The sequence below is a fragment of the Gilliamella sp. X-57 genome (genome assembly GCF_057063565.1).
In genome coordinates this window covers 1-57,671 of sequence record NZ_JBXSQI010000011.1, presented here as the reverse complement: position 1 = coordinate 57,671, position 57,671 = coordinate 1, and the positions used below count along the sequence as shown (strand labels likewise).

At 35.4% G+C, this 57,671-nt stretch carries 43 protein-coding genes (1 of these 43 running past the window's edge); 28 read left to right on the top strand and 15 right to left on the bottom strand.

The window, feature by feature from the left end:
* The 17 genes from purF to ACYIAL_RS06380 all read left to right on the top strand — a co-directional run.
* Positions 1-1,341, top strand: partial view of an amidophosphoribosyltransferase gene (gene purF, locus ACYIAL_RS06460; protein WP_483751253.1) — the 3' portion only. It extends 177 nt beyond the left edge of the window; only the last 1,341 of its 1,518 coding nucleotides appear in the window; its start codon lies beyond the left edge, outside the window; its stop codon occupies positions 1,339-1,341.
* Between the two features lie 413 nt (positions 1,342-1,754).
* Positions 1,755-4,433 carry an inverse autotransporter beta domain-containing protein gene (locus ACYIAL_RS06455; RefSeq protein WP_483751252.1) on the top strand — a complete coding sequence of 893 codons (2,679 nt, stop codon included), beginning with the start codon at positions 1,755-1,757 and terminating at the stop codon, positions 4,431-4,433.
* 114 nt (positions 4,434-4,547) lie between these two features.
* A complete protein-coding gene (locus tag ACYIAL_RS06450; RefSeq protein WP_483751251.1) occupies positions 4,548-5,567 on the top strand; it encodes a hypothetical protein in 1,020 nt (339 codons plus the stop codon).
* Positions 5,568-5,846: 279 nt separating this feature from the next.
* Positions 5,847-6,053, top strand: a complete 207-nt coding sequence (locus ACYIAL_RS06445) for a YheU family protein (protein WP_174796689.1) — start codon at positions 5,847-5,849, stop codon at positions 6,051-6,053.
* An 89-nt stretch (positions 6,054-6,142) separates the two neighbouring features.
* Positions 6,143-6,772 (top strand): cAMP-activated global transcriptional regulator CRP, encoded by a 630-nt coding sequence (gene crp, locus ACYIAL_RS06440; protein WP_174796688.1) that lies wholly within the window; start codon positions 6,143-6,145, stop codon positions 6,770-6,772.
* A 52-nt stretch (positions 6,773-6,824) separates the two neighbouring features.
* Positions 6,825-7,556 (top strand): isoprenyl transferase, encoded by a 732-nt coding sequence (locus ACYIAL_RS06435; protein WP_174796687.1) that lies wholly within the window; start codon positions 6,825-6,827, stop codon positions 7,554-7,556.
* On the top strand, positions 7,550-8,392 hold the full coding sequence (locus ACYIAL_RS06430) for a phosphatidate cytidylyltransferase (RefSeq protein ID WP_174796686.1): 843 nt from the start codon (positions 7,550-7,552) through the stop codon (positions 8,390-8,392). Before ACYIAL_RS06435 ends, ACYIAL_RS06430 begins: the two co-directional genes overlap by 7 nt.
* Before the next feature lie 14 nt (positions 8,393-8,406).
* Positions 8,407-9,726 carry an RIP metalloprotease RseP gene (rseP, locus tag ACYIAL_RS06425; protein WP_342354063.1) on the top strand — a complete coding sequence of 440 codons (1,320 nt, stop codon included), beginning with the start codon at positions 8,407-8,409 and terminating at the stop codon, positions 9,724-9,726.
* Between the two features lie 25 nt (positions 9,727-9,751).
* On the top strand, positions 9,752-12,175 hold the full coding sequence (gene bamA / locus ACYIAL_RS06420) for an outer membrane protein assembly factor BamA (RefSeq protein WP_483751250.1): 2,424 nt from the start codon (positions 9,752-9,754) through the stop codon (positions 12,173-12,175).
* Between the two features lie 34 nt (positions 12,176-12,209).
* A complete protein-coding gene (locus ACYIAL_RS06415) occupies positions 12,210-12,695 on the top strand; it encodes an OmpH/Skp family outer membrane protein (RefSeq protein WP_483751249.1) in 486 nt (161 codons plus the stop codon).
* A gap of 2 nt (positions 12,696-12,697) precedes the next feature.
* Positions 12,698-13,726: a UDP-3-O-(3-hydroxymyristoyl)glucosamine N-acyltransferase gene (gene lpxD, locus ACYIAL_RS06410; RefSeq protein WP_483751248.1), complete on the top strand. Its 1,029-nt coding sequence runs from the start codon at positions 12,698-12,700 to the stop codon at positions 13,724-13,726.
* Positions 13,727-13,833: 107 nt separating this feature from the next.
* Positions 13,834-15,135, top strand: a complete 1,302-nt coding sequence (tig, locus tag ACYIAL_RS06405) for a trigger factor (RefSeq protein WP_483751247.1) — start codon at positions 13,834-13,836, stop codon at positions 15,133-15,135.
* 92 nt (positions 15,136-15,227) lie between these two features.
* Positions 15,228-15,830, top strand: a complete 603-nt coding sequence (clpP, locus tag ACYIAL_RS06400) for an ATP-dependent Clp endopeptidase proteolytic subunit ClpP (protein WP_174796680.1) — start codon at positions 15,228-15,230, stop codon at positions 15,828-15,830.
* 19 nt (positions 15,831-15,849) lie between these two features.
* Positions 15,850-17,115 carry an ATP-dependent protease ATP-binding subunit ClpX gene (gene clpX, locus ACYIAL_RS06395; RefSeq protein ID WP_446718882.1) on the top strand — a complete coding sequence of 422 codons (1,266 nt, stop codon included), beginning with the start codon at positions 15,850-15,852 and terminating at the stop codon, positions 17,113-17,115.
* A 190-nt stretch (positions 17,116-17,305) separates the two neighbouring features.
* A complete protein-coding gene (lon, locus tag ACYIAL_RS06390) occupies positions 17,306-19,741 on the top strand; it encodes an endopeptidase La (RefSeq protein WP_483751246.1) in 2,436 nt (811 codons plus the stop codon).
* 133 nt (positions 19,742-19,874) lie between these two features.
* Entirely contained in the window at positions 19,875-21,734 is a 1,860-nt protein-coding gene (locus ACYIAL_RS06385; protein WP_483751245.1) for a SurA N-terminal domain-containing protein, read from the top strand.
* A 153-nt stretch (positions 21,735-21,887) separates the two neighbouring features.
* Positions 21,888-22,199: a ComEA family DNA-binding protein gene (locus ACYIAL_RS06380; protein WP_483751244.1), complete on the top strand. Its 312-nt coding sequence runs from the start codon at positions 21,888-21,890 to the stop codon at positions 22,197-22,199.
* 43 nt (positions 22,200-22,242) lie between these two features.
* On the opposite strand, the gene priA is transcribed toward ACYIAL_RS06380, so the two are convergent.
* Positions 22,243-24,417, bottom strand: coding sequence for a primosomal protein N' (gene priA / locus ACYIAL_RS06375; protein ID WP_483751243.1), 2,175 nt, complete (start codon positions 24,415-24,417; stop codon positions 22,243-22,245).
* Positions 24,418-24,635: 218 nt separating this feature from the next.
* On the opposite strand from priA, the gene moaC reads away from it, so the two are divergent.
* From moaC to ACYIAL_RS06350, 5 genes are all read left to right on the top strand, one after another.
* Entirely contained in the window at positions 24,636-25,121 is a 486-nt protein-coding gene (gene moaC / locus ACYIAL_RS06370) for a cyclic pyranopterin monophosphate synthase MoaC (RefSeq protein WP_342354062.1), read from the top strand.
* 10 nt (positions 25,122-25,131) lie between these two features.
* A complete protein-coding gene (gene moaD / locus ACYIAL_RS06365; RefSeq protein ID WP_065638332.1) occupies positions 25,132-25,377 on the top strand; it encodes a molybdopterin synthase sulfur carrier subunit in 246 nt (81 codons plus the stop codon).
* 4 nt (positions 25,378-25,381) lie between these two features.
* Positions 25,382-25,825 carry a molybdopterin synthase catalytic subunit MoaE gene (gene moaE, locus ACYIAL_RS06360; protein ID WP_483751242.1) on the top strand — a complete coding sequence of 148 codons (444 nt, stop codon included), beginning with the start codon at positions 25,382-25,384 and terminating at the stop codon, positions 25,823-25,825.
* 59 nt (positions 25,826-25,884) lie between these two features.
* Entirely contained in the window at positions 25,885-26,583 is a 699-nt protein-coding gene (locus ACYIAL_RS06355; RefSeq protein WP_174796673.1) for a Bax inhibitor-1/YccA family protein, read from the top strand.
* Between the two features lie 172 nt (positions 26,584-26,755).
* Positions 26,756-28,600 (top strand): sulfatase-like hydrolase/transferase, encoded by a 1,845-nt coding sequence (locus ACYIAL_RS06350; protein WP_483751241.1) that lies wholly within the window; start codon positions 26,756-26,758, stop codon positions 28,598-28,600.
* Between the two features lie 71 nt (positions 28,601-28,671).
* On the opposite strand, the gene sppA is transcribed toward ACYIAL_RS06350, so the two are convergent.
* The 6 genes from sppA to pcnB all read right to left on the bottom strand — a co-directional run bounded on the left by sppA (position 28,672) and on the right by pcnB (position 37,319).
* Positions 28,672-30,504: a signal peptide peptidase SppA gene (sppA, locus tag ACYIAL_RS06345; protein WP_202984950.1), complete on the bottom strand. Its 1,833-nt coding sequence runs from the start codon at positions 30,502-30,504 to the stop codon at positions 28,672-28,674.
* Between the two features lie 14 nt (positions 30,505-30,518).
* Entirely contained in the window at positions 30,519-31,352 is an 834-nt protein-coding gene (gene apaH, locus ACYIAL_RS06340) for a bis(5'-nucleosyl)-tetraphosphatase (symmetrical) ApaH (protein ID WP_483751240.1), read from the bottom strand.
* Positions 31,353-31,356: 4 nt separating this feature from the next.
* A complete protein-coding gene (gene rsmA, locus ACYIAL_RS06335) occupies positions 31,357-32,154 on the bottom strand; it encodes a 16S rRNA (adenine(1518)-N(6)/adenine(1519)-N(6))-dimethyltransferase RsmA (RefSeq protein ID WP_483747531.1) in 798 nt (265 codons plus the stop codon).
* The gene (gene surA, locus ACYIAL_RS06330; RefSeq protein ID WP_174796668.1) at positions 32,147-33,460 is read right to left on the bottom strand and encodes a peptidylprolyl isomerase SurA; all 1,314 of its coding nucleotides are present in this window, start codon (positions 33,458-33,460) and stop codon (positions 32,147-32,149) included. Before surA ends, rsmA begins: the two co-directional genes overlap by 8 nt.
* A gap of 82 nt (positions 33,461-33,542) precedes the next feature.
* Complete coding sequence (lptD, locus tag ACYIAL_RS06325; protein WP_483751239.1) at positions 33,543-35,909, bottom strand: LPS assembly protein LptD; 2,367 nt, start codon at positions 35,907-35,909, stop codon at positions 33,543-33,545.
* Between the two features lie 75 nt (positions 35,910-35,984).
* Positions 35,985-37,319, bottom strand: coding sequence for a polynucleotide adenylyltransferase PcnB (gene pcnB, locus ACYIAL_RS06320; RefSeq protein ID WP_483751273.1), 1,335 nt, complete (start codon positions 37,317-37,319; stop codon positions 35,985-35,987).
* Positions 37,320-37,755: 436 nt separating this feature from the next.
* Between pcnB and oxyR the strand changes: the two genes are divergently transcribed.
* Together oxyR and fabR are read left to right on the top strand one after the other, a co-directional pair.
* Entirely contained in the window at positions 37,756-38,682 is a 927-nt protein-coding gene (oxyR, locus tag ACYIAL_RS06315) for a DNA-binding transcriptional regulator OxyR (RefSeq protein WP_160430736.1), read from the top strand.
* 39 nt (positions 38,683-38,721) lie between these two features.
* Positions 38,722-39,366: an HTH-type transcriptional repressor FabR gene (gene fabR / locus ACYIAL_RS06310; RefSeq protein ID WP_483751238.1), complete on the top strand. Its 645-nt coding sequence runs from the start codon at positions 38,722-38,724 to the stop codon at positions 39,364-39,366.
* Positions 39,367-40,509: 1,143 nt separating this feature from the next.
* On the opposite strand, the gene pntB is transcribed toward fabR, so the two are convergent.
* Both pntB and pntA read right to left on the bottom strand, forming a co-directional pair.
* Positions 40,510-41,898 carry a Re/Si-specific NAD(P)(+) transhydrogenase subunit beta gene (gene pntB, locus ACYIAL_RS06305; RefSeq protein WP_483751237.1) on the bottom strand — a complete coding sequence of 463 codons (1,389 nt, stop codon included), beginning with the start codon at positions 41,896-41,898 and terminating at the stop codon, positions 40,510-40,512.
* Positions 41,899-41,913: 15 nt separating this feature from the next.
* A complete protein-coding gene (gene pntA, locus ACYIAL_RS06300; RefSeq protein ID WP_483751236.1) occupies positions 41,914-43,446 on the bottom strand; it encodes a Re/Si-specific NAD(P)(+) transhydrogenase subunit alpha in 1,533 nt (510 codons plus the stop codon).
* A gap of 322 nt (positions 43,447-43,768) precedes the next feature.
* Here pntA and mukF point away from each other — a divergent pair, with 322 nt between their 5' ends.
* Genes mukF through mukB form a run of 3 tightly spaced genes read left to right on the top strand, consistent with a single transcriptional unit; the run spans position 43,769 to position 50,287 of the window.
* On the top strand, positions 43,769-45,091 hold the full coding sequence (mukF, locus tag ACYIAL_RS06295; protein ID WP_174796663.1) for a chromosome partition protein MukF: 1,323 nt from the start codon (positions 43,769-43,771) through the stop codon (positions 45,089-45,091).
* Between the two features lie 43 nt (positions 45,092-45,134).
* Positions 45,135-45,866 (top strand): chromosome partition protein MukE, encoded by a 732-nt coding sequence (gene mukE, locus ACYIAL_RS06290; RefSeq protein WP_483751272.1) that lies wholly within the window; start codon positions 45,135-45,137, stop codon positions 45,864-45,866.
* 2 nt (positions 45,867-45,868) lie between these two features.
* Positions 45,869-50,287 (top strand): chromosome partition protein MukB, encoded by a 4,419-nt coding sequence (gene mukB, locus ACYIAL_RS06285; protein ID WP_483751235.1) that lies wholly within the window; start codon positions 45,869-45,871, stop codon positions 50,285-50,287.
* Between the two features lie 276 nt (positions 50,288-50,563).
* On the opposite strand, the gene ACYIAL_RS06280 is transcribed toward mukB, so the two are convergent.
* Positions 50,564-51,085 (bottom strand): low molecular weight protein arginine phosphatase, encoded by a 522-nt coding sequence (locus ACYIAL_RS06280; RefSeq protein WP_483747525.1) that lies wholly within the window; start codon positions 51,083-51,085, stop codon positions 50,564-50,566.
* Positions 51,086-51,905: 820 nt separating this feature from the next.
* On the opposite strand from ACYIAL_RS06280, the gene ACYIAL_RS06275 reads away from it, so the two are divergent.
* Positions 51,906-52,601: a DUF6710 family protein gene (locus ACYIAL_RS06275; RefSeq protein WP_483751234.1), complete on the top strand. Its 696-nt coding sequence runs from the start codon at positions 51,906-51,908 to the stop codon at positions 52,599-52,601.
* 106 nt (positions 52,602-52,707) lie between these two features.
* Here the strand turns inward: ACYIAL_RS06275 and ACYIAL_RS06270 are convergent, their stop codons facing one another.
* From ACYIAL_RS06270 to ACYIAL_RS06250, 5 genes are all read right to left on the bottom strand, one after another.
* Positions 52,708-53,076: an HK97 gp10 family phage protein gene (locus tag ACYIAL_RS06270; RefSeq protein WP_483751233.1), complete on the bottom strand. Its 369-nt coding sequence runs from the start codon at positions 53,074-53,076 to the stop codon at positions 52,708-52,710.
* A gap of 26 nt (positions 53,077-53,102) precedes the next feature.
* Complete coding sequence (locus ACYIAL_RS06265) at positions 53,103-53,552, bottom strand: hypothetical protein (RefSeq protein WP_483751232.1); 450 nt, start codon at positions 53,550-53,552, stop codon at positions 53,103-53,105.
* Between the two features lie 41 nt (positions 53,553-53,593).
* Entirely contained in the window at positions 53,594-56,887 is a 3,294-nt protein-coding gene (locus ACYIAL_RS06260) for a tape measure protein (RefSeq protein WP_483751231.1), read from the bottom strand.
* Between the two features lie 11 nt (positions 56,888-56,898).
* Positions 56,899-57,225 carry a hypothetical protein gene (locus ACYIAL_RS06255; RefSeq protein ID WP_296318073.1) on the bottom strand — a complete coding sequence of 109 codons (327 nt, stop codon included), beginning with the start codon at positions 57,223-57,225 and terminating at the stop codon, positions 56,899-56,901.
* A 6-nt stretch (positions 57,226-57,231) separates the two neighbouring features.
* Positions 57,232-57,671, bottom strand: a 440-nt coding sequence (locus tag ACYIAL_RS06250; RefSeq protein ID WP_483751230.1) for a primase-like DNA-binding domain-containing protein, incomplete at its 5' end; no start/stop codon positions are given.

The window sequence follows — 57,671 nt, the reverse complement described above, 5'->3', positions numbered from 1 at the left end:
CATATGCAACGGTTGCAAGGTCATTTGGGGATAGGACATATTCGTTATCCAACAGCCGGTAGCTCTAGCCCATCCGAAGCACAACCCTTTTATGTTAATTCACCTTATGGTATTGCGCTTGCTCATAATGGAAATCTAACCAATACAGATGAGCTACGTAATAAAGTATTTGAACTTGCAAGGCGCCATATTAATACAAATTCCGACTCAGAGGTATTACTCAATATATTTGCCCATGAACTTGATAAGTTCCCCGACTATCCATTAACTGCCGATAATATTTTTACTGCCATACATAATGTTCATAACATCATTAAAGGCGCATATGCTTGTGTAGCAATGATTATTGGGCATGGTCTTGTCGCCTTTCGTGACCCTTATGGAATTCGTCCGTTAGTCATTGGTAAAAGAGTGCTTGATAATCAGAAAATTGAGTACATGGTTGCATCTGAAAGCGTAGCTTTAGATATTCTTGATTTTGAGTTTATGCGTGATGTCCAGCCGGGCGAAGCAATTTATATTACTCAAGAAGGGCGACTATATTCTCAGCAGTGTTCAGATAATCCGCAATATTACCCATGTATTTTTGAGTATGTTTATTTTGCAAGACCAGATTCATTGATGAATGGCGTATCGGTTTATCAATCACGAATTTTAATGGGGCAAAAACTGGGGCAAAAAATAGCAAAAGAGTGGAAAAATATTGATATTGATGTTGTTATTCCTATTCCTGAAACATCATGTGATGCTGCGCTTGAAATTGCCCGTATTTTAAACAAACCTTATCGGCAAGGATTTGTTAAAAATCGCTATGTTGGCCGCACGTTTATCATGCCGGGGCAAAGAGCACGGAAATTGTCAGTAAGAAGAAAGCTCAATGCTAACCGCATTGAATTTGAAGGTAAAAATGTCTTATTAGTTGATGATTCCATAGTGCGAGGCACAACCTCAAAAGAAATTCTTGACATGGTGCGTTCAGTTGGTGCCAAAAAAGTCTATTTAGCGTCTGCAGCACCAGAAATTAGACATCCAAACGTTTATGGGATCGATATGCCTGTTGCCAGTGAACTTATTGCTTATAACCGAACGGTTGATGAAATCGCTAAAGATATTGGCGCTGATAAGCTTATTTTTCAAGACTTATCTGATTTGGTTTATTCAATCACAGCGCAAAATCCAAACATACATCATTTAGAATGTTCTGTTTTTGATGGCAAATATGTTACTGAAGGGATTGATAATAGCTATTTATCATTATTAGAGCAAAAGAGAAGTGACAACAAAAGATCTCCAACTTGTAAAGAGTCAGAAAACCTAGAGCTTTACAATGAAGAGCAATAAACGACAATAATTATTGTAAATGACAAAAATATTATATAAAGACACGCAATGTCATGTATATGTCATTTTTATTCATTTAAATCATGTTGCCAGTTTATTATCTGTAATATTTACCTAATTGACTAAAAATTAACATTAATCACTACGAATTAAAAATTTGATTTTTAATAATAAATAATAAAACAATAAAAAAATGTCAAAAAATTATAATAAAATATTTTGATTTATGACTTTTTTGTAATAAAATCACAAAAGTTGAAAAAAACTTTGTAAAGAAATTTAAAGAAAAAGTTGTCCGAAAAGATTAATTGTATAAAAATAAATAATCACGTTGATATTTAATAAAGACAAATAGGTATTAACAAGACATTATATGTGATGCGCTTTGTCGGTGAAATATAAGGAATGTTAAGATGAGAAAGAATCTTAATTTAACAATTATCTCTGCATTAGTAATTGCTACACTAGGATGGCAATCTGCTTTTGCTGCTGATGCTCAGGTATCGCAAGGTCCTGTAGATAGTAATAAGATAATTGAATTAAAAGATGGCTCAAAAGCTCGCGAGATGATTAACAATCAACAGCGTAGCCTTTATCAAATTGCACTTTTAAGTAGTATCTCTATTTCAGAATTGCGCACAATGAACGCGGGGCGTTTTGATAAAAAAGATGTTGTTGATGTTGGTGAGCGTTTAGTCTTGCCGGAAAATTCCCCTTTATTGCCTGCAATAAAAATAAAAGATGACAAAGATGACAAGTATGCGAATTTACCTAAGTTAGGTTCAGACGATAATTATGATGTGAAAAAAGACAAAGATGCACTTGCAAGTCAAGTTGCTTCAACATTGCAGACCTTAGCTAGTCAGGACTGGAAGCAATTAACATCGTCAGATAATGGTGGTTTATCTGGACAACTGAAAAACAGAGGTAAAGATTACGCAGAAAGTTATGTACGTAACAGCGTTAAAAGCCAAATTGTTGATCCTGCTCGTAACGCTGTTCAAGATTTTTTAGGTCGTTTTGGTACTGCTCAATTACAATTTGATTTAAGTGATAAAGGCGAATTTAATAACGTTAACTTGAAGTTATTTAGCCCATGGTATGACACTGAAGATACGTTAATATTTAGTCAAATATCATTTCAAGAGTATGAACATAATCGTCGAATAGGTAACTTTGGTATTGGTCAGCGTTGGGATGTGGCTGATAACAAATGGTTACTGGGTTATAACGTGTTTTTTGACCATGATTTCCAACGTTCGCATAACCGTTTAGGTATTGGTGCCGAAGCGTGGAGTGATTATATGAAGTTTGCGGCTAACTATTATCATCCTTTATCAGACTGGAAAGATTCCAAAGATTTTGATGATTACTTAGAACGTGCGGCAAGAGGTTTTGATATTCGATTCCAAGGTTATTTACCACAATATCCACATTTAGGTGGATCACTTATGTATGAACAATACTTTGGTGATAAAGTCGCTTTATTTGGTAAAGACAATCTACAAAAAGATCCAAGAGCAGTGACGGTAGGTCTCGATTATACGCCAGTTCCACTTTTCACTATTAAAGCCGAACATAAACGAGGTCAAGATAATCAAAAAGCAACTAAAGCTGAGTTAACAATGAACTATCGTATAGGTACACCGTTGAAAGACCAGTTGGATCCAGATATGGTTCAATCTGCGCGTTCTTTGAAGGGTAGCCGTTATGATTTAGTTGATCGTAATAACTATATCGTTCTTGAATATAAAGAAAAGAAAATGTCGGTCGATTTGGGGCTTGAACAAACTCAGTTAATTGAAGGACAAACTTATCCATTAAGTATCAGTGTTCATAACGCTAAGAACTTATCAAGTATAGCATGGTCTGGCGATATGCTAGAAATTGATGCTGGTGGTGGTTTCTTATGTGCGACAACTGGGATTTGTTCTGCTTCTTCTTGGTTGAATCCACCAGTTGACACAAATAACTGGAAAATTGTTGCGCCTAGTTATATTGATGAAAATGGTCAGCGTCGTCCTGCGAGTACAAATGGTAAATATTCTTTATCGGTATCCGTTACAGATAGTCGCAATAAATCTGCAACATCCAACTCTATTAGTTTTGAAGTAGTGCCAGATCCAGCAATGCGTAAAATTGGGGTATGGGCAGTTGATAGTTTGGGTAACAAAACAACTTTGGCGACGCAAACTGCAGATGGTTCAAGTAGTTTGACAGTATTAGCAACCCTCGTTAAACCCAAGGTGAACAATGGCACAATCAATTCATTTCAAGATGTAGATGGTTTTAGTGATGATGAACTAATGAGCCGTATACCTGAAACATTTGGCGAATTTGTTGGGCTGTGGACTGCAACTAGTAATGGTGAAAAAATTGCTTTAATTGATGGTACTTCAGGTAGTATAAATGAATGTCCAAGACAAGAACCTTGTGTCATTGTGAAATCATTTGAAAAAATTGTAAAAGGTCAAAAAGTATCATCTCATGCTTCAACTGCCGCTGGTTTAGATGTGATTGGTGATAGTTATGCATTAGATGTTGCTTCAAATGTTGAAGGAATGGTTGATTTCTCAATTTCGCTAGATCAGTATGGTTTTGGTTCGTCATTTAATAAAGCTTCCGTCGATTTTTCAGGTGGTAGAGCCGGTAGTATTGAAGTGTGGAATGCTGATGGAATAAAAATCGCCAGCAGCTCAGGGTCTATACTTCAATTTTCTCCATCGGGTCCAAACGAGTGGCGAGTGGGTAATGAATATCATGTTAAAGCGTTTACCGCAGGCGGAGATCCAATTGTTAATCCTTTTGTGATTTGGTCATTGGTCGGTTCAAATGAAATAGCATGCCCTAGTTCAGTGACATCATTACCAAATGATGTTTCTAACAAACCTACAGGGCCGTGGTTTAATGTTGCTATGGGAATGGATGTTCCTTATAGAATACAAACAAATAGTACAAGTTACGCTACATTAGGAACTAGCATTCCAGCTGTTGCAGGTGCGCCAGGCTATTTAGATTTAACACCACAGTCAGCCTCTATTTCTGCGTGCGCTGGGGATCAAGGATTTAAATTACAAGTTACAGTTTTATAATAATAAAGATTTAGATTATCGGCTTACGTCAGTAATCAAAAAGGGAACACCAAGTAATGGTGTATTTATATAAATACAACATGTTAATTTACACAGAAAAATAGGAAGTTAAACATGAAAAATCTTACAATTAAAAAGGTTGCATTAGGCTTATTTTTAGCTGGTTATGCAGCAAGTAGTGCTTTTGCATTAACAGCAGTGACAAACGCTACTATTAAAGGTAATGCGCCTGTAATGAAAGCTCCTGGGGGAACAGATGATCATAGAACGGCTGTTACTATCACACATGCAGATGGTTCAGCTATTTTAGCAAGCGAACCAGTTATGGTTGGTGATGTTATTCATATTTCATATGTATTAGAAGATGCAGATGGCGATACGGATGACGGTGATTTACTGAAAAATACATTAAAAGTTTATGCAAGACAAGATGCGAGTTCTCCTTGGGATGAAATGACAATAAATGCCACTATAGCTCATGGTTCTGATGGCAATGCTACAATCTCATTCCCTATTACGAATGATTTTGCTGGAAAAAGCAAAATTGGTTTTAAAGTCTTAGAAAGAACTGATTTTGGTGCCCCTTCAATAGGTAAATGGGTACATGTTGGTGATATTTTTAGCTCGAATGGTTCTGGTTCATCTGATGATGATCCTGGGACACCTGGCGATACTACGGGTCCTGGTGTTCCACCACCAGGTATTACTCCTGGTCCAATTGTGCCTGCACAATATCAAACAGGTATTTTCTTAATTGATACTAATGGTGTGATTCAAAGCAGCAACTATGCTTCTAATGGTTTAAACCCTAAATATGGCGAAAGATATGCAGCTGTAGTATGGAACGATGCAAATAGCGATAATAACGTCGATGCCGGTGAGGCTGAGTATACCGGTAGTTATAAGTTTGAATGGCATGTAGTAGGCGCTGGAATTCCTGAAAATGACAACGTACCAGCCGAAAGTACTGCGCTTACGGCGGATACTAATAATAGAAAAGGTATAAATGATACTATCTGGTTAGGTTCTCCTCAAGGTGCCGCTAAACATAATAGCATTTACTCAAGTTTTTCAACTCATAAAGCAGGTATTCAAGGTTACCAACTTTCGTTTATAACTGTCACCACCCCATAAGTTAAGCTATAAAACTATTAAAACCACTCTTCGGAGTGGTTTTTGTATTCATTTATCTTGTTAATTTAATATTAAACATATTTTATAAAATACTATTTAGAACCTACTTATATCTCTGTCAAAAATATGGCGTGACTATTTTAAATAAACTCTCAATAGGCCTATGTTGTTCCTTAATGTAAAATGTACAGCAAGCAGAGCAAAGATAATTAAATTCACACTTCTTATTCTTAAATTAATAATTTAAAATAGCACTAATTTTAAATTAATGTAATTTACATGAATATTCCTTGGCAAGATTTAGATCCTGAAACGTTAAATAACCTTATAGAATACTTCGTATTGCGCGAGGGTACAGACTACGGTTTACAAGAAAAATCACTACAAGAAAAAGTTAATGATGTTAAACTTCAATTAGCAAATGGTTCGGTTGCAATCTATTGGTCGCAATTACATGAAACAATTGATATTAAGCGAATTAAATAATGGTCAAAATGATTGTTTGTTAGTATATGATTTATTGTCTAACTTTGTTATAGTGTCATAGTTGTAAATTAAATGGAGAGGTAGGCGTAATGATTGGTAAACAGCAATCGGATACAACTTTAGAATGGTTTTTATCTCATTGCCATATTCATAAATATCCAGCTAAAAGTACCCTTATACACCAAGGCGAAAAAGCAGAAACTCTCTATTATATTTTAAAAGGTTCTGTAGCAGTATTGATTAAAGATGACGAAGGTAATGAAATGATTTTGTCTTATTTAAATCAAAATCAATTTTTAGGTGAATTAGGTCTTTTTGAAGAAGGTACCGAACGAAGTGCTTGGGTTAAAGCCAAAACAAGTTGTGAGGTGGCCGAAATTTCATACAAAAAATTTAAGCAGCTTGTCCAAGTCAATCCTGATATTTTAATGCGCTTAGCTAGCCAACTGGCAAGTCGGTTACAAGTTACATCTGAAAAAGTGAGTAATTTAGCTTTTTTAGATGTTGCTGGGCGTATTGCGCAAACACTTTTAAACCTTGCAAAACAACCTGATGCAATGACACATCCTGATGGCATGCAAATCAAAATCACACGTCAAGAAATCGGTCAAATTGTTGGCTGTTCACGTGAAACAGTTGGACGAATTTTAAAAATGCTTGAAGATCAACATTTGATTTCTGCACATGGTAAAACGATTGTCGTTTATGGAACACGTTAATTGACCAAAATAATATAATTACTACAATGATTGATATAATACGAGATATTGCATGACACAAGAAAGATATATTCCAAGTCATGTGGCTATAATTATGGATGGCAATGGTCGCTGGGCGCAAGAGCGTAATCAAATGCGTGTAAGTGGTCATCGAGCAGGCTTAAAGACTGTGCGAAAAATTGTGACTTATGCAGCAACCTTAAAGATAAAAGTTCTTACTTTGTACGCATTTAGCAGCGAAAACTGGAAGCGACCAGCTAATGAAGTTTCAGCGTTAATTTCTCTTTTTATTTATGCTTTAAATAGAGAAATTAAAAGTTTGAATAAAAATAATGTCCGCTTAAATATTATTGGTGATATTTCTCGCTTTAGTGAGCATTTGCAAAATATGATTATTAATGCGCAAAATTTGACCAAAAATAATTCTGGTTTAGTGCTGAACATTGCTGCCAACTACGGCGGTCGTTGGGATATTTTGCAATCAGCTAAAAAAATGGCCATGCAAGTTGCAACAGGCGAAATCACTCTAGATGAAATGACAGAAGGCCGTTTTGCTTCAGCAATGTGTATGAGTGAATTTCCTGAAGTTGATTTAGTTATTCGCACTGGCGGTGAATACCGAATCAGTAACTTTTTGTTATGGCAAATTGCTTATTCTGAACTCTATTTTACTGATACTTTATGGCCTGATTTTAACCAAAATTTATTCGATGAAGCAATCAATGTATTTAATACCCGAGAGCGACGTTTTGGTGGCCTTCATAATAAGGAACATTTATGTTAATCCATCGTATACTTGCTGCAATTGTACTTATTCCACTTGTAATAGTGGTTCTTTTTTTTGTTCCATTACCCTTATTTTCTTTAACTATTATTCTAGTTTGTGGATTAGCCGCGTGGGAGTGGGCTCAGTTTCTTCATATTACTAAAAAGTCCTCAAGGTTAATCTTTGCCCTTTCAATCGTCATTTTATTAAGTGTACTTTATTTGATTCCAAATTCAGTTGAGTTAAAAATAAGGCTATATACCACTATCTTATCTTTATCAATTGTATGGTGGCTAATTGCGTTGTGTTTAGTGGGCAGCTATCCCGCTACCACTAAATATTGGGACAATTCAATTGTTATAAAATTACTATTTGCTTTTTTTACGCTAGTGCCGTTTTTTATTAGTATGATTGAATTAAGATCAATAAACTATAATTCTAATTCTTATACAGGTGCAATTTGGTTGCTTTATGTCTTTGTGCTAGTATGGGCGACAGATACTGGCGCTTATTTTGCAGGACGAACTTTTGGTAAACGGAAATTAGCAGTAAAAGTCTCACCCGGTAAGACTGTAGAAGGTTTTATTGGTGGTGTTAGTTTAGCGATTGCACTTAGTGTAATTGCTTACATGTTCAATTTTTTTAATATTGGATTCAGCGCATTTTTTATTAGCTCTTTGTTAGCAATTTTAGTTTCAGTTTTAGGTGACTTAACTGAAAGTATGTTTAAGCGTGAAGCTGGTGTTAAAGATAGTGGTCACTTAATTCCTGGACATGGTGGAATATTAGATCGCATTGATAGTTTAACTGCTGCAGTTCCTGTTTTTGCTGCATTATCTTTTTACATATTATAAAAAGGTGATAGATTTTGTTGTGGTCACTGTTATTATTTGTTATTACCATGAGTATATTAGTTACTATTCATGAGTTTGGGCACTTTTGCGTTGCTCGCTTATGTAAGGTTCGTGTTGAATGTTTTTCAATTGGTTTTGGCAAAAAATTGTGGTCTTATAAATTTTTAAGTGGAACCGAATTGGTAATTGCTATGATTCCACTGGGTGGTTATGTTAAAATGCTTGATGGTAGAGCAACAGCATTATCAAGCAATAACGAAAAATTTGCGTTTGATCAAAAGAAAATTTGGCAAAGAGCGGCAATTATTTTGGCAGGTCCATTTGCTAATTTCGTATTAGCTTTGCTTATTTACTGGGTTATTTTTTTGACAGGTGCAGTAACTTACCCTGTTAAAATAAAAAACGTGATACCAAATACACCCGCTGCTACTGTAGCAATTCCAGCTGATGCCGAATTGAAAACCATTGATAATGTCAAAGTAGAAACTTGGAATGATGTCAATTTAGCTTTAATTAGTGCGATGGGAAAAGCTAATGTCACTTTTTCTTATATTGATAGTACAGATGGTAGTGATCAAAAAGAAGTTAAAAATAGTGTAGATATTAGTAATTGGCATTTTGATATAGAAAAAGACTCGGCGATTACCGCATTTGGGATTGTGCCTAAAAAGTTGGAAATTTATCCAATAGTGAGTAAAATTGTATCGGGTTCGGCTGCAGAACAAGCAGGTTTACGTGTTGGTGATAAAATTATCGGTTATAATAATCAATCATATGTAGATTGGAATGATTTTTCCAGTACAATTAAAAAAGCTCAAGCAATGGTTTTAGAGATTAATCGAGAAGATAAAAATATTTATCTTAAACTCGTACCAACAGTCAAAAAAAACGGAGAAGGCGTTGCTGGTTTATATCCCACATCTGATGCTAGAGTTGTACAGTATGGTTTTTTAGAAGGATTTAATAAAGGTATAGCGCAAACAGTATTAACTACAAAGTTAACTATTCGTTCGCTTTATCAATTAGTAACAGGTGTTATTGGTCTACAACATTTATCAGGACCAATAACAATCGCAAAAAGCGCAGGGCAAACAGCAAGTTATGGTTTAACCTCTTACTTATATTTTCTAGCCTTTATTAGTATAAGTTTGGGAGTTATCAATCTTGTTCCATTACCTATATTAGACGGCGGACACCTTGTTTTTTTATTATTTGAAAAGATAAAAGGAAGTGCCTTATCAAATAAATCACAAGAGCGTTTTTTTCGTATTGGATTTGTTTTATTAATGGTAATAATGGGAATTGCACTATTTAATGATATTTTACGATTGTGATGGGATGAGGTTATAAACATTTACGATGAAAATAAATAAATTACTTATAGCATCTTTGCTGTTCGGTACTACAGCTGTATATAGTTCCAATGCATTTTGTGTTGATGATTTTGTAGTAAAAGATATCAAATTCGAAGGTTTACAGCGTGTCACTCTTGGTGCTGCACTGCTTGAAATGCCAATCCAAGTTGGTGACTATGTTAATGAAGCTGATTTAGGTCGTATAATCAAATCACTGTATTCTAGTGGTAACTTTGATAATATCACTGTTTCTCGTGATGGCGACAGACTAATTGTTCATGTTCAAGAACGCCCGACGATAGCTAGCATAACTTTTTCTGGTAATAAATCAGTCAAAAACGACATGCTTAAAAAGAATCTAGATAGTTCTGGTATTCGTGAAGGCGAAGCATTAGATCGTACAATGCTTTCTGGTATAGAAAAGGGCCTAGAAGATTTTTACTACAGTGTTGGTAAATATAATGCTCAAATTAAAGCTGTTGTCACCCCGCTATCTCGTAATCGTGTCGATTTAAAATTAGTTGTTGCTGAAGGTAAATCAGCATTAATCGATCAGATCAACATTGTCGGAGCTAAAGCGTTTTCATCAGAAGAACTTATTTCGCGTTTTACTTTGCGCGATGAAGTACCTTGGTGGAACATGCTTGGCGATCGTAAATATCAAAAACAAAAATTAGCCTCTGATTTAGATGAATTGCAAAGTTTTTACTTAAACCGCGGTTATGCCCGTTTTAATATCGAGTCAACTCAAGTCAGTTTAACGCCAGACAAAAAAGGCATTTACGTGACAATCAATATTCATGAGGGTGAACAGTATAAACTATCTAAACTTGAATTGATGGGTAATTTTGCAGGTCATAAAGAAGCGATTGCCAAAATTGCTAATGAAAAAGTATCAATTGGTGAGCTCTATAATGGTAAAAAGATTACCGAAATTGAAGATAATGTTAAGCGTTTACTTGCTAATTTTGGTTATGCATATCCTAGAGTTTCAATCCAACCAGAAATGGATGATAGTGCACATACAGTTAAATTAAATGTACTGGTTGATGTTGGTCAACGTTATTATATTCGTAATATCAAAATCGTTGGTAATACGGTAACAAGCGAAAGCGTAATCCGTCGTGAGCTTCGTCAAATGGAAGGAGCTTGGCTAAGTAATGGTTTAGTTGAATTAGGAAAAGAGCGTTTAAGTCGTCTTGGTTTTTTTGATACTGTTGAAGCAAATACCGAGCGTGTATCTGGTGTGGATGATCAAGTTGATATTATTTATAAAGTTGCTGAACGTAATACAGGTAGTATCAAATTTGGTGTAGGTATCGGTTCTGATAGTGGTCTTAGTTTCAATGCGGGTATTTCTCAAGATAACTGGTTAGGTACAGGCAATAGTGTCTCATTTGATATTAACACTACTGACACTGATAAAACTGCGTCTATTTCTATCGTTGACCCTTATTTTACGGTCGATGGTGTAAGCCTAGGTGGTAGTATTTATTATAATACCTATAAAAATGACGATAAAGATGATGAGTCTGAATACTCAAGTAAGACTTGGGGAGCTTCTGCTAATTTAGGTTTTCCAATTAGTGAAAATAACTTTGTTCGTTTTGGTACTGAATATGCTAATCATAAGTTGTCCGATATGCAAGCGCAATATGGTATGTGGCGTTATTTTGAATCCGTGGGCGAAAATGTAAAAGACAGAAAGTCTATTTCTTTTGATACCAATGATTTATTGTTAAATGCTTATTGGACATATAACTCTTTAGATCGAGGGTTCTTTCCAACAGATGGTCTAAAGATGACTGCTAGTGCTAAAGTCACAGCGCCATTATTTGATAATCGCTTTTATAAACTAGTTTCAGATGCCTCTTACTATTACCCAATTGATAATGACCATAATTGGATCTTCCTAACTCGTGCTCGATTTGGCTATGGCGGTGGTTTTGGTGGTAAAGAGCTACCATTTTACGAAAACTTCTATGCTGGTGGGGCATCAGTGCTACGTGGTTTCAAATCAAATACTGTTGGGCCTAAAGCGATATATCTTAATAAAAGTGGTGTTTGTGATAGCTTAGAAAATACATCTGGATGCACAAAATCAAAAGACGCAGTAGGTGGTAACGCCATCGCTTTTGCCAGTACTGAGCTGATTGTTCCAACTCCATTTGCTAGCGAAAAATACGCTGATAATATTAGAACATCGCTATTTTTTGATGCAGGTACTGTATGGGATACTGAGTGGGGCTTAAAAGGGCATAATATCCCTGATTATAGTTCGCCATCGGATATTAGAATGTCAGCAGGTCTTGCGGTTCAGTGGATGTCACCATTAGGTCCGCTAGTTTTTTCTTATGCTCAACCATTTAAGAAATATGACGGTGACTCATCGCAACAGTTCCAATTTAATATAGGTTCTACATGGTAATTCCATGTTATAAATAAAAACATAGGTGATTAAAGTGAAAAAAATTATATCTGTTCTTGGTGTTAGTGCAGCATTGCTATTTGCAAGTTTTGCAAATGCTGAAGTTAAAATTGGTGTCGTTGATGTTATGGGTGTATTACAACGTATGCCTCAACGCGAATCGGTTGGTAAAGCATTGGATAGTGAATTTGAAGCGAGAGCCAAATCATTACAAGCAGAAGAAAAAAAGGCAGGTGAAGCTGCTGCTCGTCTAAAAAAAGATGGTTTAACATTGTCTTCTTCTGAAAAGACGAAATTAAATAAGATAATTTCTGATTTTGAAAATAAAGCGAAGGCGTTTTCTGCGGATTATCGTAAACGTGAAACTGAAGAAGCAGGCAAATTATTAACTAAAATCCAAGAGGCTGTAAAAGATATTGTTGCAACAGAAAAATACGATATTATCTTAAAAGCCGAAGCGACATTATCAGCGTCAGATGCAGTTGATATTTCAGATAAAGTGCTGGAAAAGGTTAAATAATAATGTTTGCTTTTCGTTTAGCGCAACTGGCTGAGCAACTTGATGCTAAGTTACACGGTGATGGTGATTTAACTATCACTGGTATAGCATCAATGAGAAGTGCCGTATTTGGGCAAATTACTTTTTTGTCTGATAAAAAGTTACAAAGTAATTTATTAGAGTGTAGAGCTTCTGCAGTTGTCATGACTGAAGAAAGCCTTGAACATTGGAATGGGGCTGCTCTTATTGTAAAAAATCCTTATCTTGCATACGCAAAATTAGCGCAAATCCTTGATACAACGCCAACGCCAGCAAAAGATATTGCACCAACGGCAGTCATTGATTCAACTGCTCAGCTCGGTAACAATATTTCGATAGGCGCTAATGCAGTTATCGAAAGCGGTGTTGTATTAGGCGATAATTGTATTATTGGTGCTGGTTGCTTTATTGGTAAAGATACAACAATAGGTGCAGGTACAAAATTGTGGGCTAATGTCACAGTTTATCATAATTGTGTTATTGGCGAAAATTGCTTAGTGCAATCAAGCACTGTGATTGGTGCAGATGGCTTTGGTTATGCAAATGATAAAGGGAAATGGATTAAAATTCCCCAATTAGGTCGTGTTGTTATTGGTAATAATGTTGAAATTGGTGCCTCAACAACAATTGATCGTGGTGCGTTAGATGATACTGTTATAGGTAACGGTGTGATTATTGATAATCAATGCCAAATAGCGCATAACGATATTATTGGCGATCATACAGCGGTAGCGGGTGGTGTTATTATGGCTGGAAGCCTAACCATTGGACGCCATTGCTTAATTGGCGGTGCTAGTGTTATTAATGGGCACATGGAAATATGTGATCAAGTTACAGTCACTGGTATGGGGATGGTGATGCGTCCAATAACTGAGCCGGGTGTTTATTCATCAGGTATTCCATTACAAAAGAATAAAGTATGGCGAAAAACGGCTTCATTAGTTTTACATATTGACGAAATGAATAAACGTTTGAAATCGCTTGAGAAGAAACTATTAAATGTCTCGACGTAGGCGGTTACGGTCGGTATAATGCATGCCTATTTTTTAAATTTTTTAGCTCAGTTATCGTTTTTATATAATTATGGGCAGATAATATTCAATAATCTCGAGGTATAAAGATGCAAGTTTCGATAGAAACAACACAAGGTTTAGGTCGACGTTTATCAATTACAATTAAATCAGAAGACATCAAAAAAGCGGTTGATAAAGAACTCATTAGTACTGCAAAAAAAGTACGTATTGACGGTTTTCGTAAAGGAAAAGTACCTTTAAAAATTGTTGAGCAACGTTATGGCGCTTCTATTTTGCAAGATGCATTAAGTGATTTAATGCAACGAAATTTTGTTGAAGCAATTATTCAAGAAAAATTAAATCCAGCAGGTGCCCCAACTTATACGCCACAAGAATATAAAGATGGCGAAGACTATACGTTTACTGTTGAATTTGAAGTTTACCCTGAAATCAAAGTTGAGAATTTAGACAAAATTGAAGTTGAAAAGCCTGTAGCAGAAGTTGTAGACGCTGATATCGAAACAATGATTGAAACTTTACGCAAGCAACAAGGTGCTTGGAAAGAAGTTAAAAAAGCCGCTAAAGAGCAGTATCGAGTTACTTTGGATTTTGTTGGTCAAGTCGATGGTGCTGAATTTGAAGGTGGTAAGGCTAATGATTTTGCATTGGTATTGGGTCAAGGTCGTATGATTCCTGGTTTTGAAGATGCAATTATTGGTCGTCAAGTAGGTGATCAATTTGATATTAATGTGACTTTCCCTGAAGATTATCATGCTGAAAATTTAAAAGGTAAGCCGGCTATATTTGCGGCAACACTAAAAAAAGTTGAAGAACTTGAATTACCAGAACTTACTGAAGATGTTATTAAACGATTTGGTATTGTTGATGGTACTGTTGAAAGCCTGCGAGCTGAAGTTCGTAAGAACATGACACGTGAGCTCAATGCAACAATTCGTAATAAAGTTAAAGTACAAGCTATTGATGGTTTAGTTAAAAATAATGAAATTGATGTACCAGTGGCATTAATTGATCGTGAAGTTGATGTATTACGTAAACAAGCATTATCTCGTTTTGGTGGTAATGTAAAACAAGGTATGGAGTTACCTAAAGAACTATTTGAAGCTGAGGCAAGAAAACGGGTTGCTACTGGTTTATTATTTAGTGAAATTATTGAAAGTAATAAATTGACTGCTGATGAAGCGCGTGTTCAGACATTAATTGATGAGATTGCAACTGCATATGAAGATCCAAAAGAAGTTTTAGAATATTATCGCAAAGATAAAAAAGCGATGGAAAATATTCGAGCTGTAGCATTAGAGGATCAAGTTGTTGATCTATTATTAGCTAGTGCAAAAGTAACAGAAAAGAATTATTCGTTTTCCGAATTAATGAACCAGCAAATTGCTTAATCTATTAGCTTTTTCATTTAATTTAAAAAATCACTTAAAAGCCCAAATAAGGATCGTCTGTTTGGGCTATTTTGTTTAATTAGGAGATAAAAATGCCTTTAGAACCATATATGGGTGTTATTCCAATGGTTGTTGAGCAAAGTTCTCGTGGCGAACGAGCTTACGATATTTACTCACGATTATTAAAAGAGCGAGTTATATTTTTGACTGGACAAGTTGAAGATAATATGGCAAATCTAATTATCGCTCAAATGTTATTTCTAGAAGCTGAAAATCCTGATAAAGATATCTATTTATATATTAATTCACCAGGTGGTGTTGTGACTGCTGGCATGGCTATTTATGACACAATGCAATTTATAAAACCAGATGTCAGTACAATTTGTTTAGGACAGGCGTGTTCAATGGGATCATTACTTCTAACAGCGGGTACTAAAGGTAAACGTTATTGTTTACCTAATGCTCGAGTAATGATTCACCAACCATTAGGTGGTTTCCAAGGTCAGGCTTCTGATATTCAAATACATGCGCAAGAGATTTTACAGGTAAAAAATCGCTTAAATACAATTTTAGCAATGCACACAGGTCAAGACATTAGTGTGATTGAAAAAGATACCGATCGTGATAATTTTATGTCTGCCGATAAAGCGGTTGAATATGGCTTAGTTGATGCCATATATAGTAAACGATCTTAATATTAAATAGGTGGTAAAAGTGAATAAAGAAAGTTCAGAAAAATTACTCTATTGTACTTTTTGTGGTAAAAGCGAGCATGAAGTCCGTAAACTTATTGCTGGTCCATCATCTATTTATATTTGCAACGAATGCATAGGATTATGCAATGATATTCTAAAAGAAGAGACAAAAAGTTTCCTTTCTCACGAAGAGTTTATCAATCAACCATTACCAACACCACATGAAATTAGAAAACATCTTGATGAGTATGTGATTGGTCAAGAACGTGCAAAAAAAGTTTTAGCAGTCGCTGTGTATAATCATTACAAGCGATTACGTAATTATGCACGTCGCAGTGATGTTGAATTAGGTAAAAGTAATATTTTGCTCATAGGACCAACAGGTAGTGGTAAAACATTATTAGCGGAAACATTAGCTCGCTTTTTAGATGTACCTTTTGCAATGGCGGATGCAACAACGTTAACTGAAGCTGGTTATGTTGGTGAAGATGTAGAAAATATTATCCAAAAATTATTACAGAACTGTGACTATGATGTCGAAAAAGCTCAGCGCGGGATTATTTATGTTGATGAAATAGATAAAATTTCGCGAAAATCGGATAATCCCTCTATTACTCGAGATGTATCAGGCGAAGGGGTTCAACAAGCCTTATTGAAAATTATTGAGGGTACTATTGCTTCTGTTCCGCCAAAAGGTGGACGTAAGCATCCTCAGCAAGAGTTTTTACAAGTGGATACTTCAAAGATCTTGTTTATTTGTGGCGGAGCATTTAGCGGGCTTGATAAAGTTATCGAAAATCGTGTGTCAACTAATACAGGAATAGGTTTCGGCGCTGATGTAAAAAGTACTAAAAATAAAGTTTCTGAATCAGAATTATTAGCACAAATTGAGGTTGAAGATTTAGTGAAGTTTGGATTAATTCCAGAATTTATAGGAAGATTACCCGTTATAGGTACATTATCTGAACTGGATAAAAATGCCTTAATTAATATTTTAACTGAGCCTAAAAATGCTTTGACTAAACAATTTCAAACTTTAATTGAGTTAGATGGTGTCGAACTTGAGTTTACTAAAGAAGCGTTGGATGCTATTGCTATAAAAGCAATGCAACGAAAAACTGGTGCTCGAGGTTTGCGTTCGATTGTGGAAAATATATTATTAGATACTATGTACGACTTACCATCAATGACTGCTATAAAAAAAGTGATTGTAGAAAAAGAAACTGTTGAGCGATCCCAATCGCCGAAGTTAGTGCATTGTGAAGGTGCTGAACTTTCTGCTTGAAATAAAAACTTGCCATCATATATATGATGGCAAGAACGATAACCTCAAACTCATATTTAAGTCAAATTTCCATAAATGCTGTCAAAATGTTCCAGAAATAGTGTATGTTTAAATCCAGAAAGATCGACTTGAATATCTTAAAACGATCCCAATATTGATCTAATGGATTTGTACTACTAGAGAGAATGAAATGAAAATAAAACGAACCAAACACATGACTATGCCTATTTTACCATTGCGTGATGTTGTTGTATTTCCACATATGGTAATCCCTCTCTTTGTTGGTCGAAGTAAATCAATACGTTGCCTAGAAGGGGCAATGGAAATGGATAAGCAAGTCTTTCTTGTAACTCAAAAAAATCCTTCTCAAGATGATCCAAAGATTGATGATCTATATGAAGTCGGAACTGTGGCTAATATTTTACAGTTACTTCAATTGCCTGATGGAACAGTAAAAGTCCTAGTTGAAGGTGTTGAACGGGCTCAAATGATTAATGTTGTTGAGCAGGAGAGCAATGAATTTTTGATTGCAGAAGTTAAGCCATTAAGCGAAGTAAAAAAAGCTGATGATATAAGTGAAGCTATGATTCGCTTAACTTTATCTAATTTTGATGAATACTCAAAGCTTAACAAAAAAATAACTCAGGAAGTTGTTGATTCTATTCGCTTACTTAAAGAACCGTCTCGTTTAGCAGACTCTATTGCCGCTACGCTATTTTTAAAGGTCGAACAAAAGCAAGAGATTTTGGTAACCGCTAATCTTGTAAAGCGTTTTGAATTGCTTATTTCATTGATGGAATCAGAAATTGATTTATTACAAGTTGAAAAAAACATTCGACAACGTGTTAAACAGCAAATGGAAAAGGCTCAAAAAGAGTATTATCTTAATGAGCAAATTAAAGCTATTCATAAAGAGTTAGGAGATATAGATAATAAACCTGATGAATATGAAGAGTTAAAAGAAAAAATTATTAAAGCTAAAATGCCAAAAGAGGCTACAGACAAAGCATTAGCTGAACTTAATAAATTAAAAATGATGCCGGCAATGTCTGCTGAAGCGACAGTTGTTCGAAGTTATATTGATTGGATGATTCAAGTTCCTTGGTATAAGCGTAGTAAAGTTAAAAAAGATATTGAAGGTGCACAAAAAGTTTTAGATAAGGATCATTATGGACTTGAACGTGTAAAAGATAGAATTTTAGAATATTTGGCAGTTCAGGGGCGTGTTAATAAAGTTAAAGGTCCTATTTTATGTTTGGTTGGACCTCCTGGGGTAGGTAAAACCTCGCTAGGTCAATCAATAGCTAAAGCAACAGGACGCCAGTATATTCGCATGGCTTTAGGTGGTGTGCGCGATGAGGCAGAGATTCGTGGGCATAGACGCACTTACATTGGCTCAATGCCAGGAAAACTAATTCAGCGTATGGCAAAAGTAGGCGTTAAGAACCCATTATTCTTATTAGATGAAATTGATAAGATGGCTTCGGATATGCGAGGAGATCCTGCGTCAGCATTATTAGAAGTACTTGATCCAGAGCAAAATAATGCCTTTAGCGACCATTATTTAGAAGTTGATTATGATTTATCTGATGTAATGTTTGTTGCTACCGCTAACTCTATGAATATTCCTGCGCCATTGTTGGATAGAATGGAAGTTATTCGTCTCTCTGGTTATACGGAAGACGAAAAGATGAATATTGCCAAGCAGCACTTGATTACTAAACAGATAGAAAATAATGGTTTAAAAACAAAAGAAATTAGTATTGATGACTCAGCTATTATCGGTATTATTCGTTATTATACTCGGGAAGCAGGTGTTCGAAGTTTAGAAAGAGAGATTGCAAAAATTTGCCGTAAAGTTGTTAAACAATTAGCGTTAGATAGCAAATTGAAGAAAGCTATTGTGACACAAGATAACTTAAAAGATTTCTTGGGAATACAGCGTTTTGATTATGGTAAAACGGATAATGAAAACCGTATCGGTCAAGTTATTGGTCTTGCATGGACTGAAGTCGGTGGAGACTTGCTTACCATTGAATCAGTAAGTGTATTAGGTAAAGGAAAATTAACTTACACGGGTTCATTAGGTGATGTTATGCAAGAGTCAATTCAAACCGCATTAACGGTTGTTCGATCTCGTGCAGAAAAATTGGGTATTAGTAGTGATTTTTATGAAAAACGCGATATCCATGTGCATGTACCTGATGGAGCAACGCCAAAAGATGGACCAAGTGCAGGTATTGCAATGTGTACTTCGCTAATTTCGACTTTAACGGGTAATCCTGTTCGTTCTGATGTGGCAATGACGGGCGAAATAACTTTACGTGGCGAAGTTTTACCTATCGGTGGACTAAAAGAGAAGTTATTAGCTGCACACCGAGGGGGAATTAAAACTGTATTGATTCCAATAGATAATGTAAAAGATTTGGAAGAAATCCCCGATAATGTGAAATCTGAAGTTGATATACATCCAGTCAAATGGATTGACGAGGTGCTCACAATTGCACTGCAAAATAACCCATTTGGTATGGAACCAGTGGATAAAAAAGTAACATTAAAAAAAACGTCTAAAAAGGCTATTAATAAATTAAAAAGTAGTGTTGATAGTTCTGTCAGATTAAACTAATTATTTTTTATTAATAAAGATCAACTTAATGTTGATCTTTTTTTTGGGCGACTTAACATTCAGACAATAGCCAATTTAGTTAAATATGCTATACTTTCAAAATTCACATTAGGTATTTGGAGAATCGCAAGAAATGATGGAAACAATCCGGACAGCAGCAAATAATATTGTTGTTAAGATTATTTTTGCAATAATTATTTTATGTTTTATTTTCACTGGCGTCGGATTTTTAGGCTTTGGAGGCGGTAATAGTGCTCGCGAGCAGCAGCAATATATCGCAAAAGTTGATGGTGATGGTATAAGTCGAGCTGAATTTGAAGCTCAAGCAAGAGCAGTAACAGCAAATGCTGGAGGAGATAGTTCTTTTATTAAACAGCTGCGTCGTAATGTGTTATCTTATCAGATTGATAATTATTTAGCTTATAAATTTTCACAGAATATTAATCTGGCTATCAGTAATGATCAGATTAAAAAATTTATCGTAAAACAGAAAGATTTTTTTAAAAATGGTAAATTTGATAATCAGACATATTTAAATCTTTTAGCTGAAAATAATTTTACTCCAAATAGTTATGCTGAAATTATAAGAACTGTATTACAGCAACAACAAGCAATTAATGCGCTAACAAGTAGTAGTTTTGTTTTGCCAATTGATTCTGAAATATCTTCACTCAAAAATCAAATTAGAAGCGTATATGCAACCTCAGTTGATACTTCTGTAAGTGATATTGATGAGGCGAATATTACCTTAGAAGACGAACAAAAATATTACAACGAACATTTAAAAGAGTTTTTTAAAAATGAGCGCGTAAAAGTAAAATATATTGTGATTTCTGAAGATATAGTGAGAAAAACAATTGGTGTTACTGAAGACGAGCTTAAAAATGAGTATAATAAAAATATCAAAATTTATTCATATCCTGCTAAGAAAGCTTATAGTATAATTTTTACTACGGATAAAGAACAAGCTAGGAATATTGCTAAAAACCTTTCATCTGGGGCTAATTTTGAACGTATAGCTAAAACAATTAATCAAAATAGTGATCTTTCACCATATGGCAAAAATGGTTCATTGGGTTGGTTTGCTGATGATGACTCTTTACCTCAAGTGTTTAAAGATGCCCAGTTAAAAAAAATTGGGAAAGTTTCAACACCAATCCCCGTTGATGGTGGTTATGCAATAGTGAAATTAGACGGTGTACAACCGGCAAAATCTATGGATTTTGATTTTGTGAAGTATCAAATTGACTCAAAACTCACTAAACAAAAAATACAACAAGCTTTAGAAAGTGAAGAAAATAAAATTAAAAATGCATTGAAAGATTCTCCAAAGACTATTGAAGAACTTGCTAACAAAGTTGGGCTTGAAGTAAGAAGTACTGATTGGATGTCTTTCAATGATAAGTTATCAATTACTACTCATCCTGAAGTTAGCGATGTCGTTTTTAGTGAAGAAATGATCGTAGATGGTAAAGCAACAGAAAAAATTTCTGATTTAATCACAGCTAACAGAAATTATGGGCAGTATGATTTTGTTGTGCAAACAATGGACTATCGCCCTGAAGGTATAGCACCATTTGATGAAGTTAAAGATAAAATTCATAAAAAACTCTTTAACGAAATGGCTCAAAACCAATTTAAATCGAGTGTTAATAATATATTGACCCAATTAAATGAAACTGGCAGTGCTAAAAATGTGAAGTTTGCAAAAAAATACACTTTGAGTCGAAATTCAACTGAACTCGATCAAAAAGTTGTTAATATGGTCTTTAATTTAAATCTTTCTGCATCAGGAAAACCTGTTTATGGTGCGGAAGTTTTAGATGATAAAAATGCTTATATTGTTGCACTAACTAAGGTAGATACACCAAATGAATATAAAGATATTTCTTCTGAGTTGTTACCTCTATTCATTAATAATACACATTCTTATCTTGCTGCAGATATACGTTCTAAAGCCAAAATAGAAATTATGCCTGATTCGAATTTGTGATTTAACTCCCAAAATAGTAGCAATAAAAGAAAAAAAGAAAAGCCACCTAGGTGGCTTTTCGCATTTTTATAATTCATGAAATTTTTTTATTTGATTAATTGAGATAGTGATAAAGCAAATTTACTTGCGTAACTATTTTTAGAGGTTAATCAAATGAAAGTATTTTTACTATTAGGTATTTTGTTATCAAGTTTTGTTGTTCCAAATACAAGTTTTGCCGACTCGGTTCCTGCAACGCCTGCACCAGTTAAACAGGAACAAAAACAAGTTGTCCAAGTCAATATTAATACTGCAACGGCAGAAGAACTATCAAAAGTATTGACGGGGATTGGAGTGAGTAAAGCAAAAAGAATTATTGAGTATCGAGAAAAATTTGGACCTTTTGTTTCAGTTGAGCAATTAAAAGATGTTTCGGGTATTGGACAGGCAATACTGGACAAAAATGCTGGCAAAATCACATTATAATTTATTATTTCCACCAATTAATATTGGTGGAAATAATAGCATCCTAATTATCAATAGGATCTACATCAATACTCCATCTTACTTTTGATGTTTCACTCCATTTAGCGATTATGATTAATAATTGATCCAATATTCGTTGTAATTGTTGCCTATTTGTATGTTGAAGAAGTAATTGCCAACGATGATAACCCGCTTTCTTTGGTTGATTAGCCGGCATTGGTCCAAGTTGCCATAAAGTATGATCACAATGAACTTTTAGCCAATCATGAATATGCTGTAAAAATGCTGGAGCATTATGATTATTGCGATCTGCGGCACGGATTAATGCTTGGTAACTAAATGGTGGTAATTGTGTCTGTTGCCGTTCTTGTAGTGTCAGTTTAGCGAATTTTGGGTAGCCTTCAGTAAGTAAAACGTTGAGTAAAGGGTGATCCGGATGATACGTTTGTAAAATAACTTGGCCTGCTTTTGCTTCACGGCCGGCTCTTCCTGATACTTGAGTATAAATCTGCGCAAACCGTTCTGTTGCTCGAAAATCACTTGAAAATAAAGCACCATCAACATCAACAATTCCAACCAAAGTAACATCGGGAAAGTGGTGTCCCTTAGCTAAAATTTGTGTGCCAACTAAAATGTGAGCCCCACCTTGTTCGATACTTTGTAGATAGTTATCTAATGCACTTTTTTTACTCACTGTATCTCGATCGATACGACTAATTTTAATTTTTGGAAAAAGAATCTCAAGCTGTTGTTCCAGTTGTTCAGTCCCAAATCCAATCGGTATTAGATGAGTGGAGCCACATTTTGGACATTGTTTTGGGATTGTTCTAGGTGTATCACAATAGTGGCAAATCAATTTTTGTTGTTTGTGGTGAAGTGTATAAGGCCTATCACAACGAGGACATTCAGCAATCCAACCACAATCATGACATATTAATAATGGTGAAAATCCTCGACGATTTAAAAATAACATTACTTGATTATTATTAGCTAAATGTTTTTTTATTTGCTCTATTAGTGGTTGAGATAGACCGGCCGCAAGTACTAACCCTCGCAAATCCAAAATCGACTGTCTGGCCAGTGTTGCATTACCGGCTCTTTCGGTTAACTGTAATAAATGGTACTTATGGTTTTGTGCATTATTGAGTGTTTCAAGCGATGGTGTTGCAGATCCTAAAATAACCGGAATATTGTTAAATTTAGCTCGAATAATTGCTAAATCTCGTGCATGATACCGCCACCCCTCTTGTTGTTTATAAGAACTATCATGCTCTTCATCAATAATAATTACACCCAAATCTTTAAATGGGGTAAAGAGCGACGATCGTGTACCTACAACAATTGCGTTTTCTCCTTTTTTACTTCTTAACCAAACTGTGAATCTTTGTTTATCGGTTAATCCTGAGTGTAAAATATCAATTGGTGCATTAAAACGCTGTTCAAAACGTTTAATTGTTTGTGGTGTTAATCCAATTTCAGGAACGAGTACTAATGCTTGCTTACCAGCAGCTAAAATATTAGAGAGTACATTTAAATAAACTTCTGTTTTGCCTGAGCCAGTGACACCTTCCAGCAAAAATACCTCAAATTGGTGATTTTGTTTATTGATTGTTTCTATAGCATATGACTGTTCCTTATTTAACTGAATTGAACTCGCATTAGTCGAAAAGTTTATTTGCCATTGAACATCTTCTGGCTGGTAGCTGACTTGTTCTATAAGTTGTTTTTTCTGTAATTTGTGATAGACGGTGTTACTTACGTTAGTGTCAGAAATAGTATTATTTCTAAATGATGATAGTAATAATTTTTGTTTTGGGGTTCGTGATAGCGATTGCAAATCAATCTGCTTCCCCAATTTTGTTAATTGCCATTGTTTGGTTTCACCTTTGACTGCCAGATGTCCTTGCCTGAGTAAAGTAGGCATAGCATGGAATAGAACCTCACCAATTGGATAATGGTAATAACCAGCAGCCCAGTTTAATAACTGCCAAATAGATGGCGTAAAAACAGGCTCCGTATCAATAATTGTAGTAACAGTTTTTAAATTTTTAATATCAAATTCAGTTTTTTCATCAATACTAACAATAATCCCTATTGCGTCTGCGTCACGTTTGCCAAAAGGAACTCTAACCCGCATTCCGATTTGGGCAGGCTTTGTTAGGTGATAGTCAAATAGTTGGTAAAGTGGAACAGGTAAGGCTATATGAGCGATAAGCATTAAAAAATCACAAATATTATAATTAATATAAAACTATATTGTACGCAGTTTTTACTTAACCCGCAAAAACTATGAGAAGCAATTTATTATTATTAGAATATTTTGTTTACTTATCGGTATTTATTTCTTCATAGGATAAAATCGAAAAGTGGTAACTATTGGTAAAATTTGCTATCTTGGATATAGTTGATGATTTATAAATTATTGAGGATTTAAGGGTGCACAAATCATTTTCTCATATTAATCAGCGTGGTGATGCTCATATGGTTGATGTTTCAGATAAACAGATAACAACGCGAGAAGCCAGCGCTGAGTCATTGGTCTTAATGAATTCTGATACACTGAATATGATTATTGAAGGTAAACATCATAAAGGCGATGTTTTTGCAACGGCAAGAATTGCAGGCATTCAAGCAGCCAAGAAAACTTGGGAGCTTATTCCACTTTGTCATCCTCTTTGTTTAAGTAAAATTGAAATTAACATAGAAGCGGATAGAATCAAAAATTGTATTCGAATCCAATCTTTTTGTCGATTAAATGGACAAACAGGTGTTGAAATGGAGGCGATGGTTGCCGCATCAGTTGCAGCCTTAACTATCTATGATATGTGCAAGGCAGTACAAAAGGATATGGTAATTAGTCAAGTAAGGTTATTAACCAAGAGTGGTGGCAAGTCAGGCGATTTTATCGCCCAAAAAGTTTAATAGAGATAAGATGAATAAAGTTATTTTTTTTGCTCAAATTAGAGAATTAGTCGGAACTGATTGTATTATGTTAGATGCTAATCAACTTTCAGTGTCTCACCTTATCGATCAGTTAAGTGAACGTGGGGAGAAATGGTTATTAGCATTTAAGGAAAATACTGTTTTATGTGCGGTGAATCAAACATTGGTTGATCTTAATTATATTGTTCAAGACGGTGATGAAATTGCATTCTTTCCGCCTGTAACAGGCGGGTAACGTTATGGATCTTATCAAAGTTAGTAAAGAGCCTATCAATGTTAATAAGCTAAACGATTGGCTCTCACAATTACCGCAAGATGGTGCTGTTGTCTCTTTTATGGGCAAAGTCCGTCGTAATGAATCACAAACGATAAGTCTCTTTTTAGAACATTATGCCGGAATGACTGAAAAAGTATTGGCGAATATTATCGCTCAAGCTAGAGAGCGGTGGCAATTAAGCCGAATTGCAATAATCCACCGAGTGGGCGAAATTGAGGCAAATGAACAGATTGTTTTTGTGGGAGTAAGTAGTGCACATCGCTTAGATGCGTTTGCTGCCACAGAGTTTATTATGGATATTTTAAAAAACGAAGCTCCTTTTTGGAAGAAAGAGCGAACGCCTTATGGAGAAAGTTGGATTGAGGCAAAAAAAACAGATATAAAGGCATTGAAAAAATGGTATTAGCGGTTATTTAGGTTATAATAGTACAAAGTTATATCATTCTTTTTATTGAGAGGTAATTAATGAACAATTATTCACCTAACGGTTCAATTATTGAACAAACAGGTAGTCGCATTCAAACATATATGAGCCATGTTTATGGTTGGATGACAGTCGGATTATTATTAACAGCTTTGGTAGCTTGGTTTGCATCTAATAATCTTGAGCTTTTGAACATACTATATAAAGGTATGTGGGTATTGCTTATAGCTGAACTTGGTTTAGTTTTTGTCATCTCGGGCTTGATTAATCGCCTGTCTGGATCGGTTGCGACCACATTATTTATGCTTTATTCAGTTTTAAATGGTTGTACGTTCTCGATTTACTTTATTGTTTATACTTCATCTTCAATAGCAAGCGTATTTTTTATTACAGCTGGTATGTTTGCTGCTTTGGCTTTTTACGGCTATACAACTAAACGAGATTTATCTGGTTTTGGACGTTTCTTATTTATGGGATTAATTGGTATCGTTATTGCTTCAATAGTTAATATCTTCATGCATAGCGAGCCATTAATGTGGGCTGTTACTTATATTGGTGTATTTGTTTTTGCAGGATTAACTGCTTATGATACGCAAAAACTTAAAGCATTAGGTGATCAATTATCACAAGATGACCCTAATATGTTTAGACGGTTTGTTATTTTAGGTGCACTAACCCTTTACCTTGATTTCATTAACTTATTCATTATGTTATTAAGAATCTTTGCAGATCGTCGATAATTTTATGTAATTCAAATAAAAGGGCTCTAAATTGAGCCCTTTTTGTTAAGATTCTATTAGTAATTTATTTCTTAGTGCTAGTTTGTTAAAAAATTCAGGAAAGCACTACGTTTAAGTATAAAATGCTGTAATATGCGTATAATGTATATTGAATTACTTAATAGCAAATATTATGAAAAAATTGTACCTCTTTGTTCTAATTAATATCCTTATCTCATCAATAATAGCTATTCGATTCTTCTTTGTTCCAGGTGCATCGTTTAATTTGGTTGGGATAGCATTTTCAGTATTTGCTGTCTTGGGACATTTTTTTTCCGCCTACTTATTGCTTTTAATTGTTTGCACTCCTTTGCTTTGGTTTAAACCACTTATTCGTAATATTATTCTTGCTATATTATTCAGCTTTTTTCAAATAGGATTATATGTTGATACTATTGTTTTTCAGCAATACCGATTTCATATAAATCAGTCTGTTTTATCAATGGTTTTTTCTGGGCAAGTTGTTGATTTCTCTGTATTGACTTACTTTTTAATGTTTGTGCTTATTGCTGTTTCGTTTTGCGCTGAATGTTTTATTCTTTACATAGTCAACAATAAATTGATTTTACCGCATAAAAAATCGAGAATTGTTTTGCTATCAACAGTCTTTCTTTTTAGCTCATTTTTAATTAGTCATGTTGTGCACATGATTGCTTTTTATTATGCCTATTCGCCTATTATGGTAGTGAAGGAATATATTCCACTTTATCGGCCATTTACGTCGAAAAAAATCATGAGTTTTTTTGATGAAAAAGGGCAACGAAAAGTTGTGTATAGCAAGGATAATAGCAATGCTAGCGTTGATTATCCGAAAAATCCATTAGTGATTAACCCTCAAAATAATAAACTTAAAAATATTATGTTTATTGTATTAGATTCTTGGCGATATGATACCTTTAGTGAAGATATTTCTCCTAATACATTTCATTTTGTTAAGCAAAATAATGGCGTGATTTTTAATAACCATCACTCAACAGGTAATGCGACGCGTACTGGTATTTTTGGGTTGTTTTATGGTATTCCTGGTACATATTGGGATTCATTTTTACGTAATAGTATTCCTTCACTATTTATCACAACTTTACAGAAAGAAAACTATAATATTGGTATTTTTACTTCAGCTAAAGTTACCGCTCCGGAATTTGATCGAACAGCATTTGTCACTATCAAAAATTTGAGAATCAGTAGTAACGATGGTTCGGCTGCTAGTCGAGATAAGCAAATCACTGATGATTGGCTCGCATGGTATAAACGACGAGATACTTCTAAACCGACATTTTCTTTTTTATTTTATGATGCTCCCCATGCTTATGACTTTCCCGACAGTTTTCCAGTGAAATTTAAACCTATTGGTGATCTTAATTATATGACGTTGAATAATGACACAGATCCTTTGCCAATTTTTAATCGTTATAAACAAAGTGTTTACTATGATGATTCTCTATTACAAAATGTCTATGATGAACTTGCTAAATCAAATTCGTTGGATGATACAATTTTGATTATCACTGGTGATCATGCCCAAGAGATGAATGATAATAAACTAGGCTTTTGGGGGCATAATGGTAATTATACTGATGCGCAAACAAAGGTGCCTTTTATTATTATTGATGCAAGTGAATTAGAACATCTTAAAAATAATAGATCAAAAATGACCAGCCATGAAGATGTTATTCCTACCTTAATGAAACATTATTTATATGTGAAAAATGATATCAGCGATTACTCAACGGGATATGATTTATTTAATCCGATAACTAATCGTAATTGGCTTTTGATGTCAAATTATAGCTCGTATGCGGTTAGAACATCTGAAAATATTTATTTTGTAAATCGATTAGGGATTAGTCATTATATGGATTTGCATAATCGTGAAACTGATGAAACACCGAATTATCAATCTATTCAAGAAGCCATGAACCATATGCGTTATTTTTTTCAACCAGGGAAAAATAATTTAAAAGATAAAAACAATTAAGTTATAAAATTGGTGAGAAAAACGGGGGAATCATTATCTACCACACGAGGTGGTGGATAATGATCTGGTTATTAACGTACATCGGCACAATTTAGGCAATAAATATAGCGATTTTGAGGGTCGTTAAATTTATTCCATAAGGAAACATGCTGTTGAAGCTCTTTTGCTTCTGGAAGTTGTTCAAAAAATATCTCTGCAGTTGATTTAGGTAACATAGCTATCATATCTGAATAAAATGCATTAAACCAATTTCCTTGTGGTTTTTGCCAGTCAATTTCATAATCAGTTAAATTAGCTAATGTTGCAGCAGTTTCAACGGCATCATCAAAATCACCTAATTTATCAACAAGTCCAATTTTGCTGGCTTCTGAGCCTAACCAAACTTGGCCTTGACCAATTTTGTCAACTTGCTCGGTTGTCATATTTCGTGCTTTTGCTACTAAAGAAATAAATGTTTGATAGCCATTATCAATATTCATTTGAATTAATTGATTCATTTCGAGTGGTAGATCTTTAGTCGCTGTATTATTTGCTAATGGTGATGTGGTTACGCCATCGCTATAAACACCAATATGAGATAAAGATTTTTCAAATGTTGGAATAATACCAAAGATACCGATAGAGCCAGTAATTGTATTTGGGCTTGCAACTATGTAATCAGATGCGGTTGATATCCAATATCCACCCGATGCAGCCATTCCTCCCATAGAGATAACAATGGGAATTTGATAACCACGTAAGGCCTCTAGTTCACTACGAATTGCTTCTGATGCATCTACACTCCCCCCAGGGCTATTTACTCGTAAAACTATTGCTTGTATGTTATGTTTATCTAAGTTTTTACGGATGTTTCTTAGCTGTTCAACAATGTCTTGACTACCAGCGATATTACTACTATTTTCACCATCGGTGATAGTGCCATTGACAAATACAACTGCAATCAGTGGTTTGTTGCCTTCGTTATCACTATCTAAATTTTTATTTTTTGATTTAAGTTGATAATCATAAATGCTGATTTGATGTTGATGAGTCAGCTCAGATTCAAATTGGTAATTAGATGCAATGACATCGACTAATCCATTAGATATAGCATATTGAGCCATATTGCCATTAGTCGCTTTTAAATTTGCCAACATAGTCTCTGGTGTCGGAACTAATTGTGTATCGGCTTTTTTTCGTTGTGACGAAATATCATTAAGGTAGTTGTTCCACATAAGTGTTAACCAACGTGTTGTATTGCTTTTTGCTTCTTCAGACATATCATCCCGAATAAATGGTTCTATGGCTGATTTGTAGGTTCCCACTCTAAAAACGTGCGTATTAATTTTTAAATTATCAAGTAAGGTTTTATAGTATAGGTTGTTTGCTGCTAATCCATATACATTAACAGCACCAAGTGGTGTTAAATAGATTTTATTAGCATAGCTGGCTAAATAATATTGGCTTTGGTTGAAATTTGAACCATATGCATAAATTGGTTTATTTGCCTCACTAAATTTGGTTAAATATTTGCCAATATATTGTAGCGAGCTCATATCTGCACCAACGAAATGATCTAATTTAAGGATGATGCTTGTAATCTTTGGGTCTGTCGTTGCTTGAGCTATTTTCTGAGTTAATTCAAACAAACTATTTTCACGTGAGGTATTTACTTTTTTGCCATAAATTTTATTCTGTAAAGCATAGATTTCATCACTATAAAGTGTGTTATCGACAATAACACCTTCAATGTCCAAAACCAATGAACCATACTGTGGCACAATTTCTTGTTTTTTTGCTTCTTTGATTAGTGCGATAGTACTAAAGATTAAAATAATAATAATTAAAAATATTAGGTTAAGAAATATTTCTCTAATAAAGTTAATTATTTTCCATATTGATTTAATGACAGATAAAGCAGACATAATAAATGACCCTTTCATAGTAGTTTATCTAATTTTTTTGCTTCGATATTTTTCTTTTTAAAGTATTTTTTGTCTTCAAAACGTAAGCATGTTAGCTTTCCTCCCCAACAACATCCTGTATCAAGTGCATAAATGTTTTCTGGCGTACCCTTTCCGTTTAATGCTGCCCAATGTCCAAACGCGATGCTATATTCGCTTGGAATTTTACTGGGTAACAAAAACCAAGGTTTGAGTTTTGAGGGTGCTTGCTCAAGTGATTGCTTATAATAAAAATCAAGTCGGCCATCCTCGTAGCAAAAACGCATACGAGTTAACGCATTAGCGATATAACGCAGTCGATCTAAACCTTGTAATTCAGATGACCATTCATCAGGAAAATTACCATACATTTTATCAAGGAATAGGAGATAAGAATCGCTCGATAAGATAGCATTCAGATCGTGAGCACATTTTTTTAGCGTTTCCAGATCCCATTGTGGGGAAATGCCAGCATGAGTCATAATCAACTTTAAAGATTCGTCGATTTGCACCAAAGGTTGTTTACGGAGCCAATTCATCAATTCATCAAAATCTGTTGCATGAATGACATCTTCAAGATTATCCTTTTTTTTTGCCGGCGTAATATTGGCATGGATAGATAATAAATGTAGATCATGATTACCTAATACCAGTCGAATTTGCTTGGCATTATGTTTAACAAATCTTAGGACTTCTAATGATTTTGGGCCTCTAGCAACGAGATCACCTGTTAGCCATAAGGTGTCTGATGATGAATATTTTGCTTTTTCAAGCACTCGCATAAACTCATCATAACAACCATGAATATCACCAATAAGTAAGTTTGCCATACTGTTAATTCCATGAGTTTGCAAGTTGACAGTATTGTTGCACTGTTAAGTTTTCAGCACGTAAACTTGGATCAATATTTAATTTAGTTAATTGTTCAGCAGTAAACATATTACTTAAACTGTTACGAATAGTTTTACGTCGTTGATTAAATGCCTCTGTAGTCACTCGAGAAAGTATTTTGATATCATTAACAAAATAAGGTTTTTCCTTATAAGGTATTAATTTAACGACTGCTGAGTCAACTTTTGGGGCTGGTTTAAATGATGTAGGAGGGACTTCAAGAACAGGAATTATCTGACAATAATATTGCGCCATGACACTCAATCTACCGTAATCTTTACTGTTAGGAGCTGCAACTAAACGAGTTACTACTTCTTTTTGTAGCATAAAATGCATATCAGTGATGATATTTGCATATTGAAATAAATGGAACATCAACGGTGTTGAGATATTATAAGGTAAGTTACCAAACACTCTTAATGGTTTACCGAATTGATCTGCTAGCTGATTAAAGTCAAAGGTTAGTGCATCTTGTTCAATAACCGTTATTTTATTGTTTAAAAATGGATTCTCAATTAATCTACTGGCTAGATCTCTGTCAATTTCTATAACGGTTAAATGATCAACATGTTTGCTGACAGGTACAGTTAATGCTGCAAGTCCTGGACCAATTTCGACTAGTGCTTGATCTGCTTTCGGTTGTATAGCGGCAACAATACTTTCGATAATGCCATTATCATGTAAAAAGTTTTGCCCGAATCTCTTACGAGCGAAATGACCTTGGTGAACGCGACTATTCATGGTTATCTTCACCTGTGATTTTAATATAAGCGTCACCTTTTACTTCTTGAATCCAAACCTGAGCTTCTTCAGAGAATTTACGATTAAAAATAAGTCGATAAGCTTGATCCTTTTTCATCGCATTTGTTCCATCAGCTTGTCTTGTATCAATTAATTGAATTAAATGCCAACCATAAGATGACTTTATTGGTTGACTAATTTCTCCTTTTTTTAGCTGAGTTAGAGCAGCTTTAAATCCATTATCATAAACTTCTGGGCGATTCCAACCTAAGTTGCCTCCTTTATTCGCTGAACCTGTATCCTCTGAACTCGCTTTAGCGGCAGCCTCAAAGGTTGTTGCACCACTGGTAATTGATTTTCGAATATCGGTTAGTTTTTGTTTTGCAATTTGGTCAGTAACTAATACATTGGTTTTAATCAATATATGGCGAGCATTAACTTCTTGAATTGTAATTTTTTTTGGTGCTTCAGAACGTGTATCATCAACTTTGAGAATATGTAAACCAACCCCTGAACGGATAGGACCAATAATACTACCTTTTGGTGCGCGCACTAAACGTTCTTCAAAGATAGTGGGTAATTCATTAAGTTTACGCCAACCCATACTGCCACCTTTTAAAGCAAGATCATCATTTGAATATGAAGTGGCTAATTTGGCAAAATTTTCACCTTTTTGAGCTCGATTAATAATATCTTGTGCTTTATTTGTAGCGTTATCGATTTGTTGTTTAGATGCTTTTTCGGGAACGGAAATCAAAATATGACTGATTTTTACATCAATATTGTTGGTTGACTGGCGAGCAATATTTTTTGCTAAGTTTTCCACTTCTTTTTCTGAAACTTTGACTCTAGGTCTTACTTCATGCATTCGCGTTTCTTCTATCAACATGTCATTGTGGATCCTTTCACGATAGGCGCCATAGCTGATTCCCATTGTCGAAAGTCTGCTTCGTAGTTGATCGATGGTCATACCGTTTTCAGCTGCGATTCTATCGATAGCACCGGTTACCTCGTCATCACTAACTGTAATTTTAGCTTTAGCCGCTTTTTGTAAAATTAGATTTTCAATAATTAAACGCTCAATAATTTGTTGTCTAAGTACTTTATCGTTAGGCAGATTTTTGGGATCGGTACTCGCTTTAATCGTTTTTAACATATCGTTAACATCACTTTCTAAAATGACATTATTATTAACAATTGCTGCAACTTTTTCTATAACTTTAGGTGCGGCATTGGCTGATAATGGAGTTAAAATACCTAAACTTACGCTTAGGTTTAAAACGATAAATAGTTTTAATAATTTCATATTCACTCAACTCATTTTGTTGTTGCAGCATGATTGACATGTTTGCAATAAATTTATTGGTAATTTATTTTAAAGAAATATCTTATTCAAATGTTGTTGTATAGGGTAGTTTGCCGAAATTTAGCATTTTAGCTTTGGTATCTCGGTTGTTACCTAATCCCTGTAATTCGAAGTTAATAGATAGCTTATTTTCATACTTACTTTTGCGAGAAGTATTGTCCCAGTCTGTGAGTTTTCTACCATATTGCACCGTAGTGCCCCAACAACAGTCACTATAATGCAATCCAACAAAACTGTCTGCTGATTGTCCTAATTTAACATCATAATAATATGAACCAACAGCGCTGACTGTTTGTGATAGTGGCCAAGCTGTCATCATTCCTGCTTGGGAAATATCTTGTCTATAACCTCTATAAAAAGGATTTTTATCTACAGTATCAATATAGTTACGGTTTGCATAGCGATAAGATAATTGCACCAATTTATCGCCCGATGGTCGATACTCAAAAGTTGTATTGGCTAATGAAATGGTATCAATTCGAGTATCATACTGAACGCCACTTCTAAAGATTATATCATCACTTATGCGCCAAAAATTATCTGCTGCCCAAGTAATACTACCGGTATCAGAATTTTCATCTAAATCATTATTGTGTTCACTCGTTTTTGATTTTGTAAAATAAGTGATTTGTCCAATTGATAGGTTAAACTTTTCAACTTTGTTATTATCATAAAACCGAGTGGTTACTCCCGTTGATATTTTATTAGTTGAAGCAATTCTATCTAGGCCACTATAAGGCTGATCTCTAAACAAGCCAATATAATCCGATTGTAATATAGTCGAATCATAGGCGCCAATATTGGATTGTTTTCGATATGGAATATAGATGTATTTTACTCGTGGCTCTAAGGTTTGTGTATAGCCATCAATAATAGGTATATCTCGCTCAAAGATGACTTTACCATCAATACTAAATTTTGGTAAAAAACGATTTACGTTTTTATCTAAATCTTTATATTGATCAATATTTTTTCTAATATTATCTTGATTATAATGAGTTGCCATAAAACCCATTTCAGTGGCTAATGATGACCAAGAATTGGTTAAGGTATAATTAAGTGTAGGTTCAAAATGTGCTCGCCATGCTTTAGGTTTATTTTGCCCAGATGTCAAAAAACGAGACACTTGAGAAAATGCTCTAAATTTGAAAGGACCTAAATCATTATTATAATAACTCATATCCAACTGTGGTTCGGTTTGGTAAAGTGAATTTTTTAATTCTGAGTGAAATGGCTGAAAGTGTTTATAGCCTAACGTGATATCCCAATACTCGTCATTATAAGCAATTTTATAAAACTGCGTTAAATACCCAGCAGTCTGGGAAGCATATTTAGAACTTAGATTTGTCAGATATTGATTGTCACTAACTCGAGTTGTATCAGCATAAAAACGCCAATTATAGTTTATTAATTCTTCATTTTTCCAATGAAATAACCACCGGTGGCGATTGTCATCATAATTATTGCCATTTAAATGAGTGGTTCTATCTTTATCATATTTACTATCATGTTGTAGCCAGTCAAACGCAAGTGTGCCCAAGCCCAGTTTATTTAAATAGCGAAATTCTGTTTGTAGTTGTACACCACGTTCTTGCAAGAATCTTGGCGTAAAGGTAGCATCATAATTTGGGGCAATATTCCAATATATTGGTTGTGAAAAATCAATTCCATCAATATTGTCATAGCCTAAATTAGGCATTAATAATCCTGAACGACGTTTATCTCCGGTTGGTAATTGTAAATAAGGCGAGTATAGAACGGGTACCTTGCCAATACTAAATACGGCATTCCAAACTTCTAGTAACTGCTCTTCATTGTCATGAATAACCGTTGTTCCCTTTATATCCCATGTGCTGTCATTAACAGGACAAGATGTAAAACTACCATTTTTTAAAATAACATAGCGGTTTTTTGCCAGTTTCATTTGATCAGCATTACCACGACCAAGTCTATTGACAAGATGATAGTCACTTGGAGTCATATTTGCATCATTATTATTTAGATTCATTGATGCATTATTGCCTTTCATTTTTATTAAATTATCTTGATAAGTAATATCGCCTTCTAATGTCACGGTTCGATTATCCTTATCATGGGTGTCAATTGTGACTTTATCTGCTTGAACTGTGCGGTTACCTTGTTCTATTAATACTTCACCTTTATAGATAGCAATGCTTGGGTAGATAGCTTCAAATTGGTTAGCCTCAGCATTCACAGGTAAGGTATCGATATCTCCATTGACTAAAGGGCGATCAAACCTAGGAACGTCTATAAGACATTGGGGATTATTGCTAACAGCTGCCTTAGGTAAATCTATAGCATAACTAGAGCTGTTATACAAAGAAAGGGTGATGGCTATTGCAATAAGAGAAGGCGCTAATTTTTTCATCAATGATTAAAAAGTTATTATGATTATTTTAATTACAACATTATAGCGGTTATTTATAAAAGTGCGAATTAAAAATTAACGTTTCATTTTGCGTTTATTGATTTTATTAAGTTGTTTTACCATCACTATTCTTTTTTCGGTAGAAGTATATTGAAACTCATCCCACCATTTAGCTAGCTCCAATAGTTCTCCTTTTTCGATGGAGGCTCGCATTTCTAAAAGGTCATAAGCAGCTCGAAACTTAGGGTGCTCTAAAATAACAAATGCACGTTTGCCATCCCGTTTTTTCATCCGTAGTTGTAAACGCCAAATATCCCCCATGATGGTGGTTAAGCGTCTAGGTATAGCAATATTTTTACATTGTTCACTTAGCACTTCGTTAATTGCCATCGAAAACGAATCATGGAATGGTAAGCCACTTTCGACACACGTTGCTTGTGTTTGTTCCATAATTGGGTACCAGAAAAACGCAGCAAATAAAAATGCAGGATTAACTCGTTTGTTGTTTGCAATACGATAATCCGTATTTTTTAAGACTTGCTCAATGATTTTTTCTAAATAACCGTTTTGATTGTTGGCAAACAAGCGTTCAATAATAGGAAACAGTTGTTCGAAAAGGCTATATTCTCTTAGTAATTTATAAGTTTTATAGCCATTTCCAGTTTGTAATAGTTTAAGTGACTCATCAAAAAGTCGAGCAGAGGGGATATTTTTCAATAATGGCGCAAGATCTCGAATTGGCTCAGCAGTAGTTGGCTCAATTTTCATATTCAATTTTGCAGCAAAACGAACAGTCCTTAGCATTCTAACCGGATCTTCTCGATAACGTGTTTGCGGATCGCCAATTAATCGGATAATGCCTTTTTGTAAATCCTTTAGTCCCCCACAGTAATCGCGTAAGGTGAAATCATTTGCACTGTAATAAAGTGCATTCATGGTGAAATCGCGACGAATTGCATCTTGCTCAATGGTTCCATAGACATTATCGCGTAATAGCATACCTGATTGCGAACGTTTAGAAATATTGTTTTTTCCTTCCTGAGAACCGTGATCGCCACGGAAAGTGGCCACTTCAATAATTTCTTTACCAAACATAATATGAGCAAGACGAAACCGTCTTCCGACTAGGCGACAGTTACGGAAGATTTTCTGAACTTGTTCTGGGGTTGCATTGGTTGTGATATCAAAGTCCTTTGGTGTTTTACCTAAAATGAGATCTCTGATACATCCGCCAACTAAATAAGCTTCGTACCCTTGTTTATTTAATCGATGAAGGACTTTTAATGCGTTTTCACTAATTTCTTTACGGGATATATTGTGTTCATTGCGTGGAATGGACACATAGCCAACTTTTTGTTGTTCTTCATGACGAAAAAACTTTTGATAAAAACGTGAAACTTGTTTAAAAATAGTGCACCTCAAAAAGTGTTTTTGGCTTAATAACAATCATAGCGCGCGATTATATCGTAATTGCTAATAAGTTTCCATGTTTCTTAGAATCGGTTTTTTCACTCTGTAAAATTATATTTTCTAAGATGACTTAAATATTATATTTGATTTTTTAAACATAATTATCAACAATAGTAATTAGTATTGTAATATTAGTAGTATTTAATTAAAAATGACAAATTTTGTTTTGCTCTGGTTAGAATGTTTTAACTAACTGATTAAGATAAAATAAAACTATACTCAAAACTTCTTTTTACTTATTTGTTTCACTGAATATTATTTATAAAGCATTATAGTTTAAAAAATTATGAAGAGCTTTTTAATGTTATTTGTTATAACCTTACATATGGAAGTTGTTTGAGTATATACCATTAACTAATAACTTATTGGGGACATTATGAATATTCGTGATTTGGAATATTTTGTTTCGTTAGCTGAATTTCGCCATTTTCGTAAAGCAGCAGATGCTTGCAATGTGAGTCAACCAACTCTTAGTGGTCAAATTAGAAAATTAGAAGATGAATTAGGCGTAATGTTATTAGAACGTACTAGTCGCAAAGTGTTATTTACACAAACGGGTATGATGCTAGTTGAACAGGCCAAAGAGATTTTGCGTAATATCCAAATTTTAAAAGAAATGGCTAGCCGTCAAGGTGAAGAAATGTCTGGACCAATGCATATAGGATTGATTCCTACCATAGCGCCTTATCTTTTACCACATGTCATTACTGTTTTACATGAATCTTTTCCTCAATTAGAGCTTTATTTACACGAAGCACAAACTGCAAGCATAGTTGCTCAGCTCGAAAGCGGTAAACTTGATTGTGCCATTGTTGCGCAAGTTAAGGAGACTGCACAATTTATTGAACTGCCATTATTTGATGAACCTATGTTTTTAGCGGTTCATGCAAATAACGAGTTAGCTAGCAAAAAGACCGTTAAATTATCTGGTTTAAAAGGACAAAAATTCTTAATGTTAGAAGATGGACATTGTTTGCGTGAACATGCAATGGGGTATTGTTTCCAAGTTGGCATTGATGAAGATAAACAGTTCAAAGCAACCAGCCTTGAAACACTGCGGAGTATGATTTCAGCAGGTCGTGGTATCACTTTATTTCCAGAGCTCGCTGCACCTAACGAGCGAATTCGTGATAATATTTGCTATATTCCGTGTACAGATCCGGTACCATCACGTAGGATTACCTTGATTTATCGCCCTGGTTCGCCATTACGTGCTCGCTATGAGACCATAGCTAAAATTATTCGCGAACATATGCCAAAAGTCCTTGCTGAAAAAGAGCAATTATTAAAAGCCGCTAATTAATGGTAGGTTAGGTATAAAATATTAAAATTGAGCTATCAAATGAAAAATATCAAGATCGGCGGTGTTCGAGCTCAACAGAAAGAAAGAACTCGCCGTACTTTAATTGAAACAGCATTTAATCAACTCAATGCAGAGCAAGGTTTTGCTAGTTTAAGCCTACGAGAAGTAGCACGTGAAGCGGGGATTGCGGCTACTTCATTTTATCGCCATTTTCGTGATATGGATGAGTTGGGTTTAGCCATGGTTGATGAAAGTGGTTTAACTCTTCGCCAATTATTGCGGCAAGCGCGTAAGCGTATTGAAAAAGGTGGTAGTGTATTACGGACATCCGTCACTACATTTATTGAATTCATTGATAAAAACCCAAAAGTCTTTTTATTACTTCTTCGCGAAAAAGCGGGGACGTCAGCTGCTTTTCGTTCTGCTATTGCTCGAGAAATTCAACACTTTATTGTTGAGCTTGTTGATTATCTTGATGATGCCAACCAAATGCCTCATTATTATAACGAAGCTCAAGCAGAAGCGATGGTCACTATTGCATTTAATGCGGGAGCAGAGGCAATTGATTTTGACACCGTGCAGCGTGAAAAACTAATTGAAGATCTTATTTTTCAACTACGGATGGTGTCTCGTGGAGCTTATTATCTATACCATAAAGAACAAATCAAAAAAGATAATCATTAATACACATGCTATTTTATACTGAAACGCATACTTTCCTGAAACTTTTTAACAAAGAAAAATATGTAGTTAGTGAGTACTAAATAGATTAATTGTAGGAAAACATCGGGTTGTTTATTCGTTATGATTAAAGTAATCCTCTAAAAATGCATAAAGTATTTTACTGGGAATCGATTTATACGGTTGAACCACATTATAAAAAGTGAATAAATCACTTAATTTTTTGTTTTCTATCTTTTGAGCCACTAACGATTTGTTGATTATGCCACATAGCCATGAAAGTCCGTATCACGCTTTTCGACTTGCTCATTCATTTATTAATTGGCAGGTTTTGCGAATTTTTTATTGATACCATAGTTATCTCCCGTTTTAATCAATAGATGTTGTCAATTCTCAATTAATTGTGAAACGGTATAGGATCCTGAATATTTTTTACAAAAATTTAACCTAAAAGTAAATATCACATCTTTATTAAATTACCTATCGCTTTTGGCTTGCTCATTTATTTATTAGCTGGCAGGTTTTTTGAATTTTTGATTGATACCATGGTTATCTCCCGTTTTAATCAATAGATGTTGTCAATTCTCAATTAATTGTGAAACGGTATAGGATCCTGAATATTTTTTACAAAAAATATAACTGAAAAAGTGAGCAGTTGTGTAAATATCCCATAGTGAGTGCAAAACTCACGTAAAAAATTACGGTATTTGTATGCATGTTTTATATTCATTGGATTTTTCTATTTTAACCAGATGTTTAATACCATAACTCGTGTTTTTATAACGTTTGTTCTTACTGGTTAAAGAGGATAACCGTTTCAATTGGGCTTTTTTAGCACATCATAGATGGTCGGTCGGCTAACCATAAGACATTTAGTTAAATTGGTAATGGTTATCTTTTCTTTATGATATAACCGTTATATCTATCGTCTGTGATATGGCATTAGTTTTTTTATGTGTATTCATTACAGTATTTTCTTAAATTACGGTAAATCGGGCGAGTAAATTCTTATAGATGAATATTATTTGGCTAGCTGAGTTATTATCAATAGTATCAATTTTTATTACTCAAGTTTGCAGATAAGTGGTAAGGACATATTTCCAATACTATTGTGGAAAATGCCACAATAGTATTGGTTGCGGTTAATTAAAGGTTTTGTAATACTTTTTCAACACTATCTTTAGCATCACCAAATAACATATAGCTATTTTCTTTAAAGAATAGTGGATTTTGTACACCTGCATAACCAGTATTCATTGATCGTTTAGAAATAACAACCGTTTTGGCTTTCCAAACTTCAAGAACAGGCATGCCAGCAATTGGACTATTTGGATCTTCTTCAGCAGCTGGGTTAACAGTATCGTTAGCTCCAATAACCCAAACCACATCAGTATCTGGGAAGTCATCATTGATTTCGTCCATTTCAAGAACGATATCATATGGCACTTTCGCTTCAGCTAATAATACATTCATATGCCCAGGTAAACGTCCGGCAACAGGGTGAATACCAAATCTCACTTCAATATCCATTGCACGTAGTTTTTCTGTAATATTACTTACGGCACCTTGTGCTTGTGCAACAGCCATACCATAGCCAGGAACGATGATAACTGAACGTGCTTCTTTTAATGTTTGCGCAACTTCAGCAGGTTGCATTTCACGGTATTCACCTTGTTCTTCATCAGATGAACTAGCTGAGCTACCATCACTACCAAATCCACCCGCAATAACACTAATAAATGAGCGGTTCATCGCTTTACACATAATGTAAGACAGAATTGCACCTGATGAACCAACTAATGCGCCTGTTACAATTAATAGATCGTTACCTAACATAAAGCCAGCCGCCGCTGCTGCCCAACCAGAATAAGAGTTAAGCATTGAAATAACAACCGGCATGTCAGCACCACCAATTGAGGCAACAAGATGGAAACCAAATACAAAAGCAATAATTGTCATGATTAATAAGCTAATTGTAGCAGCTATTCCACTTTCGCATTTAACGAAGACAAACATTAAAATGATAGAAACAACAATTGCAGCTAGATTCCAATAATGCTTATTTGGTATGGATAATGGTTTTGAGCTAATGCGTCCATTTAATTTACCAAATGCGACAATAGAGCCTGAGAAAGTTACTGCACCGATGAAAATGCCAACAAAAATTTCTACTAAATGTACAGTTAACTCACCATTAGCGCCTTGAAAGTTATGTGCTAAGAAGCTGTTGAAGCCAACAAGAACTGCTGCCATACCAACAAAGCTATGAAGTAGTGCAACAAGTTCTGGCATTTGTGTCATCTCTACTTTTTTAGCCAGATATAGGCCAATTGCAGCCCCAATAACCATTGCAATGATGATCCAGTGTAATCCACCTTTGATACTCGCAACTGCCGCGATAAGTGCAATTGCCATTCCAATCATACCGTAGATATTTCCTGATTTGGCAGATTCTTGGTTAGAAAGACCTCGTAAGCTAAAGATAAAAAGTAATGCAGCAATAACATAGGCTGCTTGAATGATTCCATTACTCATAATGTATGCTCTCCTTTACTTGCCACGTTGAAACATTTTCAGCATTCTTTGAGTAACAAAGAATCCACCAAAAATATTGATACTAGCAATCAAAATAGCAACAAAGGCAATCGCCGTAGTTAAACTATTATCATCGCCGACTTGTAATATTGCACCGACTAATATAATCCCAGAAATTGCATTTGTTACCGACATCAGAGGTGTATGTAAAGAGTGTGTGACATTCCATACTACGTAGTAACCAACAACACAAGATAATGCAAATACGGTAAAGTGCCCTAAAAAGCTTTCAGGAACACAGTGAGCCAGCCAGAAATAAGCAATGATGGCTAATGTAAAAATGCCATATTTTTTACGAGGATCCATTGGTTTTGATTCAGGTTTAGCAATTGGTTCCGCGACTTTTTTCTGAGGTTGAGCTGATACTTGAATGGGCGGCGCTGGCCAAGTAATTTCTTTGTCTTTAACCACCGTTACACCACGGATTACGACATCTTCAAAATTGATATCAATATTCCCGTCTTTTTCTTTAGCAAGCAGTTTTAATAGGTTAACAATGTTCGTACCATAAAGTTGTGATGCTTGCGCTGGCATACGATTAGCTAAATCAGTATAACCAACAATCTTTACATTGTTATCTGTTTCGAAAACTTCACCTGGTTTAGTCAATTCACAGTTTCCGCCAGTTAATGCTGCTAAATCAACAATAACACTGCCAGGTTTCATTGATTCAACCATTTCTTTCGAAATAAGTTTTGGTGCAGGCTTGCCTGGAATTAATGCTGTTGTGATAATAATATCAACATCTTTCGCTTGCTCAGCAAATAGGGCCATTTCAGCTTCAATAAAGGCGGCTGACATCTGTTTAGCATAGCCATCGCCGGAACCGGCTTCTTCTTCAAAATCTAGCTCTAAAAAGTCGGCCCCCATGCTGTTAATTTGCTCAGCAACTTCAGGACGGGTGTCAAAAGCACGAACAATCGCACCTAAACTCACCGCTGCGCCAATAGCTGCCAGTCCAGCAACACCAGCTCCAATAACTAATACTTTAGCTGGAGGAACTTTACCTGCAGCAGTAACTTGACCGGTAAAGAATCGACCAAATTGATTTGCTGCTTCGATAACTGAACGGTAACCAGCAATATTAGACATTGAACTCAATGCGTCTAAAGATTGTGCGCGTGAAATACGTGGCACACAGTCCATTGCCATAACAGTAATATTTTTAGTGGCAAGTTTTTCTAATAGTTCTTTATGTTGAGCTGGATAAATATAACTGATAAGGGTTAATCCCTCTTTCATTAAAGCAATTTCATCATCTGTTGGCGCATGAAATTTTAAAATCAGATCATTTTGCCAAATTTCTTGCGTGTTTTGAATGGTTGCTCCAGCATCAATAAAAGCTTGATCTTCAAAATGAGCAGCATGTCCAGCGCCCTGTTCTACAGAGACTGTAAAGCCAAGTTTTAACAGTTGTCCAACAGTTTGAGGAGTTGCTGCAACTCTAGCTTCATTGGCTAACCGTTCTTTAGGTATACCGATATGCATTTCGTTACGTCCTTATGTTAGTTTATAGATAGAATGTATGGTGATTTTAGCATAAATAGGTTTCTGTGCGAGTAGGGAATCTATTTTTTATTCAAGAAATAAGATTTTAAATTATTTTAGTGATATTTATTAATTAATATTATTATCAAGCTATCTCTAAATAGCCATAATTTAAATAATACAGTTTTAACCCTTTCATCGAATTCCATTACAAATTTACTCTATATTGTTATATAATTGATAGCATTTTTATTGATACCGCACAGAGATAAAACCTCTGAGGTATGTTTCGATTTTGTTCTCCTTGAATTAAGGATTCTTTATGATTGATTTTTCCCAATCAGTGCCAGAATTGGTTGCTTGGGCAAAAAAAAATGATTTTTCGATCTTATTACCAGTTGAACGGCTTGCTTTTTTATTAGCAATAGCGGTATTAAATAGTGAACGGTTTGATGGTGAAATGACGGAATCTGAATTAGTTGATGCCTTTCGCCATGTGTCGCAAATTTTCGAACAGAGTGAAGAAACGATAACTGTTAGAGCTAACAATGCGATAAACGATCTCGTTCGCCAACGTTTTATTACTCGATTTACGAGTGAAATGACTGATGGGTTTTCTATCTACCGTTTGACGCCATTGGGAATAGGTATTACTGATTATTATATTCGTCAGCGAGAGTTTTCTACCTTACGTTTATCTCTTCAACTTTCTATTGTTGCACAAGAGTTAAAACGTGCTGCCGACGCTGCGCTTGAAGGGGGAGATGATCTGCATTGGCATCGAAATGTTTTTGCGCCTTTAAAATATTCCGTTGCTGAGATTTTTGACAGTATTGATATCACACAACGTGTTATGGATGAGCAGCAGGCAGATGTGAAGCAAAACATTTCAGCCTTATTAAGCCAAGATTGGCAAGCAGCAATTAGCAGTTGTGAAGGTTTACTCACCGAAACATCGCAGACCTTGCGTGAGTTACAAGATACTTTAGCTGCTGCAGGGGATAAGCTACAAGCTAGTCTTCTTTTGATCCAAGATGCAATATTGGACAATCCTGATCTTGATAAAATTAACAATGTGATTATAGATTTACAGGGCAAACTTGACCGGATTATTGGTTGGGGGCAAAAGGCGATAGATCTTTGGATAGGTTATGATCGCCATGTACATAAGTTTATTCGTACCGCAATTGATTTAGATAAGAATCGCGTTTTTTCGCAGCGTTTACGCAAATCAATTCAAAATTACTTTGATTTACCTTGGTCACTGACTTTTGCTAATGCTGATCGTTTGCTTGATATGCGTGATGAAGAATTAGTCTTACACGAAGCAGAAGTAACCGGCGAATTACCATCAGAGCTCGAATTTGAAATGATTGAAGAAATTCAAGAGCATATTATTGCGCATATTGAACAAAATCTACTGATCTTTAAGCAAGAAAATAAACCACTTGATATGAGTATTGCCATTCGCAGTTATTTAGCGCAGTTCCCACGCGAACAACATTTTGATATTGCAAGGTTATTTATCGATCAAGCTATTCGTTTAGGTATTGCCGAAGACGATTTGCTAGGTATCCCTGCCGAATGGAAACTGATTAACGATTATGGAGCTAAGGTACAAGCACATGTCATCAACAAATACTAAAAATTTAGAAATAGAATCAACCGCCCAGCACCTTGATAAAGTTATGGGGCGTATTGCAGCCAGTTCTCAAGCATCAATCGATAAATATATGCCTGTAAAATTAGCGCAGGCGATTGCTAATCCAATTTTTCCAGAACTTGATAGCTTATTACGATCAGGGCGCCATATTGGTATTGATGAGCTTGATCATCATGCCTTTCTAATGGATTTCCAACTTGAGCTTGAGCAATTTTATCAACGTTATAATGTTGAATTGATTCGAGCGCCAGAAGGCTTTTTCTACTTGCGTCCACGCTCTACAACATTCATTCCTCGTTCAGTATTATCGGAACTTGATATGCTTGTTGGTAAAGTACTTTGTTATCTATATTTAAGTCCGGAACGATTGGCTCATGAAGGCATTTTTACCTTACAAGAGCTATTTGATGAGCTGGTTTCGTTAGCTGATGAAAATAAATTACTAAAATTAGTCAACCAGCGTTCAACCGGTTCAGATTTAGATCGCCAAAAACTCTTTGATAAAGTAAAAACAGCCTTAAATCGCTTACGTCGGTTAGGCATGATTTTTTTTATTGTTGGCAATGATAGCAATCGTTTTCGTATTAACGAAGCTATCTTCCGTTTTGGGGCTGATGTACGTAGTAGCGATGATGCGCAAGAAGCGCAATTGCGCTTAATCCGAGATGGTGAAGCAATTAAAATTGAATCATCACTGACTTTAGATAATGATAACAGCGAAGAACAAGATGAAGACGTTAATGAGGAGACAGAATAAACATGATTGGACACGGTAAATTTCACTCATTAACGTTAATTAACTGGAATGGTTTTTTTGCGCGAACTTTTGAGCTAGACCAATTAGTCACAACACTATCGGGTGGTAATGGGGCTGGTAAATCAACCACAATGGCGGCATTTGTAACTGCATTAATTCCCGACTTAACCTTATTACACTTTAGAAATACAACGGAAGCAGGGGCGACTTCAGGTTCACGAGACAAAGGCTTGCATGGTAAATTAAAACCAGGTGTTTGTTATTCTATGCTTGATGTGATTAATTCTCGTAACCAACGTATTATTTGTGGTGTCCGCTTACAACAAGTTGCAGGTCGCGATAAAAAAGTCGATATCAAACCATTTTTACTGCAAGGTTTACCTATTGGTATAAGCCCAACAGAATTGGTAACAGAACGACTCAATGACAAACAAGCTCGCATTTTATCGTTACCCGAACTAAAAGATAAAGTTGAATTGATGGATGGTATTATCTTCAAACAATTTAACTCGATTACTGATTATCATTCAGTTATGTTTGATTTTGGCATTTTACCAAAACGCTTACGTTCACCATCAGATAGAAGTAAATATTACCGATTGATCGAAGCTTCACTTTATGGTGGTATCTCAAGTGCTATTACACGTTCACTACGTGACTATTTATTACCTGAAAATGGTGGGGTGCGTAAAGCTTTCCAAGATATGGAAGCGGCACTGCGTGAAAACCGAATGACATTAGAAGCGATTCGAGTTACACAATCCGATCGGGATTTATTCAAACATCTTATTACTGAATCGACCAATTATGTCGCGGCCGATTATATGCGTCATGCTAACGAACGCCGTGTGCATATTGAATCGGTACTTGGCTTGCGTCGTGATATGTTTAAAACGCAAGATCAGCTTATTAGTAATCAATACCGCCAAGTAGAAACGGCGAAAGAACTTAAAGAGTATCAAGAAGCGCAAAGCGATTTGGAAACTGATTTACAAGCCGCTAATGATCACCTCAACTTAGCACAAACAGCGCTACGCCAACAAGAAAAAATCGACCGCTATCAAGCAGATTTAGATGACTTAAATTTAAAGCTTGAAGAACAAAACGAAGTGGTACTTGAAGCGAATGAACAGTACCAAGTTTATCGTGATCAGGTTAACGAAACAGAGCAAGAAGTCGATGAAATCAAAACTCAGTTGGCGGATTATCAGCAAGCACTTGATGTTCAACAAACACGAGCAATTCAATACCAACAGGCTTTACAGGCACTAAAAAATGCGCAGTCATTATGTCAGCTACCAAAACTAGGTATTAGCAATATCGAAGATCACTTTGCTGTGTTTGATGAAAAGCAAAAAGAGATCACCGAACAAGTTCTTGAACTTGAACAAAAATTAAGTGTATCTGATGCAGCCATTAATCAATTTGATCGGGCTTATCAATTGGTGATTAAATTAGTTGGTGATGTGACACGTAGTGATGCCTTTGTTGCAGCGAAAGAAGCATTAAGAAAATGGCCATCACAATGTTATCAAGCTGAACAAGCGCAACATTTACAGCTACAACTTGATGAACTAGAACAACGCTTTTTTGAGCAAAAAGAAGCAGAATCATTACTAACACAGTTTTGTAAACGTATTGGACGACAAATTAATTATGATGAGCTTGACGAATTAAAACAAGAGATCGAATCCCAACTAGATGAGAATGCGGAGCGGGCTAACGAATCAAGCGAAAAGCGTATTGAATTTAGGCAAGAACTTGAGCAGATTCAATCGAAAATTACTGATTATCACCAAAAAGCACCATTATGGTTAAAAGCTCAAGATGCGTTAATTGCTTTGCAAGAACAAACCGGTGAAACGTTTAATAACAGTCAAGCCGTGACTCAACATATGCAAAAGTTGCTTGAAAGAGAGCGAATATTAGTTACTGAACGAGATCAAATTAGCTTTAGACGTAATCAATTAGATGTCCAAATTGAGCAACTTAACCAACCTAGTGGTGTTGATGATGGTCGTTTATCTGCATTGTCTGAACGCTTCAACGGTGTATTACTTTCTGAAATTTATGAAGACGTAACCATTGATGATGCGCCTTACTTTTCAGCGCTCTATGGTCCAGCAAGGCAAGCTATCGTTGTACCAGACTTATCATTAGTTAAACAGCAATTAGAAAGCCTTACTGCAAGTGATGAAGATTATCCTGAAGATATCTACTTTATTGAAGGTGATCCTTCATCATTTGATGATAGCGTTTTTGATTGTGAAGAGATGAATAAATCCGTACTAGTCAAAACAGGCGATCGCCAATGGCGATTTTCAAGTTTTCCAAGTGTACCACTATTTGGTCGAGCAGCGCGTGAAGTGCATCTTGAAAAACTATCGATTGAACGTGATGAATTACATGAACGTTATGCAACAATTTCATTTGATTTACAAAAATTACAACGCATTGAGCAAAATGTTGGACAATTTATAGGTCAATATCTTGCGGTTGCTTTTGATATCGACCCTGAAGCGGAAGCGCAAAAATTAGCGACAAGACGCACCGAAATTGAACGTCAATTATCATCTCAAGAAAGTATTGATCAGCAAAACCAACAGCAAGTTATTAATTGCAAAGAGCAATTAGCTACTGTTAATAAGCTTGCTGCTCAGATGCACTTGCTTGCAGATGAAGATTTAGCGGATCGGGTTGATGAATTACGTGAACAATTAGCTGAAGCGCAAGATTCTGTGCAATATGTTAACCGTAATTGTAATACCGTTTCAGAACTTGAACCGATTGTGGCAGTATTACAAAGTGATCCTGAACAAAATGAATCGCTTCGTGAACATTACAACATGGTCAAAGCACAGCAACAAACGATTCGCCAACAAGTCTTTGCGTTAACTGAAGTCATACAACGCCGAGCTCACTTTAGTTATGAAGATTCGGCTGGCATGTTGAGTGAAAATAGTGATTTAAATGAAAAATTGCGGGCTAGATTAGAAGTGGTTGAAGCGCAAAGATCTGAAGCGCGTAGTCAAATGCAACAATATCAAGATAAATATAATCAATATAACCAAACGCTTGCCTCGCTCAAAAGTGCATTTGAAACTAAGCGTGATATGTTGCATGAACTACAAAAAGAGATCGAACAAATTGGCGTAAAAGCGGACGCGATCACAGAAGAACGAGCGCGATTGCGCCGTGATGAAATCCATCAAAAATTAAATAATAACCGTCAACATTGTACATCGCTTGAAAAACAACTGATTATGTGTGAAAGCGAAATGGCACAGATGCAAAAACGCTTAACTCAAACACTGCGTGATTATAAACAACTTCGCGAACAGGTAGTACAAGCGAAAGCAGGATGGTGTTTAGTATTAAGGTTGGTTAAAGAAAATAGTGTTGAACGTCGACTACATCGCCGAGAACTTGCTTACTTAAGTGCTGATGAGCTACGTTCTATGTCGGATAAGGCATTGGGTTCGTTACGCTTGGCAGTTAATGACAATGAACATCTACGGGATGTTTTAAGATTATCAGAAGATCCAAAACGTCCAGAACGTAAAATTCAATTCTATATCGCAGTTTACGCACATTTACGCGAACGAATTCGCCAAGATATTGTGAAAACAGATGACCCTATTGAAGCGATCGAACAGATGGAAATTGAATTGTCACGCTTAACGGAAGAACTCACATCGCGTGAACAGCAGCTGGCAATTAGTTCAAAGAGCGTGTCCAATATTATCCGTAAAACTATACAGCGAGAGCAAAATCGTATACGTATGCTTAATCAAGGTTTACAAGCGGTATCATTCGGTCAAGTCAATGGCGTACGCTTAAATGTTAGTGTTCGAGAAGCACACTCTACTTTGTTATCAGCATTAGCTGATGAGCAAAACGAACATCAAGATCTATTTAGTAATAATCGTATTACATTTTCAGAAGCTTTAGCTAAACTTTATCAACGTTTAAACCCACATATTGATATGGGACAACGAACTGCACAAAATATAGGTGAAGAACTGCTGGATTATCGGAATTATCTTGAAATGGATGTTGAAGTGAACCGTGGTGCGGATGGTTGGCTACGTGCTGAAAGTGGTGCGCTATCAACCGGTGAGGCAATTGGTACGGGTATGTCAATTTTACTCATGGTTATTCAAAGTTGGGAAGAAGAATCCAAACGACTGCGTAATAAAGACATTTTACCATGCCGTTTATTATTCTTGGACGAAGCCGCTAGACTAGATGCCAAATCCATTGCAACTCTATTTGAGCTTTGCGAACGGCTAGAAATGCAATTAATCATTGCCGCTCCAGAAAACATCAGCCCAGAAAAAGGCACAACGTATAAACTTGTACGTAAAGTGATGAACAACCAAGAACATGTGCATGTGGTAGGTTTAAGAGGGTTTGCTTAATTTGTTTTGCCGACATTGTCGGCAAAACATTGGCATATTTTGTAAAAAAGTTTCAGGTAACTATACGTTTTAGTATAAAATATAATTACAGATTCAGCTTATAAGTACTAATTGGGTTTGGACAACTAAAGGTGTGATCGTTTTTTTGTTCAGTATTTTCAGTAAGCTCTTGATGTATGATAAACCATATCCAAATCTATATAAAAAACCGCCAATTCAGGCGGTTTATCAATTATACACATATTCTGTTATACCAATTAATACTTCAATAGTATATTACTCTTTTGCTATTTTATTTAAGGCTAATGGCAAAAACTCATCTAATTGGCTTTCCACTTTAGTATAGGCTTCCAGTGGTTTTTTATATGGGTCAGAAAGGTCTTCCTTTTTGCCTGTTGAAAATTCTGCTAATGTAAATACTTTATCTTTAGCTTCAGGATATTCACTTAAAATCGTGTCTTTATGTTTTTGCGTCATGGTCAGCAAATATTCTGATTTATCGATATCTTCTTTCGTTAATTGTGTCGCTTTGTGTGATGAAATATCAATGCCTCTTAACTTTAAAACAGTAATAGTTCCATCTTCGGGTACAACTTCTTTGGGATCAACATTGACACCTCGGGATTGAACGACAATATTAAAATTGTGTTTTTTTATGTAATCACTAGCGATAGCTTCTGCCATAGGGCTTCTTCCCGTATTACCAGTACAAACAAAAGTGACAAGGTGCTCTAATGAAAAACAAGATGCACTAAAAAACACCAATAAACCAGCTAAATATTTTTTTAAAGTGTACATTCTATTTCCTGACTATTTACATGTTGAAGTTATCTTTACGAAAATTCTATACTAACTAATACTAACCGCAAGTCCATTATCACCTTTTAACTAAATTTGATTTAAATTACAGAGCATTCTTGTATCTAACCAATACAATCTACTCTTACTCTTGTGAATAGCGCCTTAAACTAAAAATGTATTAATAGTAGAGTATTTTGGATCGTAATAATTTTAGGTATATATATTGTATTTGTATACCTAACCATATAACTAAAAACTTTGGATGTAGACGAACCTTACTGATACTTACAGAATAATGAAATAGTCTTCAAGGCTTGTTATTGTTGGGGTTGATGTGCTTTTTAGGGTTTAAAAGAATGTTGTTGTTTATTGATTTGGTGCGTGGGCGGGACTTGAAAATACCTTGTTAAAGCCTTTTTGAAAAAGGATTTTATTTTTTTCTTATTAGATAAATAGTCCCAAACATAGTCCCAAAACAAAAAGTGCCCCCCAATATTAGGTATTTTAATCTTGCCAAATTGAAAGGTTAAAAATTGGTTTTAGAATTTTGACGGTGTAAAAATTTATCTAGGTGAGCGGTATCCGTTAATTATGTTTTAGATTTTTTATACCTCCCCCCCATAAAAATAAAATTTTATAAAAAAGTGTTCACGGTGTTCACTACTTGCTTGAAGCCTTATTATAAAAGGGTTTGAGCGGTGAACACTTAATGATTTACTATTCACAAGTGTACACTTAAAGTGTTCACTTATTTCATTTATAATCATATTAGCAATATTAATCATAAAAATGCCTAATAAATGAAAATGAGGTTAACATGAGTATCTATTTTTTTAACAAAAAAAATATTTCTTCTTTAAAAAAGGAGCAATTTATTAATCTTATGGAGTGGGTGAATAAGATTGTGAATCAAAACTCATGTTGTTTTTCAAAGAATGAAGCCTTATATGATTTGATAAAAATAGTAATGAAACCAATTCAAGCAGAACACATTAGAAATGCTTATTTAACGCATGAACATCATGCAATAAAAGAGATTGATTTATACCAAGATTTCCTTTGTTCACATAGTATAGTATACGAAATCTTAGCTAATTCTACACAACATTCGAATTCAGCAAGTCACCACTCACTTAAACTAGCCTCTGATATTATTTTACCTACTGGTTGGCATCCTACTAGCTTAGTTTGTAATCTTGGTTCAATTGGAAAGGAAAATCGCAAATGTGGAGAATTTAAACAAGATATTAATCATGATGTAACGCTTGTCTTGCCAATGAAAATTGGTTTTGTAAAAGGAGGAAACCACTCTATTATTCAAGGAGTACTTTCTGGTAATGGAGAAATATACCCAAAGACAGTAGTAGACCTTTCAAACAAATTAAATGAGGTCTATTTCAATGGAACGCATTGGATTGACACAACTTCCGAGCAAGTTATCGGAGAACCTCGATATCCTGAATTTGGTTGGGTATGGGAAATATCAAAATTATTAACAAATAACATTGAGTAAATCACAAATTAAGTATAGTTTATAATAAACCATGATATTTAACTTGGAGCTTCGGCTCTTAGTAGCTAGCCTTTGTCAGAATTTGTGTGCAAGTGTACACTACAATTTAACTGAATAGCTCTTTTTTAAAGATGTTTACTATTTGGTCTTCAACATCTTCAAAGCCTTTATTTAAAAAGTCCTTTTTAGCGGTAGAGCGCTTAAACTTCATAGGATGGTTTGGGTCAGCAACATACGCGGCATAAGCGGCAGTATAGCCAACTCGCCCAGTTATAAGGGTACCATTTACGACTACTTCTCTATACTGCGAATTAACTAAGTTAGATGTGTCGATTGGGGTGTAAAGCGCTGCTTGGTTAGCTCCAACAATTATTGAAGCATGCATCGCTTTAACTGCTTTATTTTTGATTATGTTGTTTACGGTGTTATCTAAACCTTTTATGCATCCTCTAACACCTTTTACTTTTATTGCCATTCTTAGTCACCAGTGGTTAATGTAGGTTATTTTATTCTTGTACAGACAGTTTCTAGTTTCGTTCTAAGATCAATAATGTTGGTGTCATTGTTAATATTCTTTATTTCTGTTATTAGTACTGTTTTAAATGTATCTTTATCAATTGCCTTTATGGTATTCACAATATGAGTTTTATAAGCATCAGATATTTCATCTTTGGATAAATCCGCTTTACTTAGGTCAATAAGAATATTCCCTCTATCTTTGCTTATTTGATAAAGTTCATTATTAATTATTCTGAATGTTGTAGTGTCCTCAATTGATGACACCGAACTCCCGAAATCTTCATTAGCTCCGCTATTCTGCCTTTGATACTGGTTATCTATACAGCGCCAATCACCTACAAGATACTCTTTTGTAATCTTATCTTCACCACAGCCGAATAAAGCAAGGCTAACTAAACTAATTATCAAGATTCTTTTCATACCATCAACCATTTTAAAATTTTAATTAATGGTATGAAAATTCATCTATAAAATCAACGTCGATTTAGTAGCCCTCCCGGTCTTTGTTCTTCTTGAATTACACTTCTGAGCGCTTGTTTCAGCATTCTAGCTGTCTCGTTAGCTGCTTCTTTATTGTCTTGCCCCTCGCCGAAAGAGATATTTTGCGTAATATTATTTATGATTGTTCTGCCTGCTGAGCCTCGGGATAATTTATTGGATGGAATAACTTCACCATTTTTATTTGGTATCATGTACTGCTTTCCATGAGCAACAAACAATTCAGGTTCTCCACTTTCATTTACTCTATAAGCTTTCCCAACATCAACGCCACCGCCTCGTAAGCGTCCTCCGCCGTAAGCTATACCCAAAGCTTTCATTGAGCCAATAGCTGTTGCATACGATGTTGCGCCTGTAGTTGCTGCTGCGCCCTGCGTGGCAATAGATGCATACATAGCAGCAGGTTGATATGCTGCTGCTAATAACGTAGCTTCGGATACTTGAGCCGCCGTTGTTGCTGCTGATGTCGTTTTTGCTACAATTGCGTTCTTGACGTATTGCATACCCATTTGAACAAGTGACCCGATAGCCTCGTTCAAAATCACATTAGCAAAGTTCTGCATTGCCTGCGTTGCTGTCATCGTACCTGACGCTAAGCCTGATATTGTACTTGTTGCGCTACTTGCTAATCCCTCAAGAGATGACGCCAAAAACTCGTTAGCATCGCTCTGATTTCGCCATATTTCCCACTGCGCATTGATACGATTTTGCTCATACTGATGATTGGCGGCTTCACGCAATGCTATTGCGTTTTCTTCTGTAATCCATTTCTGATTTTCAAACTCTTGAATCAAAGCGAGTTTTCTAGTGTTTTTATTTTTAAGAGCTTGAACAGGGTCTACTTGTGCTACAGCGTCATCAATTTTGGATACAACAGCATCAGACTTAATCTTAGCCATGTTTATCTGATGTTGTCGCTCAAGTTGTTCAAGCTTAGCGTCGTATTCTTCTTGAGTTTTTATTTCTCCCTCTTTCCGTAATACATCTAGTGATTTTTTCGATTTTTTGAATGAATCTTCTTCGGCTTCAATTGGGCTTTGTAAAGTACCTAACGCTTTATATGCTTGCGATGTTTCGATTAGCTTTCTAAGCTCTTCTGTTTGTTTTGCTGTAACTTTACTGCCCATTTTTTGTGTGATAGCAAGTAATTCAGCTTCAACAGTCATGCCTTTTGCTTCAAGTTTAGCAACTTCCAATTTATCACTAAGCTCTTTGACTTCTTCGGCGTATGATTTTGTTGTGCCTTTTTTATTGCTTGCCTTAATTTTATTGTTTTCCGCTGACAACACTCTTAATTCTGCTATCAACGGCTGTAAAGCAACCGCTTGGTCATTTGTTAACTTAGTAAAGTTGGTTTGACCAAGTGCCAGCGCCACTAAGTCTTCCCTATACTCATTAGCTCTATCACCCAACGCCGAATAAAGCCCGTCCAAGACAAATGCCGCTTCACTATTTTCTTTGGCTTTCAACTTAGCAATTTCAAGCTCTTTGGATATGCTCGCAAGCTTTTTATCAATTTCTGATTTTGATGCGTCATCCCAGTTTTTTGCTAATTCCTTACCATTATTTACAAGCTTTGGTCCTATACGGGAAGCTAGTATGTCTTCAACTTCTGCTATTTGTTTTTGGGCTGCTAATATTCCGTCAAGAATTTCTTTTTCTTGTTCACGCTGTTTATTTCTAGTGACAAGAGCTTCATTTATTCGTTTTTCATTTGAGTAAATGCCTTTACCATCCAAGATATCTTGTGTTGAATTCATTTGGACGCGCAATAACTTCAACTGCTCTTGTGCATTTTTTATATCTTTGACAGCTTCATCTTTAATAACAACTAATTTTTCATCAGCGAAAGAATTAAGCTGTTCAGAAAGTGCTTTCACTTTTCCAGTTAAACCAACAGCTTCTTCTTTTGCATTTTTTGCCTTTTCATAGAAATGGTACAGCGACATAGCCGCCAACATAGCAGCACCAGCAGGACCACCTAACAAAGCCATAGCAGACCTTAGACCATTGGCGGCTAAAGAAGTCGTTTTTATTGCTGTGTTTAGCTGTGTTTGCGCTGCTGCATGTTTGTTTGTTGCTGTAGCTAACTGGGCTTCAACCGCGATAAGCTGTTTATTTAATGATGTTTGGGCGCGTAAGCTATTACAATGCGTTTGAGCTAGAATAATATTCTGCTTCTGAACTTCTAACGCTCTGATGTTCTCGCTAATTCGCTCTATTTCGGCTTGAATTAAAACTTTTTCAGCTTGTGCTTGTCGAATATTTGCAATTGTTTGTTCGGCGCTCTGTTTAGTCACGCTAGCTAGCGATGTGATATATTTACCCGCATAAATAGCCGCTAAAGCACCCACGCCCGTCATTAAAATATCAACATGCTGAGACATCAAAATAAGCGAATCAACTAAAACTTTTGTTGCGCCCGTTGAGTTATTAAGCTCACCAAAGTATTTTTTAAGATTATTGGTAACACGGTTGATACCGTCTTGTACAGTATTTCGCATGTTATCAGCAAGCGAATCTAGCTCAGCGTTAGAATCTATAAGCGCATCGGTAAAGGTTTGCATAGATAATTTGCCGTCAGTGGCTAACTGCCTTACGTATTGCTCTGTTATTTTCTCAGCTTCTTTTGTTGATTTGGCGTTCTTCTTTAGGTAATTGGATAATGTTCCCAAAACGCTAGGCATATGCCCAAATACAGTCATCGCATCAACGCCAGCAAGCTTACCTTTCATTTGCGCCTTGGTAAGGGCATTGATAGCTGATTCTGCGCCTATTGTGCTTGTTTTATTGATAGTCAATAAATCAGACATTGAGCCAATATAAGATAGCGTACCTTGCGTACTATATCCTAGCTCGCCCATCGAATTTGAAAGGCGAATATATAACTCTGATGATTCTTCAATTGTGCGACCGTTGCGGTCAGAAGTAGCTAAGAGCTGGTCTAAAATGTCTTTAGTTTGTGATGCTGTAGCACCCGTGTTTTGAATGCGGTCTTCTAGCTCGTTCCAGCTTTGAGCGTATGCAATCACGGTGCTAGAAACAAGGGCAGCAGATACAGCTTTGGCAATAGCAGTAAGCTTACCAAGTGCTCCACCTGCGCTTTTTGCTGAGGATTCTAATTTATCTATGCCTTTTGATGCTTTCGCTCCACTATCACTTAATTCCTGAAGTTCTTTTTTGGCTTTGTCAGTTGCTTCTAGTAAGTCTTTTAGTTCTACGTTGCAAGTAATAGTAAAATCTTTGTCGCGTGGAAAGTATGTCGTCATATAATAATCTCCTAATGATAAACGCGCGTTGGGGTTTGTAGTAATGATTGTTCGGTATATATTTTTATAGCTCTATTCCCCCAGTCGGTTATATGCCAAGGTTTACTATAAAAATTAATCATATCTTCGATAAAATGAAATGGGTCAGATTTTCTACCGTTTTCTGTACAAAATAGTGCTAGTTCAACTAACCCCGATGATAATTGTTCTTTTGTGATAGTTCCTGTGTAAGTGTCGCCATCATTAACAAAGGTAAATATGGTATTACCTTGTTTAGCTATCATTTCATTAACATAAGTTTCCGCTATAGCGTCAGCAAGTGATTTCAATGATTTCATTTTCTTTTATACTCCTTTAAGTTTTGGTTCTTCGGCTTTGGGTAGCCAATCTTGACTAGTATTGATATTAAGCTCTACGTTGGTCCTCATCCCTTTATTTGCTCTTTTACGCATGTAGTCTTTACCGTTTTCTTTCATTGCATAATTAAGCGATGTGCCAAATTGCGTCAGTGATAACGGATTGTTTAAACCTGTATTGCGGATGTATTCAATATAAGCATGATATAAATATTTTCGGGGGTTAAAGGGCATTATTCCCATATTGCCAATAAACATACCATTGGGATAATCAAGCGCATCAAGATAACTACAAAAATCCACCAAGTGGTCGGATTCGCGTTTAATCGCCGTCGCTTCGTCTGATTGTTGTTGCTGGTGTAGTCTTTCTTTAGCTTCTGCTGGACTGGTAAACTCATTTAATAGCAACCTCACAATTGAGGGGAGTT

What these genes read in the sequence shown, in the direction of transcription:
- pntB (WP_483751237.1), bottom strand. Translation starts at nt 41,898, where the DNA reads ATGAGTAATGGAATCATTCAAGCAGCCTATGTTATTGCTGCATTACTT.
- lpxD (WP_483751248.1), top strand. Translation starts at nt 12,698, where the DNA reads ATGTTTGCTTTTCGTTTAGCGCAACTGGCTGAGCAACTTGATGCTAAG.
- mukF (WP_174796663.1), top strand. Translation starts at nt 43,769, where the DNA reads ATGATTGATTTTTCCCAATCAGTGCCAGAATTGGTTGCTTGGGCAAAA.
- ACYIAL_RS06445 (WP_174796689.1), top strand. Translation starts at nt 5,847, where the DNA reads ATGAATATTCCTTGGCAAGATTTAGATCCTGAAACGTTAAATAACCTT.
- ACYIAL_RS06455 (WP_483751252.1), top strand. Translation starts at nt 1,755, where the DNA reads ATGAGAAAGAATCTTAATTTAACAATTATCTCTGCATTAGTAATTGCT.
- crp (WP_174796688.1), top strand. Translation starts at nt 6,143, where the DNA reads ATGATTGGTAAACAGCAATCGGATACAACTTTAGAATGGTTTTTATCT.
- apaH (WP_483751240.1), bottom strand. Translation starts at nt 31,352, where the DNA reads ATGGCAAACTTACTTATTGGTGATATTCATGGTTGTTATGATGAGTTT.
- ACYIAL_RS06270 (WP_483751233.1), bottom strand. Translation starts at nt 53,076, where the DNA reads ATGGCAATAAAAGTAAAAGGTGTTAGAGGATGCATAAAAGGTTTAGAT.
- ACYIAL_RS06265 (WP_483751232.1), bottom strand. Translation starts at nt 53,552, where the DNA reads ATGGTTGATGGTATGAAAAGAATCTTGATAATTAGTTTAGTTAGCCTT.
- oxyR (WP_160430736.1), top strand. Translation starts at nt 37,756, where the DNA reads ATGAATATTCGTGATTTGGAATATTTTGTTTCGTTAGCTGAATTTCGC.
- surA (WP_174796668.1), bottom strand. Translation starts at nt 33,460, where the DNA reads ATGAAATTATTAAAACTATTTATCGTTTTAAACCTAAGCGTAAGTTTA.
- ACYIAL_RS06385 (WP_483751245.1), top strand. Translation starts at nt 19,875, where the DNA reads ATGATGGAAACAATCCGGACAGCAGCAAATAATATTGTTGTTAAGATT.
- moaD (WP_065638332.1), top strand. Translation starts at nt 25,132, where the DNA reads ATGAATAAAGTTATTTTTTTTGCTCAAATTAGAGAATTAGTCGGAACT.
- ACYIAL_RS06260 (WP_483751231.1), bottom strand. Translation starts at nt 56,887, where the DNA reads ATGACGACATACTTTCCACGCGACAAAGATTTTACTATTACTTGCAAC.
- pntA (WP_483751236.1), bottom strand. Translation starts at nt 43,446, where the DNA reads ATGCATATCGGTATACCTAAAGAACGGTTAGCCAATGAAGCTAGAGTT.
- bamA (WP_483751250.1), top strand. Translation starts at nt 9,752, where the DNA reads ATGAAAATAAATAAATTACTTATAGCATCTTTGCTGTTCGGTACTACA.
- ACYIAL_RS06435 (WP_174796687.1), top strand. Translation starts at nt 6,825, where the DNA reads ATGACACAAGAAAGATATATTCCAAGTCATGTGGCTATAATTATGGAT.
- ACYIAL_RS06275 (WP_483751234.1), top strand. Translation starts at nt 51,906, where the DNA reads ATGAGTATCTATTTTTTTAACAAAAAAAATATTTCTTCTTTAAAAAAG.
- lptD (WP_483751239.1), bottom strand. Translation starts at nt 35,909, where the DNA reads ATGAAAAAATTAGCGCCTTCTCTTATTGCAATAGCCATCACCCTTTCT.
- fabR (WP_483751238.1), top strand. Translation starts at nt 38,722, where the DNA reads ATGAAAAATATCAAGATCGGCGGTGTTCGAGCTCAACAGAAAGAAAGA.
- ACYIAL_RS06350 (WP_483751241.1), top strand. Translation starts at nt 26,756, where the DNA reads ATGAAAAAATTGTACCTCTTTGTTCTAATTAATATCCTTATCTCATCA.
- sppA (WP_202984950.1), bottom strand. Translation starts at nt 30,504, where the DNA reads ATGTCTGCTTTATCTGTCATTAAATCAATATGGAAAATAATTAACTTT.
- mukB (WP_483751235.1), top strand. Translation starts at nt 45,869, where the DNA reads ATGATTGGACACGGTAAATTTCACTCATTAACGTTAATTAACTGGAAT.
- ACYIAL_RS06430 (WP_174796686.1), top strand. Translation starts at nt 7,550, where the DNA reads ATGTTAATCCATCGTATACTTGCTGCAATTGTACTTATTCCACTTGTA.
- ACYIAL_RS06450 (WP_483751251.1), top strand. Translation starts at nt 4,548, where the DNA reads ATGAAAAATCTTACAATTAAAAAGGTTGCATTAGGCTTATTTTTAGCT.
- ACYIAL_RS06280 (WP_483747525.1), bottom strand. Translation starts at nt 51,085, where the DNA reads ATGTACACTTTAAAAAAATATTTAGCTGGTTTATTGGTGTTTTTTAGT.
- priA (WP_483751243.1), bottom strand. Translation starts at nt 24,417, where the DNA reads ATGCTTATCGCTCATATAGCCTTACCTGTTCCACTTTACCAACTATTT.
- ACYIAL_RS06380 (WP_483751244.1), top strand. Translation starts at nt 21,888, where the DNA reads ATGAAAGTATTTTTACTATTAGGTATTTTGTTATCAAGTTTTGTTGTT.
- tig (WP_483751247.1), top strand. Translation starts at nt 13,834, where the DNA reads ATGCAAGTTTCGATAGAAACAACACAAGGTTTAGGTCGACGTTTATCA.
- ACYIAL_RS06355 (WP_174796673.1), top strand. Translation starts at nt 25,885, where the DNA reads ATGAACAATTATTCACCTAACGGTTCAATTATTGAACAAACAGGTAGT.
- moaE (WP_483751242.1), top strand. Translation starts at nt 25,382, where the DNA reads ATGGATCTTATCAAAGTTAGTAAAGAGCCTATCAATGTTAATAAGCTA.
- rsmA (WP_483747531.1), bottom strand. Translation starts at nt 32,154, where the DNA reads ATGAATAGTCGCGTTCACCAAGGTCATTTCGCTCGTAAGAGATTCGGG.
- mukE (WP_483751272.1), top strand. Translation starts at nt 45,135, where the DNA reads ATGGGGCGTATTGCAGCCAGTTCTCAAGCATCAATCGATAAATATATG.
- clpP (WP_174796680.1), top strand. Translation starts at nt 15,228, where the DNA reads ATGCCTTTAGAACCATATATGGGTGTTATTCCAATGGTTGTTGAGCAA.
- ACYIAL_RS06255 (WP_296318073.1), bottom strand. Translation starts at nt 57,225, where the DNA reads ATGAAATCATTGAAATCACTTGCTGACGCTATAGCGGAAACTTATGTT.
- lon (WP_483751246.1), top strand. Translation starts at nt 17,306, where the DNA reads ATGAAAATAAAACGAACCAAACACATGACTATGCCTATTTTACCATTG.